Annotated in this window: 54 protein-coding genes, 1 tRNA gene and 4 pseudogenes (1 of these 59 only partly in view); 38 read left to right on the forward strand and 21 right to left on the reverse strand. The window is 66.8% G+C overall.

Annotated elements, in window-relative coordinates:
• The 3 genes and pseudogenes from EV648_RS45290 to EV648_RS27405 form a co-directional block, all read right to left on the reverse strand.
• Positions 1–237: pseudogene (locus EV648_RS45290) on the reverse strand (IS30 family transposase); the annotation flags it as partial.
• A pseudogene (locus EV648_RS27400) lies at positions 237–1,234 on the reverse strand (IS3 family transposase); the annotation flags it as partial. The pseudogenes EV648_RS27400 and EV648_RS45290, both read right to left, overlap by 1 nt.
• 48 nt (positions 1,235–1,282) lie before the next feature.
• Complete coding sequence (locus EV648_RS27405; protein ID WP_132297796.1) at positions 1,283–2,113, reverse strand: hypothetical protein; 831 nt, start codon at positions 2,111–2,113, stop codon at positions 1,283–1,285.
• A 203-nt stretch (positions 2,114–2,316) separates the two neighbouring features.
• Here EV648_RS27405 and EV648_RS27410 point away from each other — a divergent pair, with 203 nt between their 5' ends.
• The 13 genes from EV648_RS27410 to EV648_RS27470 all read left to right on the forward strand — a co-directional run bounded on the left by EV648_RS27410 (position 2,317) and on the right by EV648_RS27470 (position 14,444).
• Positions 2,317–3,099 (forward strand): DUF1932 domain-containing protein, encoded by a 783-nt coding sequence (locus EV648_RS27410; RefSeq protein ID WP_132297799.1) that lies wholly within the window; start codon positions 2,317–2,319, stop codon positions 3,097–3,099.
• Positions 3,100–3,151: 52 nt separating this feature from the next.
• Positions 3,152–4,216 carry a mandelate racemase/muconate lactonizing enzyme family protein gene (locus tag EV648_RS27415; protein WP_132297802.1) on the forward strand — a complete coding sequence of 355 codons (1,065 nt, stop codon included), beginning with the start codon at positions 3,152–3,154 and terminating at the stop codon, positions 4,214–4,216.
• 130 nt (positions 4,217–4,346) lie between these two features.
• Positions 4,347–5,210: a DUF6282 family protein gene (locus EV648_RS27420; protein WP_132297805.1), complete on the forward strand. Its 864-nt coding sequence runs from the start codon at positions 4,347–4,349 to the stop codon at positions 5,208–5,210.
• Between the two features lie 37 nt (positions 5,211–5,247).
• Entirely contained in the window at positions 5,248–6,267 is a 1,020-nt protein-coding gene (locus EV648_RS27425) for an ABC transporter substrate-binding protein (protein WP_132297808.1), read from the forward strand.
• Positions 6,264–7,094: an ABC transporter ATP-binding protein gene (locus EV648_RS27430; protein ID WP_132297811.1), complete on the forward strand. Its 831-nt coding sequence runs from the start codon at positions 6,264–6,266 to the stop codon at positions 7,092–7,094. Before EV648_RS27425 ends, EV648_RS27430 begins: the two co-directional genes overlap by 4 nt.
• Entirely contained in the window at positions 7,091–7,930 is an 840-nt protein-coding gene (locus EV648_RS27435) for an ABC transporter permease (protein WP_132297814.1), read from the forward strand. The genes EV648_RS27430 and EV648_RS27435 overlap by 4 nt, the downstream gene beginning before the upstream one ends.
• Before the next feature lie 64 nt (positions 7,931–7,994).
• A complete protein-coding gene (locus tag EV648_RS27440; protein WP_132297817.1) occupies positions 7,995–8,942 on the forward strand; it encodes a DUF6282 family protein in 948 nt (315 codons plus the stop codon).
• Complete coding sequence (locus tag EV648_RS27445) at positions 8,939–9,655, forward strand: PIG-L deacetylase family protein (RefSeq protein WP_132297820.1); 717 nt, start codon at positions 8,939–8,941, stop codon at positions 9,653–9,655. The genes EV648_RS27440 and EV648_RS27445 overlap by 4 nt, the downstream gene beginning before the upstream one ends.
• Positions 9,652–10,290 carry a dimethylmenaquinone methyltransferase gene (locus EV648_RS27450; protein ID WP_132297823.1) on the forward strand — a complete coding sequence of 213 codons (639 nt, stop codon included), beginning with the start codon at positions 9,652–9,654 and terminating at the stop codon, positions 10,288–10,290. The genes EV648_RS27445 and EV648_RS27450 overlap by 4 nt, the downstream gene beginning before the upstream one ends.
• Positions 10,290–11,078 (forward strand): ABC transporter ATP-binding protein, encoded by a 789-nt coding sequence (locus EV648_RS27455; RefSeq protein ID WP_132297826.1) that lies wholly within the window; start codon positions 10,290–10,292, stop codon positions 11,076–11,078. The genes EV648_RS27450 and EV648_RS27455 overlap by 1 nt, the downstream gene beginning before the upstream one ends.
• A gap of 5 nt (positions 11,079–11,083) precedes the next feature.
• Entirely contained in the window at positions 11,084–11,941 is an 858-nt protein-coding gene (locus EV648_RS27460; RefSeq protein ID WP_132297829.1) for an ABC transporter permease, read from the forward strand.
• A gap of 47 nt (positions 11,942–11,988) precedes the next feature.
• Positions 11,989–13,041 carry an ABC transporter substrate-binding protein gene (locus EV648_RS27465; protein WP_132297832.1) on the forward strand — a complete coding sequence of 351 codons (1,053 nt, stop codon included), beginning with the start codon at positions 11,989–11,991 and terminating at the stop codon, positions 13,039–13,041.
• Entirely contained in the window at positions 13,038–14,444 is a 1,407-nt protein-coding gene (locus tag EV648_RS27470) for a dihydroorotase family protein (protein ID WP_132297835.1), read from the forward strand. The genes EV648_RS27465 and EV648_RS27470 overlap by 4 nt, the downstream gene beginning before the upstream one ends.
• 31 nt (positions 14,445–14,475) lie before the next feature.
• Here the strand turns inward: EV648_RS27470 and EV648_RS27475 are convergent, their stop codons facing one another.
• Positions 14,476–15,162 carry a GntR family transcriptional regulator gene (locus tag EV648_RS27475; RefSeq protein ID WP_132297838.1) on the reverse strand — a complete coding sequence of 229 codons (687 nt, stop codon included), beginning with the start codon at positions 15,160–15,162 and terminating at the stop codon, positions 14,476–14,478.
• Positions 15,163–16,417: 1,255 nt separating this feature from the next.
• Here EV648_RS27475 and EV648_RS42730 point away from each other — a divergent pair.
• Both EV648_RS42730 and EV648_RS45295 read left to right on the forward strand, forming a co-directional pair.
• A complete protein-coding gene (locus tag EV648_RS42730) occupies positions 16,418–17,569 on the forward strand; it encodes a hypothetical protein (protein WP_158294080.1) in 1,152 nt (383 codons plus the stop codon).
• Between the two features lie 184 nt (positions 17,570–17,753).
• The gene (locus EV648_RS45295; protein ID WP_158294081.1) at positions 17,754–18,116 is read left to right on the forward strand and encodes a hypothetical protein; all 363 of its coding nucleotides are present in this window, start codon (positions 17,754–17,756) and stop codon (positions 18,114–18,116) included.
• A gap of 73 nt (positions 18,117–18,189) precedes the next feature.
• Here EV648_RS45295 and EV648_RS27485 read toward each other — a convergent pair whose 3' ends face one another.
• Positions 18,190–18,633: a hypothetical protein gene (locus EV648_RS27485; protein ID WP_132297841.1), complete on the reverse strand. Its 444-nt coding sequence runs from the start codon at positions 18,631–18,633 to the stop codon at positions 18,190–18,192.
• Positions 18,634–19,299: 666 nt separating this feature from the next.
• On the opposite strand from EV648_RS27485, the pseudogene EV648_RS27490 reads away from it, so the two are divergent.
• A pseudogene (locus EV648_RS27490) lies at positions 19,300–20,365 on the forward strand (IS630 family transposase).
• Between the two features lie 222 nt (positions 20,366–20,587).
• Here EV648_RS27490 and EV648_RS27495 read toward each other — a convergent pair.
• The 4 genes and pseudogenes from EV648_RS27495 to EV648_RS27510 all read right to left on the reverse strand — a co-directional run bounded on the left by EV648_RS27495 (position 20,588) and on the right by EV648_RS27510 (position 25,947).
• On the reverse strand, positions 20,588–21,031 hold the full coding sequence (locus EV648_RS27495) for a hypothetical protein (protein WP_132297844.1): 444 nt from the start codon (positions 21,029–21,031) through the stop codon (positions 20,588–20,590).
• Between the two features lie 449 nt (positions 21,032–21,480).
• Positions 21,481–22,732: pseudogene (locus tag EV648_RS27500) on the reverse strand (IS701 family transposase).
• Positions 22,733–23,025: 293 nt separating this feature from the next.
• Positions 23,026–24,210, reverse strand: a complete 1,185-nt coding sequence (locus tag EV648_RS27505) for a pentapeptide repeat-containing protein (protein WP_132297847.1) — start codon at positions 24,208–24,210, stop codon at positions 23,026–23,028.
• 564 nt (positions 24,211–24,774) lie between these two features.
• Positions 24,775–25,947: an MBL fold metallo-hydrolase gene (locus EV648_RS27510; protein WP_132297850.1), complete on the reverse strand. Its 1,173-nt coding sequence runs from the start codon at positions 25,945–25,947 to the stop codon at positions 24,775–24,777.
• Between the two features lie 124 nt (positions 25,948–26,071).
• Here EV648_RS27510 and EV648_RS27515 point away from each other — a divergent pair, with 124 nt between their 5' ends.
• The 3 genes from EV648_RS27515 (at position 26,072) to EV648_RS27525 (ending at position 29,940) form a co-directional block, all read left to right on the forward strand.
• The gene (locus tag EV648_RS27515; protein ID WP_132297853.1) at positions 26,072–27,055 is read left to right on the forward strand and encodes a hypothetical protein; all 984 of its coding nucleotides are present in this window, start codon (positions 26,072–26,074) and stop codon (positions 27,053–27,055) included.
• 641 nt (positions 27,056–27,696) lie between these two features.
• Positions 27,697–28,206, forward strand: a complete 510-nt coding sequence (locus EV648_RS27520) for a hypothetical protein (protein ID WP_132297856.1) — start codon at positions 27,697–27,699, stop codon at positions 28,204–28,206.
• Positions 28,207–28,677: 471 nt separating this feature from the next.
• Positions 28,678–29,940, forward strand: a complete 1,263-nt coding sequence (locus tag EV648_RS27525) for an ISL3 family transposase (protein ID WP_255512881.1) — start codon at positions 28,678–28,680, stop codon at positions 29,938–29,940.
• On the opposite strand, the gene EV648_RS27530 is transcribed toward EV648_RS27525, so the two are convergent.
• Positions 29,899–30,486 carry a hypothetical protein gene (locus tag EV648_RS27530; RefSeq protein ID WP_132297859.1) on the reverse strand — a complete coding sequence of 196 codons (588 nt, stop codon included), beginning with the start codon at positions 30,484–30,486 and terminating at the stop codon, positions 29,899–29,901. The genes EV648_RS27525 and EV648_RS27530 overlap by 42 nt on opposite strands.
• A 286-nt stretch (positions 30,487–30,772) precedes the next feature.
• On the reverse strand, positions 30,773–31,360 hold the full coding sequence (locus EV648_RS27535) for a hypothetical protein (RefSeq protein WP_132297859.1): 588 nt from the start codon (positions 31,358–31,360) through the stop codon (positions 30,773–30,775).
• A 299-nt stretch (positions 31,361–31,659) separates the two neighbouring features.
• On the opposite strand from EV648_RS27535, the gene EV648_RS27540 reads away from it, so the two are divergent.
• The 4 genes from EV648_RS27540 (at position 31,660) to EV648_RS27560 (ending at position 34,982) form a co-directional block, all read left to right on the forward strand.
• Positions 31,660–32,130: a hypothetical protein gene (locus tag EV648_RS27540; RefSeq protein ID WP_132297861.1), complete on the forward strand. Its 471-nt coding sequence runs from the start codon at positions 31,660–31,662 to the stop codon at positions 32,128–32,130.
• 1,444 nt (positions 32,131–33,574) lie between these two features.
• Positions 33,575–34,474 (forward strand): RHS repeat-associated core domain-containing protein, encoded by a 900-nt coding sequence (locus EV648_RS44305; protein ID WP_241995670.1) that lies wholly within the window; start codon positions 33,575–33,577, stop codon positions 34,472–34,474.
• A complete protein-coding gene (locus tag EV648_RS45300) occupies positions 34,471–34,734 on the forward strand; it encodes a TNT domain-containing protein (protein WP_370452750.1) in 264 nt (87 codons plus the stop codon). Before EV648_RS44305 ends, EV648_RS45300 begins: the two co-directional genes overlap by 4 nt.
• Positions 34,734–34,982 (forward strand): hypothetical protein, encoded by a 249-nt coding sequence (locus EV648_RS27560; protein WP_132297869.1) that lies wholly within the window; start codon positions 34,734–34,736, stop codon positions 34,980–34,982. The genes EV648_RS45300 and EV648_RS27560 overlap by 1 nt, the downstream gene beginning before the upstream one ends.
• A 52-nt stretch (positions 34,983–35,034) precedes the next feature.
• Here EV648_RS27560 and EV648_RS27565 read toward each other — a convergent pair whose 3' ends face one another.
• The 3 genes from EV648_RS27565 to EV648_RS42740 form a co-directional block, all read right to left on the reverse strand.
• A complete protein-coding gene (locus EV648_RS27565; protein WP_132297872.1) occupies positions 35,035–35,268 on the reverse strand; it encodes a hypothetical protein in 234 nt (77 codons plus the stop codon).
• A 573-nt stretch (positions 35,269–35,841) separates the two neighbouring features.
• On the reverse strand, positions 35,842–36,276 hold the full coding sequence (locus tag EV648_RS27570; protein WP_132297875.1) for a hypothetical protein: 435 nt from the start codon (positions 36,274–36,276) through the stop codon (positions 35,842–35,844).
• A gap of 392 nt (positions 36,277–36,668) precedes the next feature.
• Positions 36,669–36,812: a hypothetical protein gene (locus tag EV648_RS42740; protein ID WP_158294083.1), complete on the reverse strand. Its 144-nt coding sequence runs from the start codon at positions 36,810–36,812 to the stop codon at positions 36,669–36,671.
• Positions 36,813–37,116: 304 nt separating this feature from the next.
• Between EV648_RS42740 and EV648_RS27575 the strand changes: the two genes are divergently transcribed.
• Positions 37,117–38,886 (forward strand): recombinase family protein, encoded by a 1,770-nt coding sequence (locus EV648_RS27575; protein ID WP_199234862.1) that lies wholly within the window; start codon positions 37,117–37,119, stop codon positions 38,884–38,886.
• Here EV648_RS27575 and EV648_RS27580 read toward each other — a convergent pair.
• A tRNA-Leu gene (locus EV648_RS27580) sits at positions 38,868–38,953 on the reverse strand. The two genes, EV648_RS27575 and EV648_RS27580, sit on opposite strands and share 19 nt — an antisense overlap.
• 89 nt (positions 38,954–39,042) lie before the next feature.
• Here EV648_RS27580 and EV648_RS27585 point away from each other — a divergent pair.
• Together EV648_RS27585 and EV648_RS27590 are read left to right on the forward strand one after the other, a co-directional pair.
• On the forward strand, positions 39,043–40,374 hold the full coding sequence (locus EV648_RS27585) for a M20/M25/M40 family metallo-hydrolase (protein ID WP_132297881.1): 1,332 nt from the start codon (positions 39,043–39,045) through the stop codon (positions 40,372–40,374).
• Between the two features lie 156 nt (positions 40,375–40,530).
• A complete protein-coding gene (locus EV648_RS27590; protein WP_132297884.1) occupies positions 40,531–41,292 on the forward strand; it encodes an SDR family NAD(P)-dependent oxidoreductase in 762 nt (253 codons plus the stop codon).
• Between the two features lie 31 nt (positions 41,293–41,323).
• Here EV648_RS27590 and EV648_RS27595 read toward each other — a convergent pair whose 3' ends face one another.
• Both EV648_RS27595 and EV648_RS27600 read right to left on the reverse strand, forming a co-directional pair.
• Positions 41,324–42,211 (reverse strand): hypothetical protein, encoded by an 888-nt coding sequence (locus tag EV648_RS27595; RefSeq protein ID WP_132297887.1) that lies wholly within the window; start codon positions 42,209–42,211, stop codon positions 41,324–41,326.
• Between the two features lie 83 nt (positions 42,212–42,294).
• Positions 42,295–43,182: a LysR family transcriptional regulator gene (locus EV648_RS27600; RefSeq protein WP_132297890.1), complete on the reverse strand. Its 888-nt coding sequence runs from the start codon at positions 43,180–43,182 to the stop codon at positions 42,295–42,297.
• Between the two features lie 73 nt (positions 43,183–43,255).
• Between EV648_RS27600 and EV648_RS27605 the strand changes: the two genes are divergently transcribed.
• The 5 genes from EV648_RS27605 to EV648_RS27620 all read left to right on the forward strand — a co-directional run bounded on the left by EV648_RS27605 (position 43,256) and on the right by EV648_RS27620 (position 46,900).
• Entirely contained in the window at positions 43,256–44,518 is a 1,263-nt protein-coding gene (locus EV648_RS27605; RefSeq protein WP_132297893.1) for an MFS transporter, read from the forward strand.
• The gene (locus tag EV648_RS27610; protein WP_132297896.1) at positions 44,478–45,218 is read left to right on the forward strand and encodes a GNAT family N-acetyltransferase; all 741 of its coding nucleotides are present in this window, start codon (positions 44,478–44,480) and stop codon (positions 45,216–45,218) included. The genes EV648_RS27605 and EV648_RS27610 overlap by 41 nt, the downstream gene beginning before the upstream one ends.
• A 56-nt stretch (positions 45,219–45,274) precedes the next feature.
• Entirely contained in the window at positions 45,275–45,730 is a 456-nt protein-coding gene (locus EV648_RS27615; protein ID WP_132297900.1) for an ester cyclase, read from the forward strand.
• A gap of 103 nt (positions 45,731–45,833) precedes the next feature.
• Positions 45,834–46,169, forward strand: coding sequence for a hypothetical protein (locus EV648_RS43415; RefSeq protein WP_199234863.1), 336 nt, complete (start codon positions 45,834–45,836; stop codon positions 46,167–46,169).
• Positions 46,169–46,900: a LuxR family transcriptional regulator gene (locus EV648_RS27620; protein WP_241995672.1), complete on the forward strand. Its 732-nt coding sequence runs from the start codon at positions 46,169–46,171 to the stop codon at positions 46,898–46,900. The genes EV648_RS43415 and EV648_RS27620 overlap by 1 nt, the downstream gene beginning before the upstream one ends.
• A 64-nt stretch (positions 46,901–46,964) precedes the next feature.
• Here the strand turns inward: EV648_RS27620 and EV648_RS27625 are convergent, their stop codons facing one another.
• Complete coding sequence (locus EV648_RS27625) at positions 46,965–48,137, reverse strand: MFS transporter (protein ID WP_132297903.1); 1,173 nt, start codon at positions 48,135–48,137, stop codon at positions 46,965–46,967.
• A gap of 59 nt (positions 48,138–48,196) precedes the next feature.
• Here EV648_RS27625 and EV648_RS27630 point away from each other — a divergent pair, with 59 nt between their 5' ends.
• On the forward strand, positions 48,197–49,192 hold the full coding sequence (locus EV648_RS27630) for a helix-turn-helix transcriptional regulator (RefSeq protein WP_132297906.1): 996 nt from the start codon (positions 48,197–48,199) through the stop codon (positions 49,190–49,192).
• Here the strand turns inward: EV648_RS27630 and EV648_RS27635 are convergent.
• Together EV648_RS27635 and EV648_RS27640 are read right to left on the reverse strand one after the other, a co-directional pair.
• Positions 49,170–49,355 carry a DUF5703 family protein gene (locus EV648_RS27635; RefSeq protein ID WP_132191327.1) on the reverse strand — a complete coding sequence of 62 codons (186 nt, stop codon included), beginning with the start codon at positions 49,353–49,355 and terminating at the stop codon, positions 49,170–49,172. The genes EV648_RS27630 and EV648_RS27635 overlap by 23 nt on opposite strands.
• 34 nt (positions 49,356–49,389) lie before the next feature.
• Complete coding sequence (locus EV648_RS27640; RefSeq protein WP_132297909.1) at positions 49,390–50,331, reverse strand: aldo/keto reductase; 942 nt, start codon at positions 50,329–50,331, stop codon at positions 49,390–49,392.
• Positions 50,332–50,382: 51 nt separating this feature from the next.
• Here EV648_RS27640 and EV648_RS27645 point away from each other — a divergent pair, with 51 nt between their 5' ends.
• Both EV648_RS27645 and EV648_RS27650 read left to right on the forward strand, forming a co-directional pair.
• Positions 50,383–51,441, forward strand: a complete 1,059-nt coding sequence (locus EV648_RS27645; protein ID WP_132297911.1) for an LLM class F420-dependent oxidoreductase — start codon at positions 50,383–50,385, stop codon at positions 51,439–51,441.
• 5 nt (positions 51,442–51,446) lie between these two features.
• Positions 51,447–52,274, forward strand: a complete 828-nt coding sequence (locus EV648_RS27650; protein ID WP_132297913.1) for an undecaprenyl-diphosphate phosphatase — start codon at positions 51,447–51,449, stop codon at positions 52,272–52,274.
• 70 nt (positions 52,275–52,344) lie between these two features.
• Here the strand turns inward: EV648_RS27650 and corA are convergent, their stop codons facing one another.
• The gene (gene corA / locus EV648_RS27655; RefSeq protein ID WP_132297915.1) at positions 52,345–53,319 is read right to left on the reverse strand and encodes a magnesium/cobalt transporter CorA; all 975 of its coding nucleotides are present in this window, start codon (positions 53,317–53,319) and stop codon (positions 52,345–52,347) included.
• 155 nt (positions 53,320–53,474) lie between these two features.
• Between corA and EV648_RS27660 the strand changes: the two genes are divergently transcribed.
• The 4 genes from EV648_RS27660 to mshC form a co-directional block, all read left to right on the forward strand.
• Entirely contained in the window at positions 53,475–54,197 is a 723-nt protein-coding gene (locus EV648_RS27660) for a histidine phosphatase family protein (RefSeq protein ID WP_132297917.1), read from the forward strand.
• A 13-nt stretch (positions 54,198–54,210) separates the two neighbouring features.
• Entirely contained in the window at positions 54,211–54,786 is a 576-nt protein-coding gene (locus EV648_RS27665) for a DUF3090 domain-containing protein (protein ID WP_132297919.1), read from the forward strand.
• Complete coding sequence (locus tag EV648_RS27670) at positions 54,783–55,574, forward strand: SCO1664 family protein (protein ID WP_132297921.1); 792 nt, start codon at positions 54,783–54,785, stop codon at positions 55,572–55,574. Before EV648_RS27665 ends, EV648_RS27670 begins: the two co-directional genes overlap by 4 nt.
• A gap of 98 nt (positions 55,575–55,672) precedes the next feature.
• On the forward strand, positions 55,673–56,817 hold the 5' portion of the coding sequence (gene mshC, locus EV648_RS27675; protein WP_132297923.1) for a cysteine--1-D-myo-inosityl 2-amino-2-deoxy-alpha-D-glucopyranoside ligase. The gene runs 76 nt beyond the window's last position; the window shows 1,145 of its 1,221 coding nt (coding positions 1–1,145); its start codon is at positions 55,673–55,675; its stop codon lies off the right edge, out of view.

Below are 56,817 nucleotides of genomic sequence, written 5' to 3' on the forward strand. Positions count from 1 at the left end.
CATGCCGCCAGCGTGACGGAACCAGCGGGCCCCGACCGGCCATGACACACCAACGGACTCAGCGGCCTCGACCGTCGTCACGCCCGACGCGATCACCCGCCAGAACGCACGCTGCACCGCGCGCGAGGGCTCAGGCCGGCCCGGTGAACGCATCGGCGGTCGCAGCGCTCGATCCGCCGCCCACTGCCGCCGCACACCCACCGACACCTCCGGCAACCGGTCCTTTCCCCGCCCCATCGCAAACCTCCGTGTTCGAGGTGTTGCGACGACCGATTGAATCCGCCTTGCGACCCGGCGTCGGAGTGGTGAATCACCTTGTTTTGCAGGGGATTTCCCTGCCTGGCGCGGAATGCCGCGGCCTGGGCGATGGCTCGTTCGACGAACGCGGTGTGCTTGGACGTCGAGCACTCCCAGCCGACGATCAGGCCGGCGAAGGCGTCGATCACGAAGGCCGTGTAGCAGAACCCGGCCAGCGCCCGGCCGTAGGTGAAATCGGCGACAAGGAGCCGGTTCGGAGCCTCGACGGCGAACTGCCGGTTGACCAGGTCCGGCGCCCTCGTCGCGGCCGGATCCGGGATCGTGGTGCGGACCTTCTTGGCCCTGGTCGCGCCACGCCAGCCGTTCGCGCGCATCAGCCGCTCCACGGTGCACCGCGCCACCTCGACACCTTGCCGGTTGAGGTGGGCCCACATCTTCAACGACCCGTACAGCGACTCCGGTGGGCGCCGGCCATGCTCGTCGGGCTCGTAGTACCCGGCCAGCAGTTGGGTGATCGTGGTGTCCCACAGGGCCCGTTTCGACGGCGCCCGCTGGGCCCAGGCGTAGTAGGTTCTCGGGGCGATCTGGCAGCCGTGCGCGGTCAGCGCAGTACAGATCGGAGTGACCCCGAACCGAGCCTTGTGCTCGGCGATGAACGCGCAGATCACCGCTGTCGCGGGTCGCTCTCCCGCGCGAAGAAACTTGTCGCGGCCTTCAAGATCTCGACCGTGCGTTCCAGCTCGGCGTTCTTGCGCTTCAACTCACGGATCTCACGGGCCGACGCCGACGTCACCCCGTCGGCCTGTCCGGTGTCGATCTGGGCTTGGCGGACCCAGCGGCGCAACGTCTCAGACGTCATCCCCAACCGGGCCGATACCGCCTTGATCGCCGCCCACTCAGAGTCGTAGTCGTCAACATGCTCGGTGACCAGACGAACCGCCTTGGCCCGGGTCTGCTCGTCGTACTTGCTCGGCATAGATGCCACCCTCCCAACGAAGGAGGTGTGCATCAAACCCGGGATGGTTCAGTAGGCGAAGTCGGGGTTGAAGTGGTTCCACTGACCTGGGGTGTAGGTCTTGCTCCGCAACTCGGATCCAAGGATCGCCTCGACTTGGCTGTGGTCGAAGTACTCGACGTGCTCTGCTTCAACGATGGCGGCGCGTGCCGCTTCGTTGCCCTTGCCCTGGAGGTCTGGGTCTTCGACGGTGATCTGTAGGCGGAGTTGGTTCTCCTGGAACTGCCAGCCGACGCCGCCGCGGTTGTCGGCCAGGCGTCGCCAGTAGCTGATGCGGCCGCCGCGCGCGCCGTCGAGTTCAAGCTCCTTCGGGTGCGTGAAGTGGGCCTGGACCGCCTGAGCCAGGCCGCTGAAACGCAGTTTCGCTATGGCGCCGTCGAGTCCGCCGCCCGGCATCTGGGCGACGACCTCGACTACCGAGAACTGCTCGTCGAGAGCCTGGGCCGGGTCGACGGCCTCGGCGAGCGCGACGAGGCGGTGCACCAGGGCCCGGTAGCGAACGAAGAGATCGCTGGTGCGCCCGAGGTGACCCTCGTCGACATGAGCGAGTGCATCGGCGAGGTCGCGGTAGGTGACGTGCACCCACGGCGGCGGCAGTGGGAACGATGGCGCCATCAAGCTCAGAAGCACGTACCGGGTCTCCACTGCGCCCTCATCACCGTGCGATGACGACCACGGCACCGGGTAGGCGTTGTATTTCGTGAGCTGGGCCGGGTACGGGATCGAGTAGAGCTTGTTCTCGACGACCACCTTGGGATGGGCCCCGACGGGGTCGATCACGATGTCGAGGTGGCGCCTTTCCCGCCCCGCATCGATGCGGTCGGGCGACGGGTAGCTCACGCCGCCGAGGAGATCGAGCACCGAGGCACAAGCCTGGGGACGCTGCGGGATCTGCCTTCGACCTGAGTCAGTTCCGTGCGGACTCGAAACCCTTGAATGCTGGGGCAGCGGATCGGTTCGGGCTGGGCAAGACCACGCCCCTTGACGCGAGCAAAGTGTGAACCTAGATTGTTAGCAATCTTGCGCACAACAATGGAGGCGATATGCACGTCTCAGTACTTGGGTACGGCGAGGCGGGACGCCGCTTGGCGGCGGATCTGGTGATCGCCGGCGTCAAGGTGACCGCCTTCGACATACGGCCGGTCGAGCCGGCTGACGGCGTCGCCCTGAAGACCTCGATCGCCGAAGCGGTCGAAGGGGCCGACCTCGTGTTGAGCCTGACTACCAGCGCGGGATCGGTCGCGGCAGCGCGTGGCGTCGCCGCGCACGTGGATCCGAACGCGGTCTACGCCGACATGAACGCGGCCTCGCCTGCGCGCAAGGCCGAGGTTGGCGCCGAGCTCGGCAGCGGCTTGTACGTCGATGTGGCGATCCTGGCGCCGGTTACGCGGGCGGGGGTGCGGACACCGGTCCTCGCCTGTGGACCAGGCGCCGCGAGATTGGTCGAGCTGCTCGGGCCGTTGGGCGCCTCGATCGATGTGATCGAGGGTGAGCCGGGGGCCGCGACGGCACGGAAGTTGCTGCGCAGCATCTTCATGAAGTCCCTTGCGACTACCGTCCTGGAGTCGTTGACCGCCGGCCGGGTCGCCGGCTGCGAGGAGTGGGTGCGCGCGCAGGTGGTCGCGGAGCTGGGCGCCGGTGGCGAGGCGCTGGTGGACCGGTTGGTGAAGGGCACCTACCAGCACGCGCGGCGTCGCCTGCACGAGATGGAAGACACCCGCGACTACGCGCGGCACCTGGGGACTCCGCACGATATGACACTCGCGTCGATCTCCTGGCTGACTGCCATCGATCGTGGCGAACGGCAAGCACTTGCCGGGGGATGAGTTGAGGCCCGAGGTGGCCGTCGCCGATGGTGGAACCGCTCGGATCACCGCTGTGTCCGCCGAGCTGTTGGCGGTGCCGCTGGATCGGCAGCTACGTGCCTACGGGTCCGGAGTCGTGAATGTCGTGCGGGTCATCATCGCCGACAGCGACGGGGCTAGGGCCACGGGGTTCACCTACACGCTGGGCTTGGGGGCCGTGGTGGTGTGCCGCATGGTCGAGGAGGTTATCGCTCCTGCGCTGATCGGGCTGCGAACCTCTGACTGGAACCGGCAGCGCGACCAGCTCTCCAACGGCACCCGGCGACTCGGGCGATCGGTTTTCGTACCCGCGTTGTCAGCTGTCGACATCGCGATCTGGGACCTGCGGGGTCTCCAGGCAGACCAGCCGCTCTACGCATTGCTGGGCGGTTCGTCCGGCGCCGTGCCCATCTATGGATCCGGTCGTGGCAGCAACTCCCTTGAGCTCGACGAACTGGTTCAGCACACCCTCGACTATCTGCGAGACGGGTATCCGGCCGTGAAGGTGCGGGCGGGTGCACGGTCGGTGGAGGATGATCTCCACCGGCTGCGCTCGGTCCGGGAAGCGGTCGGCGACCAGGTCAGGCTGATGGTGGACTGCAACGAGCAGCTCGACCTGACCGGTGCTCTGTGGCTCGGCCGGCGCTTGGCCGAGCTCGGCTACTACTGGCTCGAGGAGCCGCTGATCGCAGAGGATCTCGACGGCCACGCCGTGCTGGCCGCGCAACTGGAGGTACCGATAGCCGTAGGCGAACATCTGGTCGGCAGGCACGAGTTCGCCCAGCATCTGCGCGCGACCTCGATCGGGCTCTACCAGCCTGACGCGGCACTGACCGGCGGGGTGACGGAGGCGCAACGGATCGCCCAGCTCGCAGTCGCGCACAACCGATCCATCAGCTACCACTCCCTGCCCGAGTTGCACATCCACCTCGCTGTGCAGACCCCGAACGTGAGCTATGTCGAGGACTTCGGCATCCTCGACGCCGTCCTGGCCGATTCGTTGACACCACACAACGGAACCGTTGTGCCACCGGAACGAAGCGGTCACGGGATGGCGTGGGACGAAGACGCCATCCGCCGGTTCAGCCGTCCGATCTGAGCGGGTCGAACCCTTGACAGCCGGACAAGTGTCGCTAGGATTGTGAACAATCTGGGCGATAGAAATGGTTCTATTTTCGCGAACCGTAGCGCTGAGGCGAGACTGTGCAGCCAGGCCTTTGGAGGACTAAGTGTTTTCACTCGACGGCGTCATCGACCTACATGTTCACGCGGGTCCCGACGTGCTCGGCCGGATCGGTGACGACGTCGACATCGCGACCGGCTGTCGCGACGCCGGGATGGCCGGGATGGCAGTCAAGGCACACCTGGAGAGCACCTCCAGCCGCGCCTACCACACCAACAAGGCGGTGCCGGGCTTTCGCTACATCGGCGGAATCTGCCTGAACTACCCGGTGGGCGGGATCAATCCCGCGGCGGTGGACGCATGCTTGCGGCTCGGTGGCCGGGTGGTCTGGATGCCGAGCGGCCACGCGCGGTTCCACGCCGAGGTGACCGGTGCCCTAGGCAACTGGGGGTACTCGGACATGGACATCTACAACCCAGCTGATGCCGCCGGCATCAGTGTGCTGGACGCGGAAGGCGAACTCACGCCCGCGGCCCGGGAAGTAGTGGCCCTGGTCCGTGACCACGATGCGCTGCTGGCGACGTCTCATCTTTCGCCGGAGGAGATCCTCGCACTGGCGAGTCATTGCCAACAGCAACAGGTCAAGCTGATCGTGACCCACATCCGGTGGACCCCGAAGTACGACCTCGAACTGGCCCGCCGGGCCGTCGAGCTCGGCGCGGTGATCGAGATCGCCTGTTCGACCGTCGGCGGTTACACCAACCGGTTCCCGATCGACGAGGTCGTCGCGACGATCAGCGAGTTCACCCCGCAGAACCTGGTGCTCGCCTCCGATGCCGGCGGCGTACGGCATCCGCGGCCGCACGAAGCCCTCCGGGTGCTGGCCGCCAATCTGTGGGAACGCGGCGTCGGCGAGGCCGCCCTCTCAACGATGTTGAAGGACAACCCCGCTCGCCTGATCGCGGGCTGACCCCAGCGCGAGCCGCATTCTCGAAGGGACAGTGCTCATGCCGTTCTCAAGCATCAAATCGCACCTCGAACCACGCAGAGCACGGTGGAGCAGTTGCGCCGTACTCGTCGCACTTGGTCTGGTCCTGGCGGCATGCGCCGGCAACCCGGCACAGAGCGCGAAGACCGATGCCAACGGCCTCCGGACGGTGAACCTGGTCAACACCAAGTACGCCGCTGAGCTGTTGCCGGTCACCGCCGGCCTGTCCCGCGGCATCTTCAAAGCGCACGGGATCGACCTCAAGGTGACACAGGCGAAATCCAGTGACATCGCAACGTCCGCCCTGGTGTCGGGCCGACAGGACCTGGCCCTGCTGCAACAGGCCTATGTGGTGTCCGCCTCGGCCTCCGGTGCGCAACTGGTGATGGTCGGCAACGTTCTGGACGAGCTCGACTATCACATCATCACCAGTAAGGACGTCACCAGTCTCGAGCAGCTGGCCGGCAAGAAGTTCGGTGGTCCCGGACCGAACAACGGCAACACAGCGGTGATGCGTTACGTGATGGACAAGGCCGGGATCGGGCAGGACAAGCTGACCTATGTCACCGTCGGCGTGCAGGCCGGCATCCTCGCCTCGATCCAGGCCGGTCAGGTCAACGCCGGCCTGCTGGTGGCGCCGTTCGACATCCAGGCCAGGAAAGCCGGCCTCAACGATCTCGGTACGGTGCAGAAGTACCTGCCGGGTGCCTCCGCAGCAGTGATCGCCGGCGTCTCCGACACGCTGAAGAAGAAGCCTGACCTGGTGCGCGACTTCATCGCCGCGCTGGTCGAGAGCACTCGCTGGGTGGCGGGCAACCCCGAGGACGCGGTGAAGCTACTCGCCGAAACCGAGAAGATGACACCGGCCGACGCCAAGGCGTCGTACGACGAGGTGAAGGACATCTACGCCAAGGACGGCAGCATGGATGTCGCCGCGCTGCAGACGTGGATCGACGTCGCGGTCAAGTACGGCGTGATGAAGAAGCCTGTGAAGCCGGAAGCTATCTACTCGGCTGACTATCTCCCCAAGTCGTCATGAGCACAGCGGGCATCACTGCGAGCAGAGCCACCGCCGATGGCGCCCCACCCCTGGTGGAGGTGGAGGACGTGACCTTCTTCTACGGCGAAAGTCTGATCTTGCAGAACATCTCCTGCTCGGTGCGCGAAGGTGAGTTCGTCAGCATCATCGGCGCGAGTGGTTGCGGCAAGAGCACGCTGCTGCAGATCCTCGACGGGGCGCTCCAGCCCGCCGCGGGTCGGGTCGAGGTCGGCGGCAAGCCGGTGGCGGCACGCAACGCCGAACGGGCGATGGTGTTCCAGAGCTTCGCGTTGTTTCCGTGGAGGACCGTACTGGACAACGTGCGGCTCGGCGTGGACTACCGGCGGCGCGATCTGAGCCGCAAGCAGCGTAACGAGGTCGCCCGCGACTATCTGAACCGGGTTGGGTTGTCCAAGGCCGAGAAGTCGTACCCGTACCAGCTGTCCGGCGGGATGCAGCAGCGGGTTGGACTGGCGCGTGCGTTCGCGGTGCAGCCGACCCTGCTGCTGATGGACGAGCCCTTCGGGGCGCTCGACGCCCAGAACGCTGAGCTGCTCCGGGAGGACGTCCGTGCGCTGGTGGCGCAGGAGCAGCGCAGCGTCGTCCTGGTCACGCACAACCTGGACGAGGCTCTGCAGTTGTCGGACCGGATCCTCCTGCTCCGCGCGGCGCCCGGCCGCGTCGAGGACGACATCAACGTTCGAGAGTTGCGGGACGACGCGGAGAACTGGCGAATCGACTACAGCCGGCATCGCGATCGGCTGTGGGACTTCCTCAGACAAGAGGTCGCCGCGGCGCAGGGCCGAAGCCTGGAGGACCGGTCATGACCCAGCAGCAACAGAGGATCCAGCAGGTTGGTCGGACGCTGCCGGTTCAACCCCAGCGCAGCGGCTGGCTGGTCCGGCACCAGCAGCGCCTGTTGCCCATAGCAACGGTTGTGGCGATTCTGGCGATCTGGGAGGGACTCGGCCGGGTGGCCGGCTGGAACCCGCTGTTCTTCAGTTATCCGTCGCAGATCTGGTCCGGTGGGCTGGAGCTTGCCCAGGGACCGCTGTGGAGCGACCTGAGGGTGAGCGGGACCGAGTTCTTGCTCGGCATGGTCATCTCCGTCCTGATCGCGGTCCCGGTTGGCCTGGTGATGGGGACCAGTAAGCGCCTGTACTGGGCGTTCGACCCGATCGTGAGTGCGTTGTACTCGACCCCGGTGCTGGTGCTGGCGCCGATGCTGGTGATCTGGTTCGGGCTCGGGATCGCGTCCAAGGTCGCGATCGTGGTAATCCTGTCCACCTTCCCGGTGATGATCAACCTCACCGAGGGCGTTCGGAACACCGACCGGGTGCTGCTGCGCGCCGCCCGGTCGTTCGGCGCGAACAGGTGGAACCTCAATCGCGACGTCGTCCTCCCGTCGGTGACGCCGTTCTTCATCACTGGACTCAGGCTGGCCGTCGGCCGGGCCATGATCGGCGTCATCGTCGGCGAGTACATCGCCTCGACGCAGGGCATCGGCTACCAGATCAACGCCGACGCCGAGTTGTTCGCGACCTCACGCTACCTGGCCGGCGTGATGGTCATCGTGATCTTCTCCGTCGCTGTGATGGAGCTCCTCAAGTTCCTCGAGAAGCGGATGGCGCCATGGCGCCACCGGGAACTGGTCCGGGAGTGACACCCGGCCAGTGCTTCTCCGCATCCTGCAGCATTCCTTCCCAGTTCGTCTCGTTGGAGATCAGATGACTCAACACCCTCGTCCCGCCGATGCCGACCGTGAGTTCGTCGCCGGCGCTTATGACCTGCACGTGCACGTCGGGCCTGACGTGGTACCGCGGTCGGTCGACGACCTAACGCTGGCCAGGCGGTTCGCCGAGGTCGGCCTGGCGGGCTTCGTGCTCAAGTCGCACTACGTGCCGACCGCCGAACGAGCGTCAGTCGTCCGGGCCGCCGTACCAGGGGTCGATGTGCTCGGCGCGCTGGCTCTGAACGTGGCCTCCGGCGGCATGAACCCGACCGCGGTCGAGATCGCCGCTCGCAGCGGTGCGCGTCTGGTTTGGTTCCCGACCGTCGACAGCGTCAACCAGCGCGAGTCCAAGGCCGAGGCGCCGGCCGGTGCCACCCCGCCGATGTGGGCAGCCCTGCAGGAGGATTTGCGGGCCCAAGGCATCGATCCGCCTCCGGTCCGCGTCGTCGACGAGTCGGGTGCGGTGCGTGACGATGTTGTCGCAGTTCTCACCCTGATGGCCAAGCACGACCTTGTCCTGGCCACCGGTCATCTGTCCGCGGCGGAGATCCTCGTCGTGGTCCGGGCGGCCGCCGAGGTGGGACTGCGGCGCATGATCGTGACTCATCCCGAATTCACCTCGCAGCGGCTGACTGCTGACCAACAGGCCGAACTGGTTGATCTGGGCGCCTATATGGAACGTTGCTTCACCACCCCGTACACGGGCAAGGTGGAGTGGGACGTGATGATCGACAACATTCGGCGGACCGGGCCCGAGCACTCGTTCCTGTCCAGCGACCTCGGCCAGCCGTCGAACCCGCCGGTCGAGGACGGCCTCCCGCTGATGGCCCGTCACCTGCTCGACGCCGGTTTCAGCGAGGAGGAGGTCCGCACCATGGCAGTGGACAACACGACGTTGCTGGCCGCGCAGCCGGTCACCGCAACGGCGGAGTCGGTCCGATGAGAGCGCGCAGGATGCTGGTCGTGGGTGCGCACAGCGCCGATTTCGTCTGGCGTGCGGCCGGCGCCGTCGCCCAGCACGTGGCCGCCGGAGGACAGGCCCGGGTCGTCGCCCTCTCGTACGGCGAACGCGGCGAGTCCGGCGAGTTGTGGAAGGAGCCCGGCCAGACCGAGGAGAACGTGAAACGGATCAGGCACGAGGAAGCGGCCCGGGCCGCCGACGCTGTGGGGGCCGAGTTCGAGTGTTTCGACCTCGGCGACTACCCGCTGGTTGTCGACGACGCGGCCGTTGAGCGGCTGGTCGAGCTGCTGCGCGACTTCGCCCCACAGGTCGTCCTCACCCATCCGGCGATCGACCCGTTCAATCCGGACCACCCGTTGGCTTTCGAAGCGGTCCGGCGAGCGCGGCTGCTCAGCTCCGGCGCGGTCGTGGCGAGCGGGTTCCGGACCGCGCCGCCGTCGGAGTTCCTGGTCTTCGAGCCGCATCAGCCGGACCTGTGTGCGTTCGTGCCCAGCGTTTTCGTGGACATCACCTCGGTGATGCCGGCCAAGGTGGAGGCGATGCAGGCGATGGAAGCCCAGAAGTACTTGCAGACCTACTACGCGGAGCGGGCCGACCATCGCGGCAACCATGCCCGCAAGGTCACCGGAGACAGCTCGATCCGGCAGGCGGAAGCCTTCCAGCGGATCGTGCCGAACGTGGTGAACGCACTGTGACCGGGCCGTCGGCGGAAGACATCGCCGCCCTCCGCGAGCTCGGTGTCGCGACTGTCTACGAGGCGTCGGGCCGTAACGGCCTGGCGAACGCGGACTACTTGCAGCTTGTGCCCGGGTCGCGAGCGGCGGGCTCGGCGCGGACAGCCTTGTGCGGCCAGGACGACAACAGGGCGGTCCATGAGGTGATGGATCGGTTGCAGCCCGGTGAGGTGCTGGTCCTCACCATGCCCGATCCTTCACCGGTCGCATTGGTTGGCGAACTGCTGATGACTCAGGCCGCGGCTCGTGGCGCTGCCGCCGTACTGGTCGACGGTGCGGCCCGCGATGTCGAGGTACTGCGGGGCTTCGAGGTACCGGTCTGGTGCCGCTGGGTAAGGGCTGCCGGTGCCAAGAAGGCGGTTCGCGGGTCGATCGACGTCGAGGTCGAGGTCGGTGGTACCCGGATCGCCCCGGGCGACGTCGTCGTACTGGACACCGACGGTGTGGTGGCGGTCCGGCAGACTGACGTGCGAGCTGTGCTCGAGGCATCCCGGGCGCGGCTCGCCAAGGAGGAAGCGATGCGGACCCGGCTCCAGGCCGGAGAGCTGAGCTATGACATTCACGGTATGCGCCGTGAGGACACGAAGGCGAGCTGATGATGACTGCCGTGCTGCGGGTCGTTGACCTGGAAAAGTCCTTCCTGAAGGGCGACAAACGGGTGGTGGCGCTCCAGGGCCTGAACCTGGACGTCGAGGAGGGGACCTTCCTGACCGTGCTGGGCCGCAGCGGCTGCGGCAAGTCGACCATGCTCAACATGATGGCCGGGCTGCTGTCGCCGACCTCGGGACGGATCGAGTTCCGTGGCCGGCCGGTCACCGGACCGAACCGTGACCTGGCCTACCTGACCCAGCACGACACGCTGATGCCCTGGCGCGACCTGCAGCACAACATCGAGATGCCGCTGGAGGTGAGGGGAGTGGGCCGGGCCGAACGAGCCGCGGTGGCGAGCGAGCTGATCGAACGCGTCGGACTCGGTGGGTTCGAGAAGCACTATCCGCGCGAACTCTCGGGCGGCATGCGCCGCCGGGCCGGCCTGGCGAGGATGCTCTCGGCGCAGCCGGACACATACCTCCTGGACGAGCCGTTCGGCGCACTCGACGCCCAGCTGCGCGCCGAGCTTCAGGCAGACCTGCTGCGCCTGTGGTACGGCTCCGGCAAGACAGTTGTCTTCATTACCCACGACCTAGAGGAGGCGCTGCTGCTTGGCGATCGGCTGATCGTGCTCGGGCCGGTCGGCAGGGTACTGCTCGACCAGCGGATCGACCTGCCCCGGCCACGAGATCTCGACCAGATCCGGCTCGAGCCGAACTTCGTCAAGCTGCACAAGGTGACCGCGGACGCGCTGAGGGCCGGGTCCGTTCAGAGGGAAGAAGGGGCAGCGTGAACGCCATGACCGATCGAACGGCCGACTTGACGACGCCCGGCGATCGTCGAGCGGCCGGACCGCTGGAAGTCCCCGCCGACCGCAGCTGGATGGAGCGGCACGGCAGAACTCTCTGGATCTCACTGGCCAGGCTCGGGCTGCTGGTGCTGGCGCTCGCCCTCTGGCAGCTCGCCTCGGGGCGGCTGGTGGACCCGCTGTTCATCAGCCGGCCGAGCGAGATCGGGACCCAACTGCGCAGCTGGCTGTCGGACGGCACACTGACCTCCAACACCTGGCTCACGGTGCAGGAGATCCTGCTCGGCTTCGCCCTCGGCGCCTCGTCCGGTCTGGTGGCCGGATTCTTCCTGGCCATCGTGAAGGTGCTGGGCGACGTCCTGGACCCGTACATGATCGCCTTCTACAGCATCCCCAAGGTGGCGCTCGCTCCGCTGTTCATCATCTGGTTCGGGATCGACATCAAGATGAAGGTCTTGTTGTCCGCGGCAACGGTCTTCTTCCTCGTCTATCTGAACACCGCCGCCGGCGTCCGCTCGGTCGACCGTGGTCTGATCGACGCTGTCCGGCTGATGGGCGGCAGCCGCCGGCAGATGATCGTCAAGGTGCTCGTACCAGGCGCCATGCCCGGCGTGATCACCGGCCTGCGGGTCGGCGTTCCGTACGCGCTGATCGGCGCGGTCGTCGGCGAGTTGGTGGCCTCCAACCGGGGCCTCGGCTACCTGATGCTCGACTCGGCCAGCCAGTTCAACACCGCCGGCGTCTTCGCCGCGCTCGTGGTGATCACGATCATCGCGGGGATTCTCAATCTCGGGGTCAATCTGCTGCAGCGACGATCGAGTCGCTGGCAGGCCAGGCCCGGCGAGTAACGCCGGCTACGTCCCCGCACGTTTCTTCAGGAATTAGGTGACTTCACATGAAGGCAAAGCCCCTTCTGGCCGGTCTCGTCGGGCTGCTCCTGGCCCTGACCGCCGCCTGCCAGAAAACCCCGGATGCCAAGGAGGCCGGCACCGATGGTGCCGCCGACGACATGACACTACGCGTCGTCCAAAGTAGTTCGTCAGTGGCGTTCTTCCCGCTCTTCGTCGCCAGCGAGGAGAGGTACTACGCCAAGGAGGGACTCAAGGTCGACAAGCCGGTCATCGTCGGGGGCGACTCGAAGGTGGCCGCCGCGCTTGCGGGCGGCTCCGCGGACATCGGCGGCGGGGTCGCTACGACGGCGTTCCTGCTGGCCGACGGGAAGCGCGATCCACGGATCGTGGCCAACCTCGTCAACAGCTACTACGTCGACGTCATCGTCGGCAAGCAGTTCCAGCAGCCGGGCGAGGGCGCGAGCCTCGAGGACAAGATCAAGGCTCTGAAGGGCGCCAGGGTCGGCATCCCGGCTCCGTCTGGTGGCGGCGTCGCGCTGCTGCAGTTCCTCTTCAACAAGGTCGGCCTGGACGTCAAGAAGGACGTCACGCTGGTGAACCTCGGCGCGTCGAACGCCGGTGCCCTCGGCGCACTGAAGACGGACCGGGTGAACGTGCTGATCTTCTTCCAGCCCGTCAGCCAGGAGGTCGAGGCCCAGAAGGCCGGCTCGATCTACATCAGCCCGACCCGCGGCGACGTACCTGACATGAGCGCCCAGCCGCACGGTCTGGCTCTTTCCACCGGCGACATCCTGAAGCGGAAGCCGGCCGCGATGTCGGCCTTCGTCCGTGCCATCGCGCAGGCCGAGAAGCTGATCCACGACGATCCGCAGAAGACTCGGCAGCTGTTCCAGAAGTACCAGAGCTCGCTGGACCCGAAGACGGTCGCCGCGATGCTGCCAGTGCTGCAGGCGGAGATCCCGACGGCTCCGGTGATGACCGAAGACGGGTACGCGAAGGCCGTCAAGTTCCACCAGGTAGCAGGTCTGGCCAAGAACCCGCCGGAGTTCGCGACGATCACCGGGGACGACTTCATCAGCAAAGCGCTCGCCAAATGACGCGGACCGACGCAGGCCCGGAGAAAGCTCCGGTCGCCGACCTGGTGGTGCGCAGCACCCGGGTGCACACCGGGCGGCAGGAGATCCGGGCGCAGATCGCCATCAAGGACGGCCGCATCCTTGCCGTGCATGACCTCGGCGAACAGGTAGTGGCGAACCGCGAGCTGGACCTTGGCGACCAGCTGGTCATCCCAGGTCTCGTGGACACACACTGTCACTTCAGGGATCCGGGCTTCACCTACAAGGAGGACATTGCCAGCGCCACCCGGGCCGCCGCCTCCGGTGGTGTGACGACCGTGTTCGACATGCCCAATACCGAGCCTCCGATCACGACTCCCGACCGGCTCCGCGAGCATCTGGATCACCTGGACCGCAACTCGGTGGTCGACTACGGGCACAACGCCTCGGCGGTGAACCCGTCGTTGATCGGGGAGCTCGCCGCGGCCGGTGCGGCCGCCTTCAAACTGTGGATGTCGTACGACGTCGAACGAACCTACCCGCATTCACCGGCCACGGCAGTGACGGATCGGGCCGTTCTCTACCAGGCGTTCGAACAGGTCGCCGCGACAGGCCTTCCTCTGTACGTCCATCCGACCGACCACGAGCTGTACAACCTGATGAGTTCCCGGGCGAAGGCCTCCTGGGGCGTCGCCCCGGCCTCGTATGCGCGGTCCTTCCGGCTGGGGGACAGCGTCGCGTTCAACGCGGCGGTTGCCACCTTGCTCGAGTTCCAGCGATCGGTCGGGACTCGCCTGCACGTGCTGCACCTGTCGTCGGTGGAGGGCATCCGGATGGTCCGGGAAGCCAAGGTCGCTGGGCGAAGCGTCACGGGGGAGGCGAACCCGTTCGCCATGTTCGTCACGAACGACTGGGAGCGGATCGAGAAGCGGGGACCTTTCGTGCTGGGCCAGTGGGTGCCGCCTGCCGACAATCTGGCGATGTGGGAGGCGATCGTCGACGGGACCGTCGATGTCATCGGCAGTGACCACGCGCCCCACACCGAGGAGGAGAAGCTGCCAGGCTGGCAGGACATGTTCGCTGCGCCGAGCGGAAGCCCGATGATCGCCGACTACCTGCGGCTGATGCTGACCGCGGTGTACGACGGCCGGCTCACGCTCGATCGTGCGATCGAGCTGTGCTGCGTGAACCCGGCGCGGCTGGTCGGACTGGCCGGCCGGAAGGGGACGATCGAGGTAGGCGCAGATGCCGACCTGGTGGTCGTCGACGTCGACCACATCGCGCCGATCGACGGCAGTACCAGCCTCTACAAGTGCGGCTGGAGCCCGGCGGACGGCCTTGTCACTCGCGGCAAAGTGCAGCGAACCTTCCTGCGCGGTGTCGAGATCTACCGCGAGGGCCAGGTGCTGGTCGATGACGGCTTCGGTCAGCCCGTGATCGGCTGACCCCGTCAGCGCAGCCACCCGACGGAGCCCCTCAGATCCGCCCGAACAACCCGGCTCCGTCGGGTCGGCTGCCCTTGGTCCGGACCAGACTTTCGGTCACGTGCAGCAGATGGTTCCGCATCGCGGCCTCCGCGGCGTCACCGTCATGGGCGGCGATTGCCTCGACCAGCTTCTTGTGCTCGGCGAAGGACTCCTTGCCCCGGCCGGGCACGAGGATGGTGCGGTATTGGAACCTGACCATCTGGGCGCGCAGATTGGCCACCAGGCGCTGCACCGTCTGATGCTGGGAGATCGCGATGATCTTCGCGTGCAGCCGGCTGTTGCCCTCGGAGTAGCCGAGGAGATCCTGGGCGGCGAGCATCGTCTTCATCTCGCCGAGAATCGTCCGGAGCCCGGCAACATCGGTGGCGGTGGCGCGCTCGGCGGCATGGCGCGCGGCGAGCGCCTCGAGGACCGACCGGGCCTGGGTGATCTCGATGGCCTCCTCCTCGCTCACCGTTCGCACCCTGGCGCCGCGATTCGGCTCCTTCTCGACCAGGCCGGCGTGGGTGAGCCGGGTCAGCGTTGTCCGCACCACGGCGCGGCTCACGCCCAGCGCCTCGACGAGGTCAGCCTCGACCAGGCGCTGTCCGGGGGATACCTCACCCCGCATGATGCCCTGGCGCAACCGCTCGTAGGCCTCATCGCTCGGATCGGAAGTTCGAGGCCGGCTTGTCATCGTCAGTCTCCGGTCGCGTGTCGATCGAACCAGTCAGGGGCGCCGGTCATCACCGCTCACGATTGGCGAATCGCCGTCGCTCCCGAAGTGGTTACGATTTTACTGACAATGTTGTTGGCAGTCAATCGCAACAAGAGCGGTCACGCCCCGGCACACCCCCAGTGGCCGGCCGGTTTCATGAGCACCGTCACGCTCGCCACGCTGAACATCTGGGGCACTCGCGGAGACTGGCCCGCACGACGCAGCATCCTCTCGCGGGAGTTCGCCGACCTTGCTTCGACCTGATCACGCTGGAGGAAACCGTGGCGACCGCCGATTACGACCAGGTGCGCGAAATTCTTGGCGAGGAATACCAGATAATCCACCACTCGCAAGGCAATCTGACGGACAGGGAGTCACCACCGCGAGTCGATGGCCGATCGGTAAAGTCGAGGAGGGCGATCTCCACCTCACCACCCGCAGCAACGACTTCGCCTGCACGGGCCTGGTTACCAAGATTCTCACACCGCAACCAATCGGCTGGATCTGGCTCGTGAACCATTCCCGGACTGGCAGCTCGACCACGAAGCCGAACGGCGCATCCAAGCAGCGGCGACGGCGCGAAGCCTCGACGACCTCGTCGCCAAAGAACCGGGACACGTTGTCGTCGCAGGTGACCTCGACGCCGAACCAGATGCCGACAGCATCCGGTTCTGGACCGGAAAACACGTCATGGACAACTTCAGCGTCTGCTACCGCGACGCATGGACAAGCATTCACCCCGCCGAGCCGGGCACACGTTCGTTCCTCACAACCCCATCAGCGCCGACTGGGACTGGCTGTTCCGTCGCATCGGCCACATTCTGGTGCGCTGCAGGCCCGCACGGTGGCCCCACCCTGCCCATCGCGAACTGTCAGCGAGATCCTGGACCGACCGCACAACGCCGCCAGCGCCCACTACGGTCTGATTGCCGAACTTACGACCTCGCCGACCACCCTTTCGATGGAGGACAACGACGCCGAGCGCACCATTGAGTCCGGGTGACCGCTTGACTCCGCCGGCCGGAACGCTAGGGCACGACCCAATGTCCGTGGGCGTGATCGCCGTGGCACATACCACTTCTCGATCTCAGCCCAGGCGCGGCGGTCGTACGGCGTCATCTCGCCAGTCATCGCAACTCTCTCGGTTCGGACCTCAGATTCGGAGTGGCTGCCCTCGGCACCAAAACAGGGTCCTAGAGGGCGGCTTGTTGTAGTAGTGCGGCAAGATGTGACTGTGGAAGCAAGCCTTCTCGCGCACGTCGTCTCGAAGTTCTCTGCTCGCCAATGGGAGAACGTCGCCACTGAGTCCCTGCGCTTCCTACTCGCCGGTGGCGCAGGGGAAGCACCGGCTCGGGTCGTGCGCCCATTCGTGGAGGTGCCCGCCGGGCTGCGCTGGCACGCCCAGGCTGTCGCCGACGACGGCACCGGAATCCCCGACCTCGTCGGCGACGATGCTCAGCGCCGACCGGTGGTCATAATCGAAGGGAAGTTCTGGGCGGCCCTGACCCGCCACCAACCCACCAGTTACCTGCGCCGACAGGCGGAGGCCTTCGTGGACCACTCCGCATCGGATGCCGGCGACAGGGCGGCTCCGACCCACTCTCACGTCCTCATCTTCTTGGTCCCCGCGCAACGTCAGGCTCTTGTTGCGCGAGAGCTCGAGGAGCGGATGGGCTGCGTCTCGACATACGACCCGACAACGGGTCTGACGGCCCTCGACAACGGTCAGCTCGTAGTTGTCGTGTCCTGGGCACGAATGCTCGCCGAGGTCCGAAGCTGTTTGCAGGAGGCAGACGACCGCGTCGGGCTGGACAACCTCGCCCAGCTCGTTGGCCTGTGCAACCGCGCAGACCGCGAAGCGATGCTGCCCTTTACCACCGAGGACATCGACACGGCTAGCGCGCGCCGTCTCCTGGACTTCTACGATCTGGTCGACCGGGTCACTGACGAGCTGGTCCGCCGAGGAACCACCTCAACCAGCGGGTTGAAGACCACATCGACCAAGGGGCACTACGGCCGTTACCAGAAGCACCTATCCAGCGGTGTCGAGGTCCAGGTGAACCTCAGTACCTGGTGGTGGGCGCACCGCTATCCGACACCGCTGTGGCTTCGTCTCTGGAAGCACGACCACGACGTGCTCGAAGCCTGGCGGGACCTGGCCGACACCGGGCGCCTGGCCCACGTGGAGGGGCCCGAGGAAGACGGGTTCGCGCGGGTCGCGCTTCGAATCCCGCTCGGTGTGGAACCCGACCTCGCTGTCACAAACCTCGCCGACCAGGTCGAAGTTGCCCTGTCGGCGCTCACAGGCCGCGTCCCGGCCGAGCCGGTCCTGCCGGAACTGGTCGACGACGCGGAATCGGACGTCCCAACTCTGGCGGCGCCGTGATGCGGCGCCGACCCGCACCGAGGGCCACGCAGACCATAAGCAGTGCACCCGAGAGCACACCAACTCGTGCCGACACCCGGAAACCAAGCGTTGCTGCGGCAGAGCCGTCACAATCGCGTTCCTCGGCACGGCTGGCTCACGGGGTGTCGGTGCCGCGGTCGTCCGGCTGAGCGAAGCGCTTCAGGTGTTGTCGCCTCAGTCGACCTGGAAGGTCGGGTACGCACCGGAAACCTGGACAGCTCTGGTCGATCACCTGCGGTCGGAGGGATTCGCCTATTCGACGATGGTGCGGGCTGGATTGATGACGTGGACCGAGGATGGAGATCCGGTTGATCGTTACCGGGATCAGCTCATTCTCATCGCTCGCAATGATCGGTTATCGCCGGTGGGATTCATCGGCATCAGGCCAGACGGGAAGGCTCAGTTCCGGCAAGCCGCCGATCGAGGTCGAGCAGCTACAAGCCGGCTAAGCCGCCTCGTGCCGACGTCTTCATCTGGTCTGCGAGGCTCGCGTTCGATGGAGTGCCTGAGGCCCTACGGCTCCTGACACCTGTCTGGCTATGCATGCCGTCAAGGAGTCCGGCACGACGTGGCCATTCACTGCTTCCGCGGGGGCATCGTCAGCGCGGCCGGCTGAGTTGGCTGGTCTCCAGCTCGAGGGCAGCGTCGACGATCGCCTGAGCGCGTCGGAGCACATCCAGGGCCTCGTCGGGGCTGGCCTCGAACTCGAACTGCACGAAATCGGCGTCGACGGTATCGGGCTTGCCCTTGCCGAAGCGCCACCACAGCGCACCGAGGACGAGTGCCGTCACACCGACGCCGATAACGATCGGCCACAGCATCGCGCCCGCTGCGCCAGCGACGGCCGCGCCACCTGCGCCGCCCGCAACCCCCGCGCCGACTCCCGCCCCGCCGGCTGCGACCTCGGCAAGGGTAGCGGTGCCGACGATGGTTCCTCCGGCCATGAGCGTTGTCGTAGCCCCGGCTGCCGTCGTCATGAGGGTGACCTCGCCTGCGGCGAAGGCGGCGGCGAACTGCGCCGGGATCGAGAGCGTGTAGAGCATCTTGGGTCCTTTCGTAAGGCTGATCGAATCGGGGTTGGCCTGTGACTGACGAGAGTTGCCGGGCCGCCTCGCGCTACGCCTCAATGAGAGCAAGCGGAGTGCCAGCGCACTGGCCTCCATTTAGTGAGGGTCAATAACTTGCTTCCACGGGGGTGTGTTCGCCATCGCGTTCCCGCTGTGCCTTCTGCGACTGATAGGCGTTCCCCATCAAGGTGCGCCTGAGTCAGTGGCCGATCGGGCGCGTCCGGGTCCTCGTTTAATTCGGGCCCCGTGACGATCCACGTCATCAGCGTGAACGTCGGGAGATAGGCCAGCTCTGGTTGGTCCTCCCTGAGCAGCAACGCAGTCTCCCGGAAGGTCGAAGCTTCAGCCAAGGTCAGAGTCGACGCGCCGTGTTGGGCTTTGCGGTCAGCAGACGCGCCCCAGGTATGGCCTCGGGTGGTCCCACCGCGCTGCGCGGGATACGGTCGCCAATGCTGGTGCCATATCCCCATGGGAACTCCAGTCCCCTGTCGACATCTCTGAGCGGTTGTTCGAAGTCCTTCAACAGCGTAGGGCGGGTTAGTTTGCGCACGAGCGTGGGCCGTGGCCCGGTCTGATCCTAGTGTCGCGTTAGCGAAGTAACTTTACTTCGGGTTGGTTCTTCGGAATCATTCGTTCGTGGCGTTGACTGTGGTGGTGGATGTATCGCCGGGCGATCGTGAGGTTCTGGAGTCGTGGGTGCGTTCGCCGTCCCTGCGGGCGGGTCTGGCGCAGCGGGCGCGGATCGTGTTGCTGGCGGCTGATGGAGTGCCGGTGAAGGACATTGTGGAGCGGGTCGGGGCGTCCAAGCCGACGGTGATCGGTTGGAAGAAGCGCTATCTGGCTGAAGGTCTCGGCGGGTTGGACGATCGGCCGAAACCGGGGCGTCGCAAGCAGATCGATGATGTCGAGGTGGTGCTGGCGACCCTGGAGCCACCACCGGAACGGCTCGGGGTGACGCACTGGTCGTCGCGGCTGCTCGCCGCCGAGCTGGGGTTGTCGCACGTGACCGTGGCGAAGGTGTGGAAACAGTGGGGCCTGCAGCCATGGCGGGTCGAGACGTTCAAGTTCTCCACCGATCCCGAACTCCAGGCCAAAGTCCGCGACGTCGTGGGCCTGTATCTGAACCCGCCGGAGAACGCGATCGTCTTGTCGGTAGACGAAAAATCCCAGATCCAGGCCCTGGACCGGACCGCGCCGATCCTGCCGCTGCGGCCCGGGATCCCCGAGAAACAAACCCACGACTACGTCCGGCACGGCACCACCACGCTGTTCGCCGCGCTCGAGGTCGCCACCGGCAAGGTCGTCGACGCCTGCTACCCACGGCACCGCAACACCGAGTTCCTCAAGTTCTTGAAGCAGGTCGCCAAGGCCTACCCCCGCCGCCGGCTGCACATCGTGTGCGACAACTACCGCACCCACAAAACACGCCAACGTGCAGGCCTGGCTGGCCAAGAACCCGCGGATCACCCTGCACTTCACCCCGACGTCCGGCTCCTGGCTGAACATGGTCGAGATCTTCTTCGGGATCATCACCCGCCAAGCCATCCGCCGCGGCAGCTTCAACAGCGTCAAAGAACTCACCACAGCGATCCGCCGATTCATCGACGGCTGGAACGACCGCTGCCAACCCTTCACCTGGACCAAGACCGCCGACGACATCCTCGACCACACCACCCCAGGTCAAAGAACATCCTTTACGCGACACTAGAATGGCGGCGCATGAACTCTGGAGACTGGCAGGCTCGGGTCGTCTACGTACCGGATCACGGGTTGCTCGTTCGGTCGAGGTCTGGTTTGTCGCCAGTCATTTGCAACCAGCCGATTCGCGGCCAAATCGATCAGTGCAGCAAGTTCCTCGACATTCGGGAGGCGGTTCCGGCGAGGATTGAGTTGGCTCTGCTCGTCGGCTGACCCAAGGGCACCGGATCACCTACTGACCTTGACCAGGCAGGTTCATCGCCGCTTTGATCATCCGATCTTGGGCGCCGTTCTGCTCCCAGAACTTCATCAGGTCGAGCCCGGCTTGTACAACCACTCCATTGGCTTCGGCAAATCCGTGCTTCTGAAGCCACATGCGCGTCTCGAAGAACGCTTGAACCGTGTCCGTGGTCGGTTCCGTTTCGGCGACTTCTCTAAAAAGGGCCATCATCCAGTGAAGCCGGCCTATGATGGCGGCTCTATCGGGATGATCGATTTCCGATATCTGGACGGCCGTTCGACCGAGTGCTTCTACGGCTACAGGTGCGGGAAACGGCGTTCCGTCCGGATAGGTCTTTGGCGCACCGGCGACATACTGCCTGACGTTCTCCGCTACGACCTGGATGTTTCGGTCCCGCGCAGCTTGAAGCTCGCGAGCTCGACGTGAACCCAGCATGTTCCCCCTCGTTTTCGATCCCCCCGCGGGATCAGAACATTATCGAGATCATCGCCGCACGGGTCTACAGCTCGAGGAAGATTGACGGCTAGGAGTCAAGTGCGCGGGCAGCCCTCCGCATCGCCCCGATAGCTGCCGACTTCAGGCTCGGAGCGGCGCGGGTCAAGGGCTTGCTCGATCGCTTGCGACGCCTGGGGCGTCCTTGGGGCGTGCCGGACCGCACTTCCCCATGATTGCTAGCGGGGCGATGCGGCAGCACACGGTCAGACGGCAGTCGACCGCGGCGACCTGCAACGGGTAGCCGGCCAATCGAACAAGCGGTACCTCGGCAGGGTGTCGATCGTCAATGGCAGTTCTGCTGTCTTCGACTGGCAACCTGTTGGCACGTGCGCGCCACGCCAACGGGGGACGGGCCGACGAGCCCTGACTACTCCAGCCGTAGTTCGTGATCAGGCGAGTTGGGCTGTTTGACGGCGGTGGTGGCAGTCGCGTGCTCGTGCTTGGTGGCGGCGCCGCCAGCGTGACCAGTGCAGCAGGTGTGCCGCGCTGTGTCGGCCGTGGTCGAACAGCCGGGTGAACAGGTGCCGGATCTCGTTCGCGGTCAACGCTATGAGCCCGGGAGCCGGGTTGGTCTGGGCTCGTTGTGTTGCGGCGGTGATAGCGAGGAAGGCGTGGGCGAGCATCGCCAGGATGGTCCAGCGGTGCCACGACGTCCAGCGGCGGACCTAGTGCTCGTCCAGGCCGGTCAATCCCTTACCTGCTTGGAAAGACTCCTCAATGGTCCACCTGCGTCCGGCCACCGCGACCAGGGTCGCCAGCGGCACCGGGGTGGGTGTGTAGCAGCGATAGAACGCGAGCTCACCGGTGCTGATCGATCTGCGGACCAGCAACGCGTGGCCGCTACTGATCTTGGGATCGGTGACGTCGACCGGGATGTCGATCAGCGCCCAGTCGTACCAGCGTTGACCTTTCGCGCCAACCCCTGCACTGAGCCGGTTCCAGGCCCGTGACGGCAACCGGCGAGCCAGAGCCTTAGCAGGGTGTTTGCCGGCCAGCGTGGTCACCTGATGATCGCAGGCCACCGCCAGCACGTAGCCGATCCGGCGCTCCTGGAGACCTGCGCAGCTTGGAGTCGGCGCCGTAGACCTCATCGCCGGCCACCCACGCCGCTGGGATGCCTGCGTCCAGAGCCCGGGTGATCATCTCGGTCGCAAGCGCCGGTTTGGTGGCGAACTTGATGTCGTCGGGAACCCCCGCGGCACGACATCGATCCGGGTCGCTGGTCCACGACTTCGGCAGATACAAGGCCCGGTCGATGAACGCATGCCCACTCCCGGCGGCATAGACGAGGTAGACCCCGACCTGGGCGTTCTCGATCCGGCCGGCGGTCCCGGTGTATTGGCGCTGCACCCCGACCGTGTGGACGCCCTACTTCACGTCCCCGGTCTCGTCCACTACCAGCACTGCGGCGGGATCGGCGAGGTGATCCACGACGAAGGTGCGCAGGTCATCACGCACAGCCTCGGCGTCCCAGGCTGCCCGCGACAGCAGGTTCTGCATCCCGTCCGGGCTCGTCTCACCAGCGTGCTCGGCGATCGTCCAGCAGTTCACCCGCGGCAATCCCGCGAGCAATCCCAGCAGGAACAACCGGGCCCGCCTGCGCGGTTCGACCCGCGCGAACCGACCCGCGATCCGCCCCACCAACTCGTCGAAGCCGTCCTGCCATCGATCAGGGTCTACGCTTGGGCACGCGGCCACCGCCAGACGATCCTTAGTCCACACAACTCCGGATCATCGAACGGTGGCCGCGCTACGGCCTGGACCGCCACACCGCCAGATCACGAACTACTGCTGGAGTACTAGGCACGATCGATTCTCGACACCCCGATTCATATCCGATACTCCGCGCACCTCAAGTCCGAGCAGCAGTGACCCCCTAACTAACGGCGGCCGGCTCCCGCTGATAGCGGCTATTGCACCAGGTTCGCTTCGCTCTATGCAGACGACTCGGGAGGCCAGGCGCTGCGTGATGGGACAGGTCCCCAGCGGATTTCCTGAGGGGTGATCCGAGCTTCATGTAGTGCGTCGTCGACGTCGGTGAATGCCGAGTCTCGAAAAGAAACGAACTCGCCGGAGAACGTGGCCCCATCGAACGACGTGTGCTTGCCGGAGAACCTTGCGTCGTCGAACCAGGCATAGTCGCCGATGAACTCCGCCCCGGCGAACGACGTGCTGTCGCTGGAGAACGTCGCCCCGGCGAACCATGTTTGCTCGCTGGAGAACACGGCTCCATCGAACATGGTGTCCTCGCCGAAGAACTCCGCCCCTTCGAACACAGTGTCCTCGCCGGAGAACGTCGCCCCATCGAACCACGTACGGTCGCTGGAAAACGTCGCCCCGGCGAACCACGTACGGTCGCCGGAGAATGCCGCCCCCGTGAACAGTGTGTAGTCACCGGAGAACGTCGCCCCGTCGAACCACGTCCGTTCGCCAGAGAACGTCGCCCCGGAGAAGGAGGCGTTGACGAGCGTGGCACCGGTGAAGTCGAACGTCAGGTCGCTCCAGCTCTGTTCGGCGTAGGCCCGAAGGTGCTGGCGGATCGTGTCCACAATGGCTTGGCGGACCTGAATGTCGCCGGTTTGGTAGGTGGTGGTTTCGGTGCGTTGGATGGTGCCGCCCGCGTAGTGGCGCTGTTCGACTACTAGTTCGGGGTGTCCTGGTGGAGGTTCTCCGGTGTACGGGAGGCGGAGGTACCCACAGAGGACATCGACGCACTGCTGCCGTCGGCTGGACCACTCATCGGCTAGGGCAGCCATGGCGTATACACCGGCGAGCCGAACCGCGGGCCGGTCGCCACCGAGTTGGGCGGCGGCGGCTCCGAATCGCTCAGTGAACAGCCGGATCTGGTCCCGTTTGCCGACATCGTCGCGTTCAAGGTGCTGCTGACGGCGGTAGTTGACAACCAGGGCGATCGCGGCACCGCCGGCGGCGACCACCCCGAGCGCAAGCTTCAGCACATCGGACTGGGAGGCCTGGTCGCCGTACAGCTGCCACGGCCACTTCCGTGCCAGGAGCCCAGAGATGACCATCCAAGCCGCGACGGCGCCGAAGAAGAGTCCCACGCCGGTCCGCACCGTCGCGCGGGATAACCCGCCGGCATCGGTGGTCTCGTCCGGCACGCCGGGTCGACGGTCGCCGTCTCGTCGTCCACCGGCCAGGACCACCAACCCCCGTTGCAGCCCCTGCCCCGCATCCCGCTGCGCCATACCGCACCCCCACTGCCGTCGTCGAGGATCAGTAGTAGATCGGACGTAGCGCGGCCAGGGAAGGAGCCCAGCCCGCGAACCCCGAAGGTAGATATCCGCCATCAGCAGTCCTCGAACTGTCTGCACCTGACACAAGATCTGTTATCGGTCGCCCTATGGCCCAAATCAAGCCATCGCTTTACAAGTGCGAGGGTCGATGTACGCGGCGTTGTCCGCAGGCGGAAACCCTGATGCTGTGCCTGTCTATTCTGTCTCGCTTGGCTCGATACGACTGGTTTCATTGACAGTTCCCGAGTCCGTTCGGACGCCGCGCATGCGAGGGATTTTCGGGTCAGACCCATTGACAGACCAGGGGGTTCTGGCTGGCGGTCAACTGGCCCGCGTTACCCCTTCCCGCCCCGTTCGACGGCATGGCGACGGACGAGCGAAAGCGACCGAGCTTGCGGAGGCCACTCCCGTCCTGAACGTGCCGGACAACTAGCTAGGGCGGGCTCCCTTCCGACGCCAACAAGCCGCCCAATGGCCAAAGTGCTCGATGCTCACGGGGTAGCAGCCGCTGTGCGTCGATTCGTGTCGCGTACGGCGCTCGAAGTGGGACGGACCGTTCTGGAGCACGCAAACCTCCGCTGCCGGAAAGGTACTGGGCACCTTCACAGTGCCGTGATGGGGCGCGAGCACCACCTTGTACTGCGATCGCTCAAGTGTCCCGGCGAGTCGATTGAGCGACCAACCCTGCAGATCGCCGAGCGCAAGGATGCGACCCTGCGGCGTGGCGAGGACCAAGCTGAGATGATTGTTCAAAATGCCAAGTCGCTCGGCCAGCTTGCGCAACTGCGGCCGGTCGGGACGATCCTGGCTGTCGTCGGCAAACAGCGGCGTGTGCGTGTCACCGGCATCGCGGCCTTCCTCGGACTGGGGACTATCGATCTCGGCCCGCAGGTCCTCCTCGACCTCGGCGTTCAGCTCAGCGACGCCTGCCTCGTCCAGATCGGCCAGATAGCCGTGCAGCTGGTCGTACCCGTTATCCCGTGCGGCGGCCGCGATCTGGTCGGTCTGTGGCCATGCATGCGAGTAGGCGTCGTCGAGAGCTCGTCGGAGGACTGGCAGCCGGGCCGCCACTCGCTCGAGCTCGTCAAGGGTACGACGGGCAGCCACCGACCACGAGTTGGGCAAGTGCCGTGGAGGCCACAGAACCATGAACGACTCAGCTCCGAGTGTGAAGACATCTCCTGCGAACAGTGGCTGAGGTGTCACCGCGGCCACGGGGCGCCACGCGTCGAGCAGGTCAAGGGCGCGTACGCTGACGGCGCCATCGATCGACTTCAGAGCGATGTAGGCCATGACTGTCTGCCGGGCCAACTTCGGCAGACCTGGATAGCGGATCGACACTCGATCTGGCAGGACTTCGGGGCGGGCCAAGCGGGGCAGTGCCTGCAGGCCCCGCCAGTGATCGGCGTCGAAATGGGAGACGATTAGTGTGCTGACGTTCTTGAGCCGGCGGCCGAGCGCCGCCATCAGAACCCTCGCCTCTTGCTCGCCGGACGACCTCCAGGATCCGCAGTCGAGGATCCCAGTCTCATCACCGGCCTTGAGGACCGAGCAGGCGCCGTCACCGACGTTCAGCACCTGCAACGACAGTGCTGGCTTCATGCCCCGATCATGGCAGCCGGAGGCCGATAATCACGGGTGCGGGCGCGCCGCCGGCGTTACCGTTCGGTGCAGGACAATCCGGGCCGGGGATCCGGGCCAACGACATAGACGATGAGGAAGGCTGATGCAGCGGCTTGAGTTGGTGATCGTGCAGCTGGAAGAGGCCAAGCGGCTCATCGAGGTCGACCGTGTGCCCCAGTTGCGCCTCGCCCACATCCTGCTCGACAGCGCCATCGAGCTGATCATGCACCGCATGATCGAACAGGAGCTCCACTACAGCGAGGGCTATCATTTCGGGCAACTGGAACAGCTGGAGCGGCTCGAGCGGCTTGGCCGCGGGTCGGATCACATCCGATCCGAAATCGACCGCCTCAAACCCCTGGTGACGTCCAAGAAACGACGCCGCGATCTCGGCAGGATCTTCGGAGCCAAGGTCGATTTCCTAATCGAGCGAGGGGTCATCCCGGCTGAACTTGGACCGATCCTGGGAAAGTTGCACGAATACCGCAATGAGACCTACCACCGTGACAAGCACCGGATCGAGATCATCCGGCCGGCGGTACTGATTCACTTCGACGTTGCGTGCACGGTCCTGGACCGGTACGACGTCGGGATCATCGTTCGCTCGGATCCGATCGGACCGGAGCTCCGCCGGTTCGAGGACCCCGACGGTGATCCCTTGACGATCTCCCACACTGCCGCACGCCAACTGCGCGCCGAACTCGGACTTGACCTACCGCGATTCCGGGCCGCTTTGGTCGAGAACCTGGCCGGCCGGCTCGAGGATCTCAACGACGGACTCGACTACGTGCAGGAGAACCTGACCTATCGGGACGCCCTTCCCGGAGACGCACTCAGACTGCTGCAGCTCGACCCGGACGACATCGAGGCGATCTTCGACCATGCCGCCATGCGAAGCCGTCCTTGTCCGATCACCATGGAGTCCATCCAGACGTGGATCCAGGCCACGTCTGAGATGGAGAAGCTCACTGACAGGCACTCACTGTTCATCGAGTTCGCACGGATCGAGGACGAGTTCGAAGCCCTGGAACGCAGCGTCCACGAAGCCACTTACCAGATCGACGAAGCGGCCAACATGCGCGACTAGCGCACAGGACGCGAGGTAAACGCCGTACCCGCCGGATAAGACCGGCGACAAAGCCGGCGCCGAGCAGCTACGTCGGTTCGGGCTTAGAGACGGCGGGGAGCAGGCGGACGAGTTGGGATAGTAAGCGATGGCTGATCAACGGCCACCTACCCCGACAAGCCAGCTCCAGGCGCCGTCGTCGACCAGCGGAACAGCCCCGACAGTCAATACCGCCACAAACTGCGCCCCGAGGTCCACACTTTTGTCGGCCATATGAAGTTCCTCCCGCGTGCAACATCCGACTAGGGACGGCCAGCGTTGCTGCCTGGCCGGCGCGCAACCCGGCTGACTACGCACCGGACAAGGCTGCCTCGAAGCTGATTCCAGTGCTAAGGCTCGTCGGCCATGGGACCGCAGAAGTCGTTCGGCCTCGTTGGCACAACGACAAACGACTCTGCTCGCTGGCTCGTTGCGCTTGGAGGGCTCATCCCGTTAGCGGGCGTCGATTCTCCAGACCCTCGTGGGCGCCAGGTCGCAGAATCTACCCAGCCTGAACAACCTCTGGCAGCATGAAGCCCACAATGGATTCAATTTGAGCCAGCCAGCTTTCCTATTCCTGGACCTCTCGTGGTCGGGATAGTCTGGCGGCAGGGGAGGACTGGATGGATGCCGAAGCTTGGATCGCACTAACCGCAGTTCTGCTATCTCTCTTCTCGATCGCGCTCCACCTGGTGTTGAGGGCGCATGACAGGCGAGAGGAGCGTCAGACAAGCGTCATCTCCGCACTACAAGGCGAAAGGGAAGCGCTCAGCTTCGAGGCTCATCGCATCACCACGAGAGGTTGGCCGAAACGCTCCGAGGAGCGTGGTCAGGTGCGCGATGCCCTATGTCTGGCGTTCATTTTCGAAACCTCCGACCGTTCGCGCGCGCTGGTCTACGAGGCCCTCAAGAAGGCCAGCGACGAGGATCGAGCGGAGCTCGTCCTTCTGTTGAATAGGTTGATCCGCATCTTCCGTGACCTCGAACGTCAACCCGAATGGGATCTACATCGGGCGTGGCCAAAGATCGCGATACTGGGGCAGGCGCTGGACGATGCCGCCATTACTGAACACGCGAGGAAGTACCTCCAGAACGGCATCGACACCAGGCGAGCGGCCAAGCAGGACAGTTAAGGACTAGCTCTCGAGAGTTCTGCAGTCACCGATGGTATGAGGCGGGTCGGCCGAGCATCGGGCGACTCCGATCGGGCATGGGTGCTTGGGTCCCGCTTCGCTTGGCTGGTGCGCGGGCGGGCGGTCAGCGACTCTCGGCCAACTCGTCAGGCCTAGCGAGGGCATCCTCCATGCGATCGATGACTGCGTCTGCTCCAGCGTCGGTCAGGTCAGCATGTTTGCCGGGCTTGTTGGCGTAGCCGATGTTCCGGCTGCCCGCAGCGATAGCCGCGGTGACATCGCTGACGTGGCCGCCGATAAGTGGCTCTTCGATCTTGACCGGGCACGACACGCGGTCTCTGCCTGCGGGGTAGGGGCTCGTGGCCTCTGAACACTGGCTGTTGTCGAGACAGTTCGGTAGAAGAGGCCACGAGCTTGAGCAACGATACGACGTTGCTGTTCGGGTTGGCAGGCGTGCGCGTGGAGCGTGTCGTGCTGCGGCCTGGCGGCGTCCGGGAAGTTCATGTCCAGACCGCTGATGGAGGCGCTTCGGGCTGCCCGTCGTGTGGCGTGCTTTCGTTGTCGATGAAGGGCAACGTCGTCACCGCTCCGCGTGACATCCCTTACGGGACAGGCCTATCGCGGTGGTGTGGCACAAGCGTCGGTGGCGGTGCCGGGAGGTGTTGTGCCAGCGGCAGAGCTTCACCGAGACGATCGGTGAGCTGCCGCCGCGGGGCGCGGACCATGCGGCGGCTGCGGGAGGCGATCGGCGTCGCGGTCGGGGACGCGAACCGGGCGGTCAGCGAGGTGGCCGGCGCGTTCGAGGTGTCGTGGCCGACCGCGCATGCGGCGTTCGTCGAGGTCGCCGATCGTGAGCTCGGCCCGCCGGCGCCGGTGCGGGTGCTCGGCATCGACGAGACCCGGCGCGGTAAGCCACGCTGGGAGCAGCACCCGACCACGGGCAAGTGGGTGCTGGTGGACCGGTGGTACTCGGGATTCGTCGACCTCGACGGCACCCAGGGGCTGCTCGGGCAGGTGCTGGGTCGCGCCAGCGCTGACGTCGTCGGCTGGCTGCACGCCCAAGGTGGCACGTTCTGCGAGCGGGTCGAGTTCGTCGCGATCGACCCGTGCGCTGCCTACCGGCGCGCGGCCCGCCAGGCGCTACCGCAGGCGCAGGTCGTGGTGGACCACTTCCACCTGGTCCGGCTCGCCAACGCCGCAGTCACCGCCGTGCGACAGCGGGTGACCTGGGACAACCGCGGCCGCCGAGGCCGCAAGATCGACCCCGAATGGACCAACCGGCGCCGACTCCTGACCGGCCCCGAACGCCTGACCCACCAGCGATTCCAGACCATGTGGAACGCCTGCCTCGATGCCGACCCGAGCGGCCAGATCCTCACCGCGTGGATCGCCAAGGAAGAACTCCGAGCGCTACTGGCCACCGCCCGCCGCGGCGGCCACCGCCACGACATCTCGCACCGGCTCTACCGGTTCTACACCTGGTGCGCGACCGCCGACATCCCCGAAGTCACCCGGCTCGCGCAGACCGTCGAGGACTGGTGGCCAGAAATCGAAGCGTTCTGCAAGACCGGCATCACCAACGCCAAAACAGAAGGCATCAACCGGCTCATCAAGGACGTCGCCCGACGCGCCTGCGGGTTCCGCAACCCCGACAACCAACGCCGCCGAGTACGGTACTTCTGCACCCGGCAATCACGCCGGAGCACAGCCAGCCACGAGACGATGCCCGGCTAAATTCGAAGAGCCGGCGTAGGCGGCCCATTCCGCCGCAGCCAGAGTGCTGGTCACGGCGTAGTCGATGGTGGGGGCAGCCGCGACACGCTCCAGCATGCGGTCGAGACCTCGCGGAGCGATCCAGCGCGTGGTGGGGTTGTTCTGGACGAACTCGTAGTCGCGGCTCCAGCGCCGAAGCAACCGCTGCCAGTCGTCGACCCTGATTGTCGAGCCCATCTTTCGGACCAAGTCCTCTTCCTCAAGAAAGTTGATCACCCGGTAGGCAGCACCGGTCGAAACCTGTGCGACCGATACGAGCTCAGTAACCCGCCACGACCGGTCAAAGTCGACCAGGGCGCGGACCACTCTCGCCGCCGGGGCTCCCTTCAGCGTTCCTCGTGGCCTACCCCGGCCACGCCAAGGATCGCTGTCCGCGCCCCGATCAGCGACGAAGAGTCCCAGTCCAGGGTTCGACAGGGTCAGGCGGACGTTGCCTGTGGCATCGAGGTAGGCGAGGCCGGCGCTGTTCAAACGGTCGCGGACCGGCGGAGACAGGTAGCGCGCCACGACCACACCGATGCTTCCAGGCCGTTCTGCGACGAAGCCTGCTAGTTGGCTGTGGAGCCCGGGGACGTCACGGCTCTCGACTGTCCTCTTCACCTCGAGATCAGAACGGCGCCACTCCCGCCCGGGGAAAGCAGGTGGATCACGCCGTCCGGGCCCGGACCATTAGGGGGAGGCGGGGGATCTGGGATCAGGCGCCACCCCTGTGGCATGCGCTCCCCGACGCGCCTGCGGGTTCCGCAACCCCGACAACCAACGCCGCCGAGTACGGTACTTCTGCACCCGGCAATCACGCCGGAGCACAGCCAGCCACGAGACGATGCCCGGCTAAATTCGAAGAGCCGGCGTAGGCGGCCCATTCCGCCGCAGCCAGAGTGCTGGTCACGGCGTAGTCGATGGTGGGGGCAGCCGCGACACGCTCCAGCATGCGGTCGAGACCTCGCGGAGCGATCCAGCGCGTGGTGGGGTTGTTCTGGACGAACTCGTAGTCGCGGCTCCAGCGCCGAAGCAACCGCTGCCAGTCGTCGACCCTGATTGTCGAGCCCATCTTTCGGACCAAGTCCTCTTCCTCAAGAAAGTTGATCACCCGGTAGGCAGCACCGGTCGAAACCTGTGCGACCGATACGAGCTCAGTAACCCGCCACGACCGGTCAAAGTCGACCAGGGCGCGGACCACTCTCGCCGCCGGGGCTCCCTTCAGCGTTCCTCGTGGCCTACCCCGGCCACGCCAAGGATCGCTGTCCGCGCCCCGATCAGCGACGAAGAGTCCCAGTCCAGGGTTCGACAGGGTCAGGCGGACGTTGCCTGTGGCATCGAGGTAGGCGAGGCCGGCGCTGTTCAAACGGTCGCGGACCGGCGGAGACAGGTAGCGCGCCACGACCACACCGATGCTTCCAGGCCGTTCTGCGACGAAGCCTGCTAGTTGGCTGTGGAGCCCGGGGACGTCACGGCTCTCGACTGTCCTCTTCACCTCGAGATCAGAACGGCGCCACTCCCGCCCGGGGAAAGCAGGTGGATCACGCCGTCCGGGCCCGGACCATTAGGGGGAGGCGGGGGATCTGGGATCAGGCGCCACCCCTGTGGCATGCGCTCCCCGAGAATCGATCGTGCTCGGTCCACCAGCTCGCGTTCGGACTGTGGGTCGGCAAGCCAGCCACCGGCCCACTGGCGCAGCTGGTGGTCAAGCTGCCGGCGGTCAACAACTTCAGCGGTACGCCGGTCAACTTCACCACGACGACGACGTACAAGCCCGAGTGGGGCGTTCCGGCGAAGACGGCCGACGTGAACGGCAAAGTCACCGAGTTGGCGTACGACGCTCTCGGCCGGCTGACCGGCGTGTGGCTGCCGAGCCAGGCGCCGGCGTCGACGAAACTCGCCAACACCAAGTACACCTACACGATCTCGAACACGGCGCCGTCGACGATCCGCACGGATCAGCTGAACATCGATGCCAACGGCTACATCACGTCGTACCAGCTGTTCGACTCGCTGCTGCGGAATCGCCAGAGCCAGCCCCCAGGGGCCGACGGTGGCCGAGTGATCAGCGAGACGCGGTACGACTCCCGCGGTCGCGTGAGTTCAAGGGCGACACCGCGACCGGAACGCCGGACGTCTCCACGTACACCTACGACCTGGCTGGCCGGATGACCCGGATGGACGGTGCCGGCGGGGTCTGGACGTACAAGTACGACCACCGCGGCCGCAAGATCGAGAGCACGGACCCCGACTCGGGGAAGTCGACCTCGACATACGACGAGGGCGACCGTCCTGTGTCGAGCACGGACTCGACGAGCAACACCGTCGTCACGACGTACGACGCCCTCGACCGCAAGACCGGGCTCTACAAGACCAGCGTCGCGCCGGAGAACCTGCTGGCCGACTGGAAGTACGACAAGACCGGCCTGCTCGGGCAGGTGGCCGAGTCCGCGAGTTACACCGCCGGCAAAGCAGGACCGGCGTACCGGACGATGATCAACAACCGGAACGTGCTCTACAAGCCGACCCAGGTCACGCGGGTCATTCCGTCGGTCGAGAATATCGAGATCGACGGCAGCTATTGGACCAACTACGACTACAAGCCCGACGAGAAGACGCTGACGATGACGTCTCCATCGGCCGGTGGGGGACTCGGCGCGGAGGACCTGCACTACGAGTACAACGCCCTTGGTCTGCCGCTCAAGATGCACAGCGACCGCACCTATGTGAACGGGACGGAGTACAACCCGTTCGGTGATGTCACCAAGCTCATGCTCGGCTCGGCCGCCGACATGGAGATCAACAACATCTACGAGGACGGCACTCGTCGTCTCGCCCGGACCACCGCAGGTAAGGCTCAGACCTTCGCCGACCACCTGTACACGTACGACCCGACCGGCAACGTGCTGAAGGACGACAACCTGGCCGACGGTGGCGACGCGCAGTGCTTCGAGTACGACGGTCAGCGCCGCCTCACCGAGGCGTGGACGCCGGCCAACGCCGACTGCACCCATGCCCCGAGTGCGCTTGGTCTCGGCGGGGTAGCGCCGTACTGGCAGTCGTGGACGTACACCCCGATCGGTCTGCGGAAGGCGCATGTCGATCACTCGACCGCCGGCAACGTCACCAGCACCTTCAACTACAACACTGACCAGCCGCACACCCTGGCCAGCGTCACGCAGACCGGTGCTCCGACCAAGACCTACGACTACGACGCCCGCGGCAACACCACGGTGCGCCCCGGCCAGACCCTGAACTGGAATCCCCAAGGCAGGCTGGAGAAACTCGCCGGTCCTGATGGCGACACCAACTACGTCTACGACGCCGAGGGTGCGCTCCTCGTCCGTCGCAGCCCGACCAAAACCACTCTCTTCCTCGGCGAGCTCGAACTCACTCTCGACAAGGCGACCCGCAAGGTCACCGGCAAACGGCAGTACAGCTTCGCCGGCCAGACCATCGGTGTGCGCTCCGCCAACGGCACCGCCACCTCTGACATGTCCTGGCTGGTCCCCGACTACCACGGGACCTCCCAAGTAGCTGTGGACGCAGACACATTGGTCGCCACCAAGCGCTACGCCAAACCCTTCGGCGACCCCCGGCGCACCGTCCCGTCGGCCTGGCCCGACGACCACGGGTTCTCGGCAAACCCGAAGACAAGGACACCGGGCTCACCACCCTCGGCGCCCGCGAATACGACCCCACGATCGGCCGCTTCATCAGCGTCGACCCCATGCTGGACCCCAACGACCCCCAGCAAATGCTCGGCTACACCTACGCCAACGACAACCCCGTCTCCGGGTCCGACCCCACCGGCCTGATGAACTCCGCTGACGGCGACGGAGGCGGCGGCTACACCGACGACGACGTCGACAAGCTGTACCCGGTCGCCGGCGCCGTCAACGACAACCCGAACCCCCACCGAGGCGACGACGGCGGCGGCACCAACAACGACGACGGCGGCGGCCACCACAAGAAACAGGGCGGCGGCATCGGCGGCTGGATCAAGAAACGCGTCAACGACGTAGAAGACAAGGTCGACGAAGCCCACGAATGGGCCAAAGACCACGCCTCCGAAATCGGCCAAGGCGTGGCCGTCGCTGTCACGGTCGTCGGCGTCGCTGCCTTCTGCGGTGCCACTGCAGGCATCGGCTGCTTCGTCGTCGCCGGCGCAGTCATGGGTGCTGCGGGTACCAGTCTCGGCTACAGCACCCGAATAGCACTCGACGACCAGGAATCGTTCAGCACCGCCAACTACGCCAGAGAAGTAGTCAGTGGCGGGCTATGGGGCGCGGCCGGCGAAGCAGCAGCCCCGGCCGCCGCGACCGCCGGGGCAGCTGCCAAGACACTCGTGGCCAAGACCGGCTCGGCCGCCGCGAAGGCCATCGGGAAAGCCGTCGGGAAGGGCTGGGTGCGCTCACAAGACCGGCGGCGGCACGTGGTCCGGTACCGGATCCCCCCATCAACTGGCCTGACAACAACAACGGGTTCCACGGACCTCACCGCGTCACGGTCCTGAAGCCGGGGACACAGGTCGATCGCTTCGGATGGGACACCGGCAGGTTTGTCGCCCCCAACGGGACTTCGATCGGCGCTCGGTCACTGGCGCCAGGCACAACCGACAAGCCATACAAGGTCTTCGAGGTGACGAACCGGCTCGTGGTCCATGCGGGCCTCGCGCAACCGTGGTTCGGTCAGCCAGGCATGGGGACGCAGTACTGTCTGCCCGCGTCTGTAGGCGATTTGCTCGACGCCGGCTATCTGAGAACGGTGGGTTGATGAACATCCAGGAGCTTTCCGCGCTGCTGCAGTCGAAAGGCGTCCCGGCCGATGCGTACAGCATCGGCTCGGACAGCAACGAGTCGTATTGTCTGCTGCTCGAGCAGGGCAGTTGGCACGTCTACTACAGCGAACGAGGCAACCGCAACGAAGAACGCGTCTACACGAGCGAAGCAGACGCGTGTCAGGCACTGCTCGACATGCTGCTGCGCGACCGCACGGTGCAGTCGTACATGCGAGACAACTGACCCACTCCCGTGCCCACGAGGCGGCCGCCACCAAGCGGCCGCCGCCCGGGCGTCAGCCCACCTCAGCGCATGTCACTTCTGCCTGCGGCCTGCTCGTGTGCTGGAAACCCTGACCCCCCGCGACCGTGAGGTCACCGCGGGCCTTCTTGGCTGCCCGGCCGGCCTGCTCGGCGCCCTTGTCTCGGAAGGCCTCGAGCTCGGCGGTGTGCCGGGCGGCCCAGTCGTCCAGGCGCCGCGGGGCAGCTTCGGCCGCGGCTTCGGCACGGGCGACGGCGGCGGCAAGCAACCTGCGGCCTGCTCGCGTACTGGAAGCCCTGAGCTGTCGGCACCGGTTCCCCGGTCCTTCGCCCGAGTGCGGCAGCGTCGCCTCTGCGGGCTCGATGTCCGCAGAGGCGACTCCCGCGTGTGGTCGGCCAGGCCTGGGGAGGGGCACGGTTCTGTCCAACCGCGCCCCTCGGTTCCTCACATCGCGGCGGCGAGCTCCATGGCCTTGATGCCGTGGGCCTCGACGTCGGCGGCGACGTCTGCGCTGGTGATGGTTGCGCGTAGGACGTGATTGCCTGGAGGACTCCGTCGGCGGTGCGCTGGCCGCCCTGGATGAAGTGGTCGAGGATGCCGGTGATGTGCTCCTCGGCGAAGGCGAGTTTCTTCCCGACGGTGCGTGCGACCTTGTCGGCGCCGGTGATCGGCTTCCCGGCGGTCTTCTCGAGGTCGGTGATCCTGCGTTTGACGTAGTTGATCTCCAGGAAGGTCCGGATGAGGGTGATCTCCTTTTCGCGGGTGTCGTCGAACCACCGGATCAGGCCTTCGGCCATCCGGCTGCCGACGTGCACGGCGCGCTGTACGTTCTTGGTGATCGTCATGCCGTTGACGCAGACCTGCACGACCAGATGGGGAGTGATGGTGAACGCTCCGCGCCGACCTCGCTGCGGGAGATGATGAACCCGGCGAAGACGGTGGGGTTGTCGTCGCCGGTGGCGCCGGTGAACGGCGAGCGGTAGCCCTTCAGCAGCTGGAGTGCGAACGCTGGGATCCCTTCGGCCTGGATCCGGACATACATGCGGGAGTCGGTCAGGTCGCAGCCTCGGATGTCGATCGGTACGCCGGCGCCGCGGACGCCCTCGAGGGTCGCGGTGAGGGCGTCGAGGTTGTCGATCAGCTTGAACTCGTCCGACAGCAGCGCCCGGGTCAGTCCGGGGCCCTCGCTGCCACGGAAGGTCCGGACGAGGAACGACCGGTCGTCGCCGGTTACTCGAGGGGCGTTGGGCGCACACCGGACCCGCGGAGCGCTCACGTCTTAACTCACGTGATTCAGCGGCAGAGAGTGAGAAATGTTGAATGTCGGTGACATGCTCGACAAGGCATAAGCCCAGGTCATGAGTGCTTGTGCGGGTTGATGGCAGGCAATGGGAGGTCTGGGCTCAGAAAGCGGTGGTTAGGGGTTCGATTAGCTTGCGGTCTCAGTCTTGCTGAAGGTCTCAGCCGTTACGAGTCAGTCTCGACGTCCTTCTGCTATCCGCCGGAATCGACGCCGCAACCTCGGTGTATCGCCTGGCTCCTGCTCCGTCTCTGCTCCGTGGGACGTTGCCAAACGGTGGCTAGTGATGCGAAACGGTGGGCAGATCGGTTGCCTTGGATGGCGGCTCGGGTTGCCGGGCCGAGCCGCCACTTCAGGCCTGAAGAAGGTCAGTTGATTGTCGCTTTGAGCTGGTTCTTGTGCTCGGCCAGCCAGTCGTCGAAGGACTTCAGTTCCGGGTTCAGCTCGCGAACCAGGTCGAGGCCGCGGTCGCCGGTGAAGCGGTCGGAGTCCTCGGCGTAGAACTGGAACATCTTCGCGGGCTGTTGGTCGCTGCGGCTCGCCCACATGTGTCACGGCGAGGTCTGAGGCCGCAGGTCGGGCTCGGCTCTGAGTCCTGGCCGTTGTCTGTCAGACGTTGAGTAGGTGTGGGAGCCGGGCGCGGGTCGGAGGAGGTTGGTGGGGAGCTTCGCGCTGCGCCGGCGGTGGAGGTGTCTGTTCCGGAGGAGGTTCCGGTGCTTTGTCCACAGGCTGCTCGTGTGCTGTGCCGGATTGTTGTAGGAATGGCGAGACGGGACACGGTGACGATGCGGCAGGGCAGTCGAAGGGGACAGCATCTTGAGCGACGAGGGCAACGAACAGTGGGCGGCGCTTGATGATTTGTTGGGTCTGGAGGCGCTTGCAGAGGTTTCGGGTGGTGCAGACGGCGTCGGCCGGCTTGCGTTCTATGGCCGCTGTTCGACTGAGGACAATCAGGATCCGCGGACGTCTCATGCTTGGCAGTTGGGGGAGGCTGCGCGGTTCGTTGAGCCGTTGGGTGGGCAGATCGTTGCCGAGTACTTCGATATCGGTCAGTCGCGATCGTTGCCCTGGGAGCGGCGCACTCAGGCCAGTCTGGTTCTGAGTGCGCTGAAGGATCCCAACCGGGGCTGGGATGGGCTGGTGGTGGGGGAGGCGACTCGGTGCTGGTTCGGCAATCAGTTCAGTTTGACGTGGCCGAAGTTCGATCGGTACGGGGCGTCGCTGTGGATTCCGAGTCTTGGTGGTCGGTTCGATCCTGAGAACACCGTGCACGACATGGCGATGACGATCACTGGCGGCCTGTCGAAGAGCGAGCGTCAGCATGTACAGCGCCGGGTGCGGGCCGCTATGGCCGCTCAAGTGCTGATCGATGGGAAGCACCAGGGTGGACGCGCGCCGTTTGGCTACCGGGTGGTTGACGCCGGCCCTCATCCGAATCCCCGGAAGGCTCAGGAGGGATACCGACTGCGGGTGCTGGAGATCGATGAGGTTGCGGCACCAGTGGTTGAGCGGATCTTTGCGCTGTTCCTCGAGGGGATGGGGCACAAGGCCATCGCGCATCTGCTGAACCGCGAGCGGATTCCTTGTCCGTCGGCTCATACGCCGAGTCAGAACCGTCATCGAACTGGTGATGGATGGCAATCTTCGACGGTCAGGGCGATTCTCGACAACCCTCGCTACACAGGCTTCGCGATCTACGGGCGCTGGCAGAAGGTCGAGGAGTTGCTGAACCCGGACGACGTCGCGGCTGGACATGTCGTGCGATTCAGGCGGTCAGCGCAGTCAAAGGTCGTGCGGTCACGCGAGCCGGCCCACCCGGCGATCGTCTCGATAGAAGACTTCACGCGAGTGCAGTTGGAACTGCGCGCCCGAGCGGGTGCCAGCCGTGCCGGCCGGTCGTCGCCGAATCGGACGCGAGTGGTGGCGGCGCCGACCTACTTGTTCCGCGGCGCGATCAGGCACGCAGAGTGTGGTCGCAAGATGGAAGGTGCCAAGCGTTCTCATGCGACGTTCTATCGCTGCGCCGCACGAACCTTGGTTCCCGGCGCTCGGGAATTGCTGGATCATCCTCCGACTGTCTACCTGCGGGAGGATCACCTGACCACTGAGGTGAACCGGTGGATCGGTGGACTGTTCAGCCCGCGGAATCTGGAGAGCACCGTGGCTGCGTTGGTGGGGTCTCAGGAAGGGCCGGATCCGGCCGAGGTGGCGGAGGCTGCCTTCAGGCGTCGGATCGGCGCGGCGGAGGCCGAGATGGCGCGGCTGCAGCGGGCGCTCGAGGCTGGATGGGACCCTGAGCAGCTGACGAGTCAGTACAACGCCGCAGTCGCTGAGAAACGTGCCGCCCAGGCGGGAATGGATGCGATCGAGGTAACAGAACGGCTCAGTGCGAATGAAGTCCGCGAGATGATCGCTGAACTCGGTGACATGAGGAAGGTACTCGATCGAGCGGATCGAGGGGACCTTGCTGATCTCTACAAGGCCCTCGATCTCGCGATCACCTTCGACCACCGAGAAAAGGTGGCCGAGGTCTCCATGAACCCAACCACGCATGTGGTTAAGGTCGGTGTCCGAGGGGGGACTTGAACCCCCACGCCCCGTAAAGGGCACTAGCACCTCAAGCTAGCGCGTCTGCCTATTCCGCCACCCGGACGAGTGGTGTCTGCCCCTAGTGGCGCCGACCGGAGAACCTTAGCAAACCCCACGGGTGAAATTCACATCGGGGCGGGAGAGGATGGGGGCATGACTTCTGTGACTGTCAGTGAGCGACCGTCGTACAGCCCGGATGCGGAGGTGGTGGAGCTGTGCAGGGACCTGATCCGGTTCGATACCACCAACTACGGCAACGGGAAGAGCAACGGGGAGCGGGACGCCGCGGAGTACGTCGCGGCGAAGCTGGACGAGGTCGGGATCGAGTCCACGATCTACGAATCCGAACCGGGACGGGCGAGTCTGGTGGCGCACTGGGAGGGGGAAGACCAGTCCGCTGACCCGCTGCTCGTGCACGGCCACCTGGACGTCGTACCGGCGGATCCGAAGGACTGGAAGGTCGATCCGTTCGCCGGGGAGATCTTCGACGGGTGCGTCTGGGGGCGGGGCGCGGTCGACATGAAGGACTTCGACGCGATGGTGCTGTCGGTGGTCCGGGCGCGGCAGCGGGCCGGGGTGAAGCCGCGGCGGCCCGTGCGGCTGGTGTTCACCGCGGACGAGGAGGCCGGCGGCCTGTACGGCGCGCAGTGGCTGATCAAGAACCACCCCGACACGGTGGCTGATTGCACCGAGGGGATCGGCGAGGTCGGCGGGTTCTCGCTGACGTTGAAGGACGATCTGCGGCTCTACCTGATCGAGACGGCCGAGAAGGGCATGAACTGGATGCGCCTGAAGGCCCGGGGGACCGCCGGCCACGGCTCGATGGTGAACAACGACAACGCGGTGACGAACCTGGTCGAGGCGGTGAGCCGGATCGGCAACCACGAGTGGCCGCTGCGGCTGACGCCGACGGTGAAGGAGTTCCTGAAGACGCTGGAGGAGGTGCTCGGTACCGAGCTCGACCCCGAGGACATGACCGAGACGCTGGCCAAGCTCGGCACCTTCAGCCGGATGTTCGGCGCCACGATCCGCAACACCGCGAACCCGACGATGCTGAACGCGGGATACAAGGTCAACGTCATCCCCGGCGACGCTGAGGCGCACATCGACGGACGGTTCCTGCCCGGGCACGAGGAGGAGTTCTTCGCCACGATCGACGAGCTGCTCGGCGACAAGGTGCAGCGCGAGACGGTGATCGAGGACATCGCGCTGGAGACCGAGTTCAACGGTCGGCTGGTCGAGACGATGAAGGCATGCCTAGCGGCCGAGGACCCGCAGAGCCGGACCGCGCCGCTGCTGATGTCGGGTGGCACGGACGCGAAGTCGTGGTCCCGCCTCGGCGTCCGCTGCTTCGGCTTTGTACCGCTGCAGCTGCCGCCGGACCTGGACTTCATGGGCATGTTCCACGGCATCGACGAGCGCGTGCCGACGGCGTCCCTGGAGTTCGGCTCCCGCGTCCTGGACCGCTTCTTCGACGAGGCCTGACCGGTACTGCGGGCCGCGCCGGCCCTACCCCTGTACTCCGGGCCCCCGCGACTGGATCTCGTCGTACGCCGCGTCGCTGACTCCCTTGCGGCGGGACGGAGGGAAAGTTGAGGATGGCACCAAACTGCTCCGACGGATCGGAAGAGGTCGAGGACCATGGATCTTCAGCTGGCCGGGCTGCGTGCGCTGGTGACCGGCGGTACCAAGGGGATCGGCCACGCGATCGTGGAGGGGCTCGCCGCCGAGGGCGTGTCGGTGGCCTTCTGCGCGCGTACCGAGGCCGACGTCACCGCGACCCAGGAAAAGCTGCGAAGCGACGGCGCGTCGGTCACCGGCCGCGCCCTGGACGTAGGTGACGGGGAGGCACTCACCACCTGGGTCACCGACACCGCGGCCGAGCTGGGTGGCATCGACATCATCGTGTCCAACGTCAGCGCGCTGGCGATCGGAGAGGGTGAGGAGTTCTGGAAGCAGAGCTTCGACGTGGACATGATGGGCACCGTCCGCCTCGTCACGACCGCGATGCCGTTCCTGGAACAGAGCCAGGCGCCGGCGATCGTCACGGTCTCGAGCGTGTCCGGCCGCGAGATCGACTTCGCCGCCGGAGCGTACGGCACCTTCAAGGCTGCGATCGTCCACTACACCCAGGGCCTCGCGTATCAGCTTGCGGCCAAGGGCATCCGCGCCAACACCATCTCGCCCGGCAACACCTACTTCCCGGGTGGTGTCTGGGAGAACATCGAGCAGAACAACCCCGAGTTCTACAAGGAAGCCCTCGCGCTCAACCCGACCGGCCGGATGGCGCGGCCCGAGGAGATCGCCCGCGCGGCGGTCTTCCTGGCGAGCCCCGCCGCGAGCTTCGTCACCGGCACCAACCTGGTCGTGGACGGCGCCCTGACCCGCGGCGTGCAGTTCTAACGGCCGCGGCGGTTCTAGCCGGAGTGCGGTTCTAGCTCGTACTGCGGTACGCCGGGCTCGGCTGGTCCGGTGTACCGGGCTGTTGCTGCGGGCCGACGTCCTCGCGGAGCCCCTCGTTCCACAGTTCCTTGGTCTGGCTGATCCAGAACAGTGCGAACAGGAAGATCAGCACACCCTCGATCCACAGCACGGCGTGGTCCCAGCCGAAGACCCACTTGTAAGCCGCGAGCAGGAGCGGCGCGACCACCATCGCCACGGCGATCACGGCGTACGGGTTACGGGCTGACGGCTTCGCCCCGGTCGCGGGTTTGCGGTGATACTGCCGGGCATTCACGATGACGACGATGATGATGCAGATGAACATCGCAAGCGCCGCTGTGTAATGGGCTCCTTCGTCGAATCCTTCGCGGTTCCAGAAGAACCACACGATGCCACCGACGAAGACCGCCGCCGCGACCGCCAGTCCGGCCAGATACTTGAATTCCGGCTTGTTCCTGAGCACGAGGACCGCGGTCAGCACCAGGCAGGGCGCGCCGATGATGTAGAGGGCCAGCATGTTGTTGGCGATGTTCGCCGACGGGTCGCCGAACGTCGCCGGCACCGACCGGCAGGTGCCCTCGCCCGGCGTGGGTACCAGGGCGACCGCTGGGGCCAGCATCCCGGCCACGTTCAGCAGGATGTCCTCCGGTTCGGTGCTGCCCTTCAGGATCACCATGCAGGCGCCGATGGTGATCAGCGTGCCGACGAAGATCGCCTGCGCCGGGGTGTAGTAGTAGGCGCTGATCGAGGTCTGCAGACAGGAAGGGCCGGTGTTCCACCATTCGATCACCAATGAGGTGACCAGCAGGCCGATCATTGCGATCATGGCGAGGCGTAGATAGCGGTAGGTCTTGACGGCGGAGTTGGCTGGTACTGACATGTTTCCCCCTCGGGCGAATACACCCCTGCATTGCGCAGTATCCACCCGTCGGGGCCATCGCAGAATAGCCCGGACATTGCCGTTCAGTGTCGTACCGGGGTCTTTCGGACCGGGGTCAGATGAAGGGACTCACGCAGCTGGGGGAGCAGTGCCAGCAGGCGGTCCGGTGGGGTGGGTCCGGTCACCAGGCTGAGAGTGAGGCGGTAGCGGAACGAGGCCGGGATCAGTCGCTCGCCCGGGCGGAGTTCGTGGGAGAGCGCGCTCCGGGGGATCAGGGCGAGCTGGGAGCGGCGACGGGCCATCGCGACGGTGGTGCTGAGGGTGACACCCCGGCGGGCGTTGGCGCCCAGGGCGATCAGCCGGGAGCGGACCTCGTCGCCGCCGCGGTCGTAGGTCGAGAACGGCAGATCGCGCTCTCTGAGCGGCAGCTTGCCTTTCCCGGGTGGAGCGACACCGGGAGGTGCGAAGAGCACGAGTTCGTCCCGGCCGACCGGGCGGGCGACCGTACCGCGAGGCAGCACCATCTGGTCGGCGATCGCGATGAAGGCCGCGTCCATGGTGCCTTCGGCAACGAATGCGACGAGCTGCTGGCCGTGGTCGACCTGCTGCTCGAGGTCGAGGTCGGCCAGTTCCGCGTCGAGGACCGGGAACAGGATCGGCGCGAGGCTGGCGAACGTGCCGACGACCAGTCGCCTGCCCGTGGCGGCGGCCCGGGTGGCGTCGTACACCTCCTCGAGGTGGCCGAGGATGTGCTCGGCGCGGCGGGCGAGCTCGTGGCCGGCCGGGGTCGGTCTGGCGCCGCGGGTGTCGCGGAGGAACAACTGGGTGGCGCAGGTGCGTTCGAGGCGGGCCAGACGCTGAGAAGCGGACGGCTGGGAGATGCGCAGTTCCCGGGCGGCGGTGCCGACCGAGCCGGTCCGGCTGATCGCCAGCACCAGCTGGAGGTCCTCGACGGAAGGTGATGAAGCCATAGGGACACCCTATGGCCGGCTGCTAGTTGCTGCTGGCTACCAAATGGCCGTCCGCAGGCCGAGGATCGAAGGTGTGAGAGCTCGTCGGGATGCGTTGTTCTTGTTGGCAGGCGGTGGTTCCGCGGATCTGGCGTTCCGAGTCGCGCAGGTGGCGTTGCCTTTGGTGGTATTGCAGGAGACGGGCTCGGTGGCGGCCACCGGATTGGCGGGCGGTGCGTCCGGGATCCCGGTGTTGCTGTCGCCCTGGTGGGCGCGCCGGGCGAGGCAGTGGGTCGACTCCGGGAGCCGGCTCGCGGTGGTCGCGGCTGTTCAGGCGATCGCCTTGGCGATGGTGCCGGCGGCCGCTGCTTTCGGGCTGCTGCATGCGGGTGTGCTCATCCTCAGCGGTCTGTTGCTCGGCTGCGGTGAAGCGCTCTCCACCCCGGGCCGCAGTGCGCTGCTCGCCGACACAGGAGACAGCTGGGACAAGGAAGTGCGAGACCCGGTGAGGCGAGATCGGGCGGTGGCGTTGCTGATGTGGCAGGACGGGGTCCGGCGGGTGGGGATGGTGGTCGGGCCGGTGATCGGCGCGCTGGCAGTAGGCGTCGGCCTGACCGAGGAGTTGCTGTGGGTGGAGGCTGCCGCGGTCCTCGGGGCAGGGATGTTGGCGGTGGGGATCGTGGGGGAGCGCTCTCCGGCGACCCGGGGGGTGCCGTCCATCCGGGGGAGTCTGGTGGGGCGGCAGGACGTGCTCTACGGATGGATCGCCCGAGGTGCAGGTTGTCTGACCTGGTTCTCGTTCACGCTGGGGTTGTCGGTGATCGGCGCGGAGCGCGGGCAGCCGGGGGTCTACCTGGCGGCGGGGATGTCCGGGTACGGGATCGGCTCCGTGGTCGGGACGATGATCTCGCTGGCGGTGGTCCGGAGGTTTGCGCCGGTGCCGCTGGCTGGGGTCGCTTGGGCGCTGATGGGGTTGTGCTGGATCGGGATGGGGGTGTGGACCACGCCGGCCGCGGTCGCAGTACTGGGTGGGTTGTCGGGAGTGACTGTGGTGCTGGGGATCGCGGCGATCTCGTTGCAGATCACGAGGACCTCCGCAGGAGCCGAGCGGCGGGCGTTGTTGTCGGGGCAGTCGGTGGTCGTCAACGCGAGCAGTTCGGCCGGCCTGTTGATCGGCGGTCCGGTGATCGCGGTGGTCGGAGCCGAGCACACGTTGATCGGCTCGGGCTTGCTGACGGGTGCCGTGGCGATCGGCGTCGTGGTGGCGAGCAGAAACAGGGCTGCGCGCGAGACCGCGTCCTGCCAGACTGCGGACCATGTCCGAGATCGTGATCAGCACGCTGGCCGAGCGGCCTGAACTGGGTGACCGGCTGGCCGACTTCGAGGGTGGCTGGCCGGAGTTCATCCTGCATGACCCGATCGGCAACTCGCTGCTCGTCCGGGTCTACGACCTCTTCCCCGAGCAGTGCCTGGTGGCGACCGACGGCGATGAGCTGATCGGCCACGGTGCGAGCATCCCGTTCGTGTTCCCGAATGAGCATCGTCGGGAGTTGCCGGACGGCGGGTGGGACCGCGTGCTGGTGTGGGGGATGGCCGACGAGCGACGTGGTCACGAAGGGAATGTGTCGAGCGCGCTCGAGATCGTGATCCGGCCGACTCACCTCGGTCGGGGACTCTCTCACCTGATGCTCCAGGCGATGCGGGAGGCCGTGAAGGTGAAGGGCCATCAGACGCTCTACGCGCCGGTCCGGCCGAACGCCAAGGAAGACGCGCACCAGCCGATGACGGAGTACGTCCAGCAGGTCCGCGGGGACGGGTTGCCCGTCGACGCGTGGCTCCGGGTGCACGTCAAGGCCGGTGGCAAGGTGATCAAGGTGGCGCCGACGTCGATGGTGGTCGCCGGCACGCTCGCGGACTGGCGCGAGTGGACCGGTCTGCCGTTCGACCAGGACGGCGACGTCGTCGTACCGCAGGCTCTGGCGCCGGTCCGCTGCTCCGTCAAACACAACAACGCCGTGTACGTCGAGCCGAACGTCTGGGTCCGCCACGACCTCTGACATACCCCAACTAGTCGGGGTACCCCGCACGCCGGTGGCGGCCGACGATCGGTTCCATGACATCGACAAAGCAGGACACAGCGCACGCCACAGGGCACACCGCAGAGCAGAACAAGGCCACGGTCCGGGACTTCATCGACGGCCTGTTCACCAACGGGGATCTTGGCGCGGTGGACACCTACCTGGCCGAGGACTTCGTCAACCACGACCCGCCGTTCGGGGTCCCGGCCGACCGCGAAGGCATGCGCGCGGCTGGGGCGATGATGCGAGCGGGCTTCCCCGACTGGCACAGTGAGATGCACCAACTGGTTGCCGAGGGCGACATCGTGGTCGAGCGCTTCACGGCAGGGGGCACCCACCGCGGCGAGGTGATGGGGGTGGCGCCGACCGGCCGGACCGTCAGCCTGCCGGGCATCAACATCTTCCGTCTCCGGGACGGGGTCATCGTCGAGCGGTGGGGCCGGCTGGACGACCTCGGCCTGCTCCGCCAGCTCGGCCTCACCCCGGCGTAACCGTGCCCGGCGCAATCTCGCTCGGCGTGACCTTGCTCCGGCTCAGCCTCGGTCCGACGTGAGCTCGGTCCGGTCGGAAATCGCTCGGCGTAGCATCGAGGCCATGGCCGCTCGTGCGGACCGTCTGGATGTCCTGATCCGCCGCTGCTACGCGGGACTGGAGACCGGAGAGCTGCGGGCCGAGGTACTCGCCCGGCTCCACGGCATCCTCACCGTCGACGCGGCTTTCTTCGCCACCGTGGACCCGGCCACCCTGCTGTTCACCTCGGCGACCGCGGACGATCCGCTCCGAGCGGTGACGAGGGCGTTCCTGGCCAACGAGTTCGGCCGGACCGATGTCAACAAGTTCGCGGTACTGGCGGACTCCGCCGATCCGGTCAGCTCGCTCGACCACGCGACCCGTGGCCGCAGGGCTGCAGCGCACGATCCGTCGAGGTGATGGCTCCGCTGGGCCTGGGTGACGAGCTCCGCGCCGCGCTGCCCTCGGGCGGCCGCTGCTGGGGTGTGATCTGCCTTCACCGGGAGGATGCGACTGCGGGCTTCAGTGAAAGAGACTTGGCGGTGGTTCGGAGGCTCGGACCTCACCTTGCCGAGGGGCTGCGACGAAGTCTTGGTGGCGGCAAGCCGCTGCCCGCCATGGACCTGGGTGCCACACCGCGGCCTGGGCCTGGCGTCGTCCTCCTGGATGCAGACCTCGCCGTCGTGTCGATCAGCCCTGAGGCCGAGCATTGGCTGGCTGAACTGGATGACCAGGATTGGTCCCGGCGCAGTGAGCTGCCTGTTGCGGTCCGGGCGGCCGCCGCCCAGTTGCGACGACTTCACGAGTTGCCGATCGGCGTCTCCGCGCCGGTGCTGAAGTTGCGCAGCCGCGCGGGGCGCTGGATCGCGGTCCACGCGTCGATCCTGCGAGGAGCGACGGAGCAGACCGCTGTCGTGATCGAGCCGGCCAACCCGACCCAGCTCGGCTCCTTGCTGCTCGACGTGCACGGCCTGACCCCGGCCCAGCAGCGGGTGACGACGCTGGTACTCCGAGGCCGTTCGACCCGGCAGATCGTCGATGAGTTGCACCTGTCGCCGCACACCGTGCAGGAGCACGTCCGTGCCGCGTACGACAAGGTCGGCGTCGGCAGCCGCCGTGAGCTCATCGCCGCCCTCCTCGGCGAGCACTGAAAGAGCCACCGCTTCCGGGTGCAAGCCGCTAGCCAGCCGCGGTGGGCACACGCCGGAGCGGAGGTCAGAGGGGCACCCTCGTGCGGACTCTCAGACCTGGCGCGAGGGCGGCGGTCACCAGTAGGGACAGGACGGCGGCGCCGGCGATGGAGATGGCTGGGGTGGAGAGTTCGGCGCCCAGTCCGACGACTGTGGCGGAGAGGGCTTGGGCGGTCATCATGCCGCTGCCCGCCAGGCCGAGGCCTTGGGCTCGCAGTTCCTCGGGGACTACAGCCAGGAACTGGTCCTGCAGGGCCAGCGACGCCGCATAACCGATGGACGCCACCCCCACGGCAGCCACCGCGACCGACACCGCAGGCTCCAGCAGGAACAGTAGATAGGGCGCGGCGAGTAGCAGCCGTAGTGGGATCACCAGGCGGTTGCGGAGGTCGCGAGGTACCCAGCGGCCGAACACGATGTCCCCAACGAGCATGCCCGCTGCTGCCGCTACGAAGAGCGCGCCGGCCGCGTCGCCGGCGTACGGGACGAACAGGGCCTCGGCGCCGACTATGAGTCCGTTGGGGATCCACTGGGCGAGCAGCAGCGAGCGGGTAGTGCGGTCGCCGAGTAGGCGCTTGTTGCCGTCTGTGGTGGTGCGGATGGTTGCGGCGCCGGTTGCCTTGGGTGCTCTGGGCCGCAGCCCTAGCCGGGTCACCAGCGCTGTGGCGAGGGCGAGCTCCGCACTGACGAGCAAGGCGGCTCGGGGCCCGACTGCAGCCAGCAAGGTGCCGCCGACTCCGAAGCCGACGATCTGCATCGCGCCGACCGTGATGTTGAGTACCGACCTGCCCAGCACATACCCGTCCCGCGGCAGTACATCCACCAGTACTGCGGTACGCACCGCGGAGGCGACCGCGTCGACAACGCCGAGGGACATGATCAGGGCGAAGATCCCCCAGACGGGCAGCACCTTAGCGGCCAGCAGCAGAGCACCAGCCGCGCGCACGCAGTCCCAGGCCGCCAGGAAGCCGCGCGGTGGTACCCGGTCGGCCCAGGAGAGCAAGGTGGCTGCTCCGAGAGCCTGGGGAGCGAAGCCGGCGAGATAGGCGAGCGCGGCCAGCAGCGGCGACGAGGTGGTCGCGTAGACGAGAGCGGAGAGCGCCAGCATCTGCATGGTCGATCCCGCGACGGAAGTGGCTCCGCCGGCGAAGAGCACCCGGAACTCGGAGACGGTGAACAGTTCGCGATAAGTACGCACCCGCCGAGGTTGAGCCAGACGCCCACCCAAGAGCTACTGTTTCGCCAGGAGACGAAACGATGACCATTCTGAAGGTGAGTCCTGACAACCTCGCGACGGCCCGGTTCGCGGTGTCGCCGATGGTGGAGACCGTCAGCGCGCTGATCATGCTCAGCGGCCTCAAACGACCCGCCTGGCTGGCCGGCTGGATCGACGAGCACCAGAGCAAGGTCAGCAAGCTCCGAGCCGCCGACCCACTGGTGGACGCCCTGGTGACGCTGCTGACGACCACCGGCTGGCTGCCCGACTTCTTCACCAGGCCGCCTTCAGGCGGGATGCGGACCACCTTCGCTGACGAGCTGGCCGCAGTACGGACCGTTGGGCCGGAGGAAGCGCGGTCTGATCTCACCACGGCCGCTGGTGGCCGCCTGCCGCGAGCACTGGACCACCCGGATCTGGCGGAGCGGGTCGCGGACGTGCTCGAGGAGGTCTGGACGTCTGTGCTCGCTCCCGACTGGCCGCGACGTCGGGCGGTGCTCGAGCGGGACATCGTGCAGCGGGCCGGACTGCTCGCCGCCTATGGCTGGAGCCGAGCGCTGGACGGCCTTGGACCCTCTGTCCGCTGGCTCGGGAGAGGACAGCTGGAGGTCAATCGGCACGACTACCCGACCCGTGTGCTGGCTGACGCCCAGCTGCTGCTGGTCCCGTGCACACTCGACAGCGGCTGGCTCTGCATCGACCCGCCACGGGCCTATGCCGTCGTCTACCCCGCCAGGGGGACGGCCCAGGCGCAGGAGAGCGCAGTACCGGGTGGGATCGACAGGTTGATCGGTGGGAATCGTGCGGCGGTCCTGCGGGCGTTGGAGAGCCCGGCGAGCACGAGCCAGCTGGTCGCGGTCCTCGGCCTCGGGCTGGGCACGGTCGGAGACCACCTGGCGGTACTGCGGGACGCGGGCGCGGTCGGTCGAACCCGCACCGGCCGCTCCGTCCTCTACCACCGCACCGAGCTCGGCGACCTGCTGGCCAGGACCGCAGTACCTGGGCAGCTGGACCCTAAAAAGTCCGCATCACCTTGATGATGCGGCGGCGTAGCCAGACCCGCCTGGTGCCGTCGGGGTAGCGCCTCAGCCGGGCGAGCTCCCAGCCGCCGTACTCGGCGTGCTCGGTGAGCAATCGCCGCACGGCTCCGCGCGACTCCGTCCTGGACACCTCGAACTGCTGCAGCTCGTATTCAGCCATCCGCACCTCCGAACCCTCCGGAACCTTCTCTACCTCACGAAACGTCCTCCAGCGCCGCCACGATGGCCGGCGGCAGAGTGAGTTCTTCCACACCCAAAACCGACTTCAGTTGCATCGCCGTCCGGGCTCCGACGATGGCCGCTGTCACCCCCGGCCGGTCCCTGACCCAGGTGAGCGCCACCTCGAGCGGGGTCCAGCCGAGGCCGTCAGCGGCCCTGGCTACCGCTTCCACGATGCCCGAACCTCGCCCGTCCAGGTAGGGGTCGACGAATCTCGACAGATGTTGGGACGCCGCTCGCGAGTCCGCGGGAATGCCCGTCCGGTACTTCCCAGTCAACACACCGCGCCCAAGCGGCGACCACGCCAGTACTCCGATGCCGAGGCCGCCCGCCGCTCGAATGGCGTCCGCCTCCGCGTCCCGGGCGAGCAGCGAATACTCCACCTGGTTCGACACCGGTACTGCGCGGCCGGGCCATGCCTGCTGCCAGGTGACCGCCCGGGCCGACTTCCAGCCCGCGTAGTTCGACACGCCGACATACCGGACCTTGCCGGAGTTCACCGCGTGGTCCAGCGCCGACAGGGTCTCCTCTAGCGGCACGTCGTCGGACCAGGTGTGCAGCTGCCACAGGTCGATGTAGTCGACGTTCAGCCGGCGCAGGGAGCCCTCGAGATCGCGGAGCAGGGCGCCGCGTGAGGTGTCGGTGATCCGCTCGCCGCGGCGGACGCTGAAGCCGGCCTTGGTCGCGATCACCAGGTCGTCGCGGTCCACCACGTCGCCGAGCAGCGAACCGATCAGCCGCTCGCTGTCGCCGTCCCCGTACGCCGCTGCGGTGTCGACCAGGGTGCCGCCGGCAGCGACGAAGGCCGCGAGCTGCTCGCGGGCCTCGTGCTCGTCGGTGTCGCGGCCCCAGGACATGGTGCCCAGGCCGAGCCTGCTCACCGTCAGACCGCTGTGACCGAGATAGCGCTGCTGCATGTACCGAGCCTATTGCGGGCCACCGACAACGGCTCGTTAGGCTCGCCTGTCATGCGACTCGGACTCAACATCGGCTTCGTCCTCGGTGGCGACGACCATCTGGATCATCTGAGGGTGGTGAGGGAGGCCGAGGCGCTCGGGTTCTCGGTCACCTGGGCCGCGGAGGCGTACGGCTCGGACGCCGCCACGCTGCTGAGCTGGATCGCCGCCCAGACCTCCACCATCGACGTAGGCGCCGCCGTGTTCCAGATCCCGGCCCGGACGCCGGCGATGACCGCGATGACCGCCGCGACGCTGGACAAGCTCTCGAACGGCCGGTTCCGGCTCGGTCTCGGCGTGTCGGGGCCGCAGGTGTCCGACGGATGGCACGGGGTCCGCTTCTCTCAGCCGTTGCTCAGGACGCGTGAGTACGTTGCGATCGTGAACTCCGCCCTGCGCCGCGAGACCGTCGCGTTCGAGGGCTCCCACTTCACCCTGCCGTTGCCCGACGGGCCCGGCAAGGCGCTCAAGCTGACCATCCGGCCGGTCCGCGACCACGTGCCGGTCTACCTGGCCGCCGTCGGCCCGAAGAACCTCGAGCTGGCCGGCGAGATCGCCGACGGCTGGCTCGGCATCCTCAACGAACCCTCGTACCTGGGAGAGCAGTTGAAGCACATCAGGGCGGGCCGCCAGGTCCGTCAGCCCGAGCTCGGTCTGGAGGGTTTCGACGTCGTCGCGTCGGTGCCCACCGTGGTCGGGCACGACATCGCCGCCTGCGCCGACCCCGTGCGTGGCTACACGGCCCTCTACATCGGTGGGATGGGCAGCCGGGAGAAGAATTTCTACAACGCGCTGGCTGTCCGGATGGGGTACGCCGACGCGGCCAAGGAGGTCCAGGACCTCTACCTGGCGAAGAAGCACCGCGAGGCGATGGCCGCCGTACCGCAGAACTTCATCGACTCGGTCTCGCTGCTCGGCGGCAAGGAGCGGATCGCCGACAAGCTCACGGCGTACGCCGAGGCGGGCACGACCACGCTCGCGATCACCCCGTTCGAGCCGACAGTGGAGAAGCGGATCGACACCCTGCGGGTGGTCGCCGAGGCCCTCGAGCTCGCCGGGATCGGTGACTGACCTCCATGACGATTTGGGACGCCATCATCCTCGGCATCGTCGAGGGTCTGACCGAATTCCTGCCCGTCTCGAGTACCGGCCACCTCACCATCGCGTCGAAGATGCTCGGCCAGCAGATCGACGACCCGGCCATCACCGCGTTCACCGCGGTGATCCAGTTCGGCGCGATCGCGGCCGTGGTGCTGTTCATGTGGAAGGAGATCCGCAGGTATGCCGTCGGATGGTTCCGCGGCCTGCGCAAGCCGGAGTACCGCGGTGAGTTCGACCACCGGATGGGCTGGTTCGTGATCGTCGGCTCGCTGCCGATCTGCATCGTCGGGTTCCTCGCGAAGGGCATCATCGCCGGACCGCTGCGCAGCCTGTGGTGGGTCGCGGGATCGCTGATCGTGTGGTCGTTCTTCATGGTCGCGGCGGAGCGCCTGGGCAGCAAGAGCCGCCCGCTGGAGAAGCTCACCCTGACCGACGCGATCGTGATGGGCCTGGTCCAGTGCCTCGCGCTGATCCCCGGTGTCTCCCGCTCGGGCGCCACCCTGGTGGGCGGTCTGTTCCGCGGCCTGGATCGGGTCGCCGCGACCCGGATGGCCTTCCTGCTGGGCATTCCGGCCCTGGTGGGAGCGGCCGTCTTCGAACTGCCGGACGCCCTCGGCGGTGACGTCGGGCTCGCCCCGGTCCTCGTCGGCACGCTCGTCAGCTTTATCGTCGGCTACGCCTCGGTCGCGTGGCTGCTCCGCTTCGTCGCCAAGCACTCCATCGAGATCTTCGCCTTCTACCGGATCCTGCTCGGCGTGGTGATCCTGATCCTGCTGGCGACCAGCACCATCACCGCCACCTGACGTTGGGCCCCGCAGTACTGCGAGCCGCATTGCACGGCGTCCGCAGTACTGCGGACGCCGCGTCGGCTGGTCAGAGCCAGCCGGCGCGGCGGAAGCCGGCGTACATGACGCTGCAGACGGCCGCCATCAGGGCCAGGCAGGCGAAGTAGCCGTAGTACCAGCGCAGCTCGGGCATGTTGTCGAAGTTCATCCCGTAGATGCCGGCCAGGGCGGTCGGGACGGCGGCGATCGCGACCCAGGCCGAGATCCGGCGCATGTCGTCGTTCTGCTGTACCGAGACGCGGGCCAGATGGGCGCTCAGAGCGGAGCTGAGCAGCGCGTCGAGGCCCTCGGTCTGGTCGGCGACGCGGTTCACGTGGTCGGCGACGTCGCGGAAGAACGGCGCGGCCTGGGCGCTGATCAGCGGGATCTCGGCGCGGGCGAAGGACCCGATCGGCTCACGCAGCGGGACGATCGCGCGGAGCATCTCGAGCACCTCGCGCTTCAGCGTGTAGATCCGCTCGGCGTCGTTGGTGCGCTCGGAGGAGAAGACCGACGCCTCCACCTCGTCGACGTCGATCTCGACCGCCTCGGCGACCGTCTCGTAGCCGTCGACGACCGAGTCGCAGATCGCCCAGAGCACCGCCGCCGGGCCGTGCCCGAGGATCGAGGCGCGCTCCTCGAGTTCGTGCCGGGCGGTGGCCAGCGGAGCGCCCTCGCCGTGCCGGACGGTGACGACGTACCGCTTGCCGACGAAGACGCTGACCTGGCCGGTCTCCACCGCGTCACCCTCGTCGACGTACCAGAGGGTGCGCAGCACGACCACGATCGATTCGCCGAACCGCTCGACCTTGGGGCGCTGGTGCGGTTTGAGCGAGTCCTCGACGGCGAGGGGGTGCAGGTCGAAGAGTTCCTGGACCCGGCTCATCTCCTCGGCGGACGGTTCGTGCAGGCCGACCCAGCCGAAGCATCTGCCGTCGTCGTCGATGGCCTGCGCGACCGTCTCCGGGTCGCGGGGCAGGTCCTGCCGCTCACCACCGGCGTAGACACCGCAGTCGACGATCACCCGTCCATGATCGCACCGGCGCCCGGCCGGTCGCCGCGTACTCCGCTCTCCGGGGTTCGCGCCGCCGTCAGCGGGGTGAGCTGTACTGCGCTTGCCGTCGTCGGCTGGTGAGATCTTGTGCACGGGACTTGTGCCGACCGGATACCGTGCGGTCTATGCCCACGGTGATTCTGGTCCGGCACGGCCGTAGCAGTGCCAACACCTCCGGTGTCCTCGCCGGCCGGACCCCAGGGGTGAAGCTCGACGAGGTGGGCCTCCAGCAGGCCGCCGCGGTGGGGGAGCGGCTCGCGGAGTTGCCGCTCGCCGCGATCGTCACCTCGCCGCTCGACCGGTGCAAGCAGACCGCGGCCGCGATCGCGAAGCACCACGAAGCGTTGCGTCCGGCAACTGATCGCCGGTTGACCGAGTGCGGGTACGGCGACTGGACCGGCAAGAAACTGAGCGGGCTGATGAAGGACCCGCTCTGGCCGGTCGTCCAGCAGCACCCGTCGGCCGTCACGTTCCCCAACGGCGAGTCGATGCGGGCGATGCAGCAGCGCGCGGTGGATGCCGTCCGCGCGCACGACGCCGCGCTCGCCGCCAGCCACGGGCCCGGCGCTCTCTGGGTGGCCGTCTCGCACGGCGACGTGATCAAGGCGATCGTGGCCGACGCGCTCGGGCAGCACCTCGACACGTTCCAGCGGATCGTCGTCGACACCGCTTCGACGACGATCATCACCTACACCGCGACCAGGCCGTTCCTGGTTCGCCTGAACGACTCTGGCAGCGAGCTGGCCTCACTGGTCCCGAAGCCCGAGACGCCGGCGAAAGGCCACCGCCGGAAGTCCGCCGTACAGTCCAGCGCACAGTCCTCCGACGCGGTCGTCGGCGGACGGTAATAGGGTTTCTGACATGGCGCGCGTAGTGCATTCGTATGACGATCCGGACCGGTTCGTCGCCGGCACCGTGGGAGAACCCGGTGCCCGGACCTTTTTCCTGCAGGCCCGGGCGGGTGCCCGGCTGACCTCGGTGGCCTGTGAGAAGGAACAGGTGATGGCGCTCGCGGAGCGGCTCGACGTGATGCTGGACGAGGTGGCCCGGCGGTTCGACCGGGAGCCGTCCACGCCGGTCGGGATGGACGACACCGACCCGCTCGAGCAGCCGATCGAGGAGGAGTTCCGGGCCGGCACCATGACGCTGGCCTGGGAGGCCGACGCCGAGAAGGTGGTGATCGAGGTCTTCGCGGTGGTGGCCGCGGATCCGGCCGAGCTGGAGGAGACCGACCCGGTCACGGCGGCGATGGAGTCCGACGACGCCGAGGTGTTCATCGTCCGGATCAGCGAGGAGCAGGCCCGCGCGTTCGCCCGCCGGGCCGTCGCGCTGGTCGCGTCCGGCCGGCCGAGCTGCCCGTTCTGCGGCCGCCCGATCGACCCGGAGGGGCACATCTGCCCGCGCGCCAACGGCTACCGCAGGCACGTCCGCGAATGATCGATCTCGACCTGCTCCGCAGCGGGGAACTCGCCCTGCACGGACGGCTCGTCGCCGCCTCCAACGGCACCTTCCAGGGATCCGTCAGCGCCGGCGACCAGTCCGCGACCGTGGTCTACAAGCCAGTCGATGGCGAGCGGCCGCTGTGGGACTTCCCCGACGGCACGCTGGCCCAGCGCGAGTACGCGGCATACGTCGTGTCGGAGGCGCTCGGCTGGAACGTGGTACCGCCGACGCTGCTGCGCGACGGGCCGCTCGGCGAGGGCATGGTCCAGCTCTGGATCGACGAGGCGGAACTGCCGCCGGGTCAGACCGAGTTGGTCGACATCGTGCCGCAGGGCCGGGTGCCGAAGGGCTGGGTCGGGGTGTTCGACGCGCTCGACGGCCGGCACAACCCTGTGACGCTGGTGCACGCCGACAACGACGCCCTGCGGCGGATGGCGGTGTTCGATGCCATCGTCAACAATGCCGACCGCAAAGGCGGGCATGTGCTCGATCCGGGCGACGGCCGGGTGTTCGGTGTAGACCACGGGGTCACCTTCAACGCCGACGACAAGCTCCGCACGGTGCTGTGGGGCTGGGCCGGTACTGCGGTTCCGGCCCAGCTGCTGGAGGACGTGCGGAAGCTAGCGGACGAGCTCGCCGGGAAGCTGGGCGCCGAGCTGAACGAGCTGATCACGGCCGTCGAGCTCACCGCGACCCGCGAGCGGTGCGCCCAGCTCCTGAAGACCGGCACCTTCCCGTTCCCGAGCGACGAGTGGCCCGCCATACCGTGGCCCGCTTTCTAGGTCGTCGGTGGCGCCGGGGCGTGACGGAAGAGGCGGATCCGGCGAGTCTTGAGACGGCCGTCGTGTCGCGAAATTGCTGACTGGATAGGCTCCATCCCATGCAGGCGTGGACGAAACCAGAAATCCCGGTCGTACCCGGGCCGGCCCGGCGTCTTCGCCTCTACGACACGGCGTCCGCGGGGCCCGTCGAGGTACCGCCAGGCACGGATGGCCCGGCGCGGATGTACGTCTGCGGCATCACGCCGTACGACGCGACCCACATGGGCCACGCTGCGACGTACGTCACATTCGACCTGATCAACCGGCTCTGGCGCGACGCCGGCTACGAGGTGCACTACACCCAGAACATCACCGACGTCGACGACCCGCTGCTCGAGCGCGCGACCGCGACCGGCGTCGAGTGGACCGATCTGGCCGCCCGCGAGATCCAGCTCTTCCGCGACGACATGACCGCGCTCCGGGTGATCCCGCCGCAGGAGTACGTCGGCGTGGTCGAGTCGATCCCGCTCGTGGTCGACCAGATCGCCGAACTGCAGCAGGCCGGCGCTGTGTACTCCGTCGACGGCGACCTGTACTTCGCGGTCAAGGCGGACCCGGCCTTCGGCAGCGTCTCCAACTACGACGCGGACACCATGCGCGAGTTGTTCGCCGAGCGTGGCGGCGACCCGGACCGCGAGGGCAAGCGCGACCCGCTCGACGCGTTGCTCTGGCTGCACGAGCGCCCCGGCGAACCGGCCTGGGACTCCAAGCTCGGCCGCGGCCGGCCCGGCTGGCACATCGAGTGCTCGGCGATCGCGCTGAAGTACCTGGGCATGACGATCGACGTCCAGGGCGGCGGATCCGACCTGATCTTCCCGCACCACGAGATGTCCGCGAGCCAGGCCCAGTGCGCGACCGGCAAGCACCCCTTCGCCCGCGCCTACGTCCACCAGGCCATGGTCGGCCTCGACGGCGAGAAGATGTCGAAGTCCAAGGGCAACCTGGTCCTCGTCTCCAAGGAACGCCAGGCCGGCACCGACCCGATGGCGATCCGCCTCGCCCTGCTCGCGCACCACTACCGCACTGACTGGTTCTGGACGGAGTCCGATCTGCTGGCCGCACAGGAGCGCCTGGACGTCTGGCGCGGCGCTGTCACCCGCGGCTCGGGTCCTGACGGGGCCGCCGCGGTTGACGCGCTCCGCGCTGCGCTGACCAATGACCTGGACACCGTGGCCGCCCTGGCGGCGATCGACCAGTGGTCGGA

This window comes from Kribbella sp. VKM Ac-2568, assembly GCF_004345365.1.
GTDB classification, from domain to species: Bacteria; Actinomycetota; Actinomycetes; order Propionibacteriales; family Kribbellaceae; genus Kribbella; species Kribbella orskensis.

Excerpts from the sequence above, each read along its gene's own strand:
- EV648_RS27410 (WP_132297799.1), top strand. The coding sequence starts at position 2,317 with ATGCACGTCTCAGTACTTGGGTACGGCGAGGCGGGACGCCGCTTGGCG.
- EV648_RS27425 (WP_132297808.1), top strand. The coding sequence starts at position 5,248 with ATGCCGTTCTCAAGCATCAAATCGCACCTCGAACCACGCAGAGCACGG.
- EV648_RS27430 (WP_132297811.1), top strand. The coding sequence starts at position 6,264 with ATGAGCACAGCGGGCATCACTGCGAGCAGAGCCACCGCCGATGGCGCC.
- EV648_RS27435 (WP_132297814.1), top strand. The coding sequence starts at position 7,091 with ATGACCCAGCAGCAACAGAGGATCCAGCAGGTTGGTCGGACGCTGCCG.
- EV648_RS27440 (WP_132297817.1), top strand. The coding sequence starts at position 7,995 with ATGACTCAACACCCTCGTCCCGCCGATGCCGACCGTGAGTTCGTCGCC.
- EV648_RS27445 (WP_132297820.1), top strand. The coding sequence starts at position 8,939 with ATGAGAGCGCGCAGGATGCTGGTCGTGGGTGCGCACAGCGCCGATTTC.
- EV648_RS27455 (WP_132297826.1), top strand. The coding sequence starts at position 10,290 with ATGATGACTGCCGTGCTGCGGGTCGTTGACCTGGAAAAGTCCTTCCTG.
- EV648_RS27460 (WP_132297829.1), top strand. The coding sequence starts at position 11,084 with ATGACCGATCGAACGGCCGACTTGACGACGCCCGGCGATCGTCGAGCG.
- EV648_RS27465 (WP_132297832.1), top strand. The coding sequence starts at position 11,989 with ATGAAGGCAAAGCCCCTTCTGGCCGGTCTCGTCGGGCTGCTCCTGGCC.
- EV648_RS27470 (WP_132297835.1), top strand. The coding sequence starts at position 13,038 with ATGACGCGGACCGACGCAGGCCCGGAGAAAGCTCCGGTCGCCGACCTG.
- EV648_RS27475 (WP_132297838.1), bottom strand. The coding sequence starts at position 15,162 with ATGACAAGCCGGCCTCGAACTTCCGATCCGAGCGATGAGGCCTACGAG.
- EV648_RS27485 (WP_132297841.1), bottom strand. The coding sequence starts at position 18,633 with ATGCTCTACACGCTCTCGATCCCGGCGCAGTTCGCCGCCGCCTTCGCC.
- EV648_RS27495 (WP_132297844.1), bottom strand. The coding sequence starts at position 21,031 with ATGCTGGGTTCACGTCGAGCTCGCGAGCTTCAAGCTGCGCGGGACCGA.
- EV648_RS27510 (WP_132297850.1), bottom strand. The coding sequence starts at position 25,947 with ATGAAGCCAGCACTGTCGTTGCAGGTGCTGAACGTCGGTGACGGCGCC.
- EV648_RS27515 (WP_132297853.1), top strand. The coding sequence starts at position 26,072 with ATGCAGCGGCTTGAGTTGGTGATCGTGCAGCTGGAAGAGGCCAAGCGG.
- EV648_RS27520 (WP_132297856.1), top strand. The coding sequence starts at position 27,697 with ATGGATGCCGAAGCTTGGATCGCACTAACCGCAGTTCTGCTATCTCTC.
- EV648_RS27560 (WP_132297869.1), top strand. The coding sequence starts at position 34,734 with ATGAACATCCAGGAGCTTTCCGCGCTGCTGCAGTCGAAAGGCGTCCCG.
- EV648_RS42740 (WP_158294083.1), bottom strand. The coding sequence starts at position 36,812 with ATGTTCCAGTTCTACGCCGAGGACTCCGACCGCTTCACCGGCGACCGC.
- EV648_RS27585 (WP_132297881.1), top strand. The coding sequence starts at position 39,043 with ATGACTTCTGTGACTGTCAGTGAGCGACCGTCGTACAGCCCGGATGCG.
- EV648_RS27590 (WP_132297884.1), top strand. The coding sequence starts at position 40,531 with ATGGATCTTCAGCTGGCCGGGCTGCGTGCGCTGGTGACCGGCGGTACC.
- EV648_RS27595 (WP_132297887.1), bottom strand. The coding sequence starts at position 42,211 with ATGTCAGTACCAGCCAACTCCGCCGTCAAGACCTACCGCTATCTACGC.
- EV648_RS27600 (WP_132297890.1), bottom strand. The coding sequence starts at position 43,182 with ATGGCTTCATCACCTTCCGTCGAGGACCTCCAGCTGGTGCTGGCGATC.
- EV648_RS27610 (WP_132297896.1), top strand. The coding sequence starts at position 44,478 with ATGTCCGAGATCGTGATCAGCACGCTGGCCGAGCGGCCTGAACTGGGT.
- EV648_RS27615 (WP_132297900.1), top strand. The coding sequence starts at position 45,275 with ATGACATCGACAAAGCAGGACACAGCGCACGCCACAGGGCACACCGCA.
- EV648_RS43415 (WP_199234863.1), top strand. The coding sequence starts at position 45,834 with ATGGCCGCTCGTGCGGACCGTCTGGATGTCCTGATCCGCCGCTGCTAC.
- EV648_RS27620 (WP_241995672.1), top strand. The coding sequence starts at position 46,169 with ATGGCTCCGCTGGGCCTGGGTGACGAGCTCCGCGCCGCGCTGCCCTCG.
- EV648_RS27630 (WP_132297906.1), top strand. The coding sequence starts at position 48,197 with ATGACCATTCTGAAGGTGAGTCCTGACAACCTCGCGACGGCCCGGTTC.
- EV648_RS27635 (WP_132191327.1), bottom strand. The coding sequence starts at position 49,355 with ATGGCTGAATACGAGCTGCAGCAGTTCGAGGTGTCCAGGACGGAGTCG.
- EV648_RS27640 (WP_132297909.1), bottom strand. The coding sequence starts at position 50,331 with ATGCAGCAGCGCTATCTCGGTCACAGCGGTCTGACGGTGAGCAGGCTC.
- EV648_RS27645 (WP_132297911.1), top strand. The coding sequence starts at position 50,383 with ATGCGACTCGGACTCAACATCGGCTTCGTCCTCGGTGGCGACGACCAT.
- EV648_RS27650 (WP_132297913.1), top strand. The coding sequence starts at position 51,447 with ATGACGATTTGGGACGCCATCATCCTCGGCATCGTCGAGGGTCTGACC.
- EV648_RS27660 (WP_132297917.1), top strand. The coding sequence starts at position 53,475 with ATGCCCACGGTGATTCTGGTCCGGCACGGCCGTAGCAGTGCCAACACC.
- EV648_RS27665 (WP_132297919.1), top strand. The coding sequence starts at position 54,211 with ATGGCGCGCGTAGTGCATTCGTATGACGATCCGGACCGGTTCGTCGCC.
- EV648_RS27670 (WP_132297921.1), top strand. The coding sequence starts at position 54,783 with ATGATCGATCTCGACCTGCTCCGCAGCGGGGAACTCGCCCTGCACGGA.